At 70.3% G+C, this 55,043-nt stretch carries 63 protein-coding genes and 2 pseudogenes (1 of these 65 running past the window's edge); 53 read left to right on the plus strand and 12 right to left on the minus strand.

All coding sequences use genetic code 11. The annotated features are described in order from the left end of the window. From HHX41_RS27130 to truA, 39 genes and pseudogenes are all read left to right on the plus strand, one after another. Positions 1-1,275: pseudogene (locus HHX41_RS27130) on the plus strand (DNA-directed RNA polymerase subunit beta); the annotation flags it as partial. Between the two features lie 19 nt (positions 1,276-1,294). Continuing rightward, positions 1,295-5,170 carry a DNA-directed RNA polymerase subunit beta' gene (locus HHX41_RS27135; protein ID WP_169985147.1) on the plus strand — a complete coding sequence of 1,292 codons (3,876 nt, stop codon included), beginning with the start codon at positions 1,295-1,297 and terminating at the stop codon, positions 5,168-5,170. 573 nt (positions 5,171-5,743) lie between these two features. Then, positions 5,744-6,118 (plus strand): 30S ribosomal protein S12, encoded by a 375-nt coding sequence (gene rpsL / locus HHX41_RS27140; RefSeq protein WP_030508316.1) that lies wholly within the window; start codon positions 5,744-5,746, stop codon positions 6,116-6,118. A 1-nt stretch (position 6,119) separates the two neighbouring features. Next, the gene (rpsG, locus tag HHX41_RS27145) at positions 6,120-6,590 is read left to right on the plus strand and encodes a 30S ribosomal protein S7 (protein ID WP_142616379.1); all 471 of its coding nucleotides are present in this window, start codon (positions 6,120-6,122) and stop codon (positions 6,588-6,590) included. 84 nt (positions 6,591-6,674) lie between these two features. Then, positions 6,675-8,723: an elongation factor G gene (gene fusA / locus HHX41_RS27150; RefSeq protein ID WP_211592653.1), complete on the plus strand. Its 2,049-nt coding sequence runs from the start codon at positions 6,675-6,677 to the stop codon at positions 8,721-8,723. Between the two features lie 170 nt (positions 8,724-8,893). Next, a complete protein-coding gene (gene tuf, locus HHX41_RS27155) occupies positions 8,894-10,087 on the plus strand; it encodes an elongation factor Tu (RefSeq protein WP_169985150.1) in 1,194 nt (397 codons plus the stop codon). Between the two features lie 245 nt (positions 10,088-10,332). Beyond that, a complete protein-coding gene (gene rpsJ, locus HHX41_RS27160) occupies positions 10,333-10,641 on the plus strand; it encodes a 30S ribosomal protein S10 (protein WP_012887830.1) in 309 nt (102 codons plus the stop codon). 13 nt (positions 10,642-10,654) lie between these two features. Continuing rightward, a complete protein-coding gene (rplC, locus tag HHX41_RS27165; RefSeq protein ID WP_169985152.1) occupies positions 10,655-11,311 on the plus strand; it encodes a 50S ribosomal protein L3 in 657 nt (218 codons plus the stop codon). Further along, positions 11,308-11,958: a 50S ribosomal protein L4 gene (rplD, locus tag HHX41_RS27170; RefSeq protein WP_169985154.1), complete on the plus strand. Its 651-nt coding sequence runs from the start codon at positions 11,308-11,310 to the stop codon at positions 11,956-11,958. The genes rplC and rplD overlap by 4 nt, the downstream gene beginning before the upstream one ends. Then, positions 11,958-12,260, plus strand: a complete 303-nt coding sequence (rplW, locus tag HHX41_RS27175) for a 50S ribosomal protein L23 (protein ID WP_139573662.1) — start codon at positions 11,958-11,960, stop codon at positions 12,258-12,260. Before rplD ends, rplW begins: the two co-directional genes overlap by 1 nt. Before the next feature lie 130 nt (positions 12,261-12,390). Further along, on the plus strand, positions 12,391-13,227 hold the full coding sequence (gene rplB / locus HHX41_RS27180; RefSeq protein WP_182908264.1) for a 50S ribosomal protein L2: 837 nt from the start codon (positions 12,391-12,393) through the stop codon (positions 13,225-13,227). A gap of 11 nt (positions 13,228-13,238) precedes the next feature. After that, positions 13,239-13,517 (plus strand): 30S ribosomal protein S19, encoded by a 279-nt coding sequence (rpsS, locus tag HHX41_RS27185; RefSeq protein ID WP_055506384.1) that lies wholly within the window; start codon positions 13,239-13,241, stop codon positions 13,515-13,517. Between the two features lie 33 nt (positions 13,518-13,550). Beyond that, entirely contained in the window at positions 13,551-13,904 is a 354-nt protein-coding gene (gene rplV, locus HHX41_RS27190; protein WP_036328517.1) for a 50S ribosomal protein L22, read from the plus strand. Further along, positions 13,904-14,752, plus strand: a complete 849-nt coding sequence (gene rpsC / locus HHX41_RS27195; protein WP_169985158.1) for a 30S ribosomal protein S3 — start codon at positions 13,904-13,906, stop codon at positions 14,750-14,752. The genes rplV and rpsC overlap by 1 nt, the downstream gene beginning before the upstream one ends. Positions 14,753-14,754: 2 nt before the next feature. Beyond that, positions 14,755-15,174 carry a 50S ribosomal protein L16 gene (rplP, locus tag HHX41_RS27200; protein WP_030508327.1) on the plus strand — a complete coding sequence of 140 codons (420 nt, stop codon included), beginning with the start codon at positions 14,755-14,757 and terminating at the stop codon, positions 15,172-15,174. Further along, a complete protein-coding gene (gene rpmC, locus HHX41_RS27205) occupies positions 15,174-15,410 on the plus strand; it encodes a 50S ribosomal protein L29 (RefSeq protein ID WP_169985159.1) in 237 nt (78 codons plus the stop codon). Before rplP ends, rpmC begins: the two co-directional genes overlap by 1 nt. After that, positions 15,403-15,687: a 30S ribosomal protein S17 gene (gene rpsQ / locus HHX41_RS27210; protein ID WP_169985161.1), complete on the plus strand. Its 285-nt coding sequence runs from the start codon at positions 15,403-15,405 to the stop codon at positions 15,685-15,687. Before rpmC ends, rpsQ begins: the two co-directional genes overlap by 8 nt. Before the next feature lie 189 nt (positions 15,688-15,876). Continuing rightward, positions 15,877-16,245, plus strand: coding sequence for a 50S ribosomal protein L14 (rplN, locus tag HHX41_RS27215; protein WP_030508330.1), 369 nt, complete (start codon positions 15,877-15,879; stop codon positions 16,243-16,245). 8 nt (positions 16,246-16,253) lie between these two features. Then, on the plus strand, positions 16,254-16,553 hold the full coding sequence (gene rplX / locus HHX41_RS27220; RefSeq protein WP_249350538.1) for a 50S ribosomal protein L24: 300 nt from the start codon (positions 16,254-16,256) through the stop codon (positions 16,551-16,553). Beyond that, positions 16,553-17,122 carry a 50S ribosomal protein L5 gene (rplE, locus tag HHX41_RS27225; protein WP_169985165.1) on the plus strand — a complete coding sequence of 190 codons (570 nt, stop codon included), beginning with the start codon at positions 16,553-16,555 and terminating at the stop codon, positions 17,120-17,122. The genes rplX and rplE overlap by 1 nt, the downstream gene beginning before the upstream one ends. A gap of 2 nt (positions 17,123-17,124) precedes the next feature. Then, positions 17,125-17,310 carry a type Z 30S ribosomal protein S14 gene (locus tag HHX41_RS27230; protein WP_030451489.1) on the plus strand — a complete coding sequence of 62 codons (186 nt, stop codon included), beginning with the start codon at positions 17,125-17,127 and terminating at the stop codon, positions 17,308-17,310. A gap of 110 nt (positions 17,311-17,420) precedes the next feature. Continuing rightward, positions 17,421-17,819 (plus strand): 30S ribosomal protein S8, encoded by a 399-nt coding sequence (rpsH, locus tag HHX41_RS27235; protein WP_111699902.1) that lies wholly within the window; start codon positions 17,421-17,423, stop codon positions 17,817-17,819. An 18-nt stretch (positions 17,820-17,837) separates the two neighbouring features. Continuing rightward, entirely contained in the window at positions 17,838-18,380 is a 543-nt protein-coding gene (rplF, locus tag HHX41_RS27240; protein ID WP_169985166.1) for a 50S ribosomal protein L6, read from the plus strand. A 2-nt stretch (positions 18,381-18,382) separates the two neighbouring features. Then, positions 18,383-18,766: a 50S ribosomal protein L18 gene (rplR, locus tag HHX41_RS27245; RefSeq protein ID WP_169985168.1), complete on the plus strand. Its 384-nt coding sequence runs from the start codon at positions 18,383-18,385 to the stop codon at positions 18,764-18,766. Between the two features lie 64 nt (positions 18,767-18,830). After that, on the plus strand, positions 18,831-19,463 hold the full coding sequence (gene rpsE, locus HHX41_RS27250) for a 30S ribosomal protein S5 (protein WP_030508336.1): 633 nt from the start codon (positions 18,831-18,833) through the stop codon (positions 19,461-19,463). A 2-nt stretch (positions 19,464-19,465) separates the two neighbouring features. Further along, positions 19,466-19,648, plus strand: a complete 183-nt coding sequence (gene rpmD / locus HHX41_RS27255) for a 50S ribosomal protein L30 (RefSeq protein WP_169985170.1) — start codon at positions 19,466-19,468, stop codon at positions 19,646-19,648. A gap of 2 nt (positions 19,649-19,650) precedes the next feature. After that, positions 19,651-20,106 (plus strand): 50S ribosomal protein L15, encoded by a 456-nt coding sequence (gene rplO, locus HHX41_RS27260; protein WP_169985172.1) that lies wholly within the window; start codon positions 19,651-19,653, stop codon positions 20,104-20,106. A gap of 182 nt (positions 20,107-20,288) precedes the next feature. Then, a complete protein-coding gene (secY, locus tag HHX41_RS27265) occupies positions 20,289-21,596 on the plus strand; it encodes a preprotein translocase subunit SecY (protein WP_182908265.1) in 1,308 nt (435 codons plus the stop codon). Then, positions 21,596-22,249 (plus strand): adenylate kinase, encoded by a 654-nt coding sequence (locus HHX41_RS27270; RefSeq protein WP_169985176.1) that lies wholly within the window; start codon positions 21,596-21,598, stop codon positions 22,247-22,249. Before secY ends, HHX41_RS27270 begins: the two co-directional genes overlap by 1 nt. An 86-nt stretch (positions 22,250-22,335) precedes the next feature. Beyond that, positions 22,336-23,163 (plus strand): type I methionyl aminopeptidase, encoded by an 828-nt coding sequence (gene map / locus HHX41_RS27275; protein ID WP_169985178.1) that lies wholly within the window; start codon positions 22,336-22,338, stop codon positions 23,161-23,163. 69 nt (positions 23,164-23,232) lie between these two features. Continuing rightward, positions 23,233-23,685, plus strand: a complete 453-nt coding sequence (locus HHX41_RS27280) for a DUF1707 domain-containing protein (RefSeq protein WP_169985180.1) — start codon at positions 23,233-23,235, stop codon at positions 23,683-23,685. Positions 23,686-24,101: 416 nt separating this feature from the next. Then, the gene (infA, locus tag HHX41_RS27285) at positions 24,102-24,323 is read left to right on the plus strand and encodes a translation initiation factor IF-1 (protein ID WP_030508344.1); all 222 of its coding nucleotides are present in this window, start codon (positions 24,102-24,104) and stop codon (positions 24,321-24,323) included. Positions 24,324-24,369: 46 nt separating this feature from the next. Further along, a complete protein-coding gene (gene rpmJ, locus HHX41_RS27290; protein WP_003956441.1) occupies positions 24,370-24,483 on the plus strand; it encodes a 50S ribosomal protein L36 in 114 nt (37 codons plus the stop codon). Between the two features lie 224 nt (positions 24,484-24,707). Further along, positions 24,708-25,088: a 30S ribosomal protein S13 gene (gene rpsM, locus HHX41_RS27295; protein ID WP_169951815.1), complete on the plus strand. Its 381-nt coding sequence runs from the start codon at positions 24,708-24,710 to the stop codon at positions 25,086-25,088. A 34-nt stretch (positions 25,089-25,122) separates the two neighbouring features. Beyond that, a complete protein-coding gene (gene rpsK, locus HHX41_RS27300) occupies positions 25,123-25,527 on the plus strand; it encodes a 30S ribosomal protein S11 (RefSeq protein WP_020542285.1) in 405 nt (134 codons plus the stop codon). 21 nt (positions 25,528-25,548) lie between these two features. After that, the gene (gene rpsD / locus HHX41_RS27305) at positions 25,549-26,175 is read left to right on the plus strand and encodes a 30S ribosomal protein S4 (RefSeq protein ID WP_142563118.1); all 627 of its coding nucleotides are present in this window, start codon (positions 25,549-25,551) and stop codon (positions 26,173-26,175) included. A gap of 155 nt (positions 26,176-26,330) precedes the next feature. Then, complete coding sequence (locus HHX41_RS27310; RefSeq protein ID WP_030508347.1) at positions 26,331-27,347, plus strand: DNA-directed RNA polymerase subunit alpha; 1,017 nt, start codon at positions 26,331-26,333, stop codon at positions 27,345-27,347. Between the two features lie 147 nt (positions 27,348-27,494). Next, complete coding sequence (rplQ, locus tag HHX41_RS27315; protein ID WP_182908266.1) at positions 27,495-28,025, plus strand: 50S ribosomal protein L17; 531 nt, start codon at positions 27,495-27,497, stop codon at positions 28,023-28,025. Between the two features lie 94 nt (positions 28,026-28,119). Continuing rightward, the gene (gene truA, locus HHX41_RS27320) at positions 28,120-29,010 is read left to right on the plus strand and encodes a tRNA pseudouridine(38-40) synthase TruA (RefSeq protein WP_182908267.1); all 891 of its coding nucleotides are present in this window, start codon (positions 28,120-28,122) and stop codon (positions 29,008-29,010) included. 195 nt (positions 29,011-29,205) lie between these two features. Here the strand turns inward: truA and HHX41_RS27325 are convergent, their stop codons facing one another. The 3 genes from HHX41_RS27325 to HHX41_RS27335 all read right to left on the minus strand — a co-directional run bounded on the left by HHX41_RS27325 (position 29,206) and on the right by HHX41_RS27335 (position 34,926). Further along, entirely contained in the window at positions 29,206-32,871 is a 3,666-nt protein-coding gene (locus HHX41_RS27325; protein WP_182908268.1) for a hypothetical protein, read from the minus strand. Between the two features lie 106 nt (positions 32,872-32,977). Next, positions 32,978-34,159, minus strand: a complete 1,182-nt coding sequence (locus HHX41_RS27330) for a hypothetical protein (protein WP_182908269.1) — start codon at positions 34,157-34,159, stop codon at positions 32,978-32,980. 41 nt (positions 34,160-34,200) lie between these two features. Beyond that, on the minus strand, positions 34,201-34,926 hold the full coding sequence (locus tag HHX41_RS27335) for a CAP domain-containing protein (RefSeq protein ID WP_182908270.1): 726 nt from the start codon (positions 34,924-34,926) through the stop codon (positions 34,201-34,203). Between the two features lie 338 nt (positions 34,927-35,264). Between HHX41_RS27335 and rplM the strand changes: the two genes are divergently transcribed. From rplM to HHX41_RS27365, 6 genes are all read left to right on the plus strand, one after another. Continuing rightward, positions 35,265-35,708, plus strand: a complete 444-nt coding sequence (rplM, locus tag HHX41_RS27340; protein WP_030508353.1) for a 50S ribosomal protein L13 — start codon at positions 35,265-35,267, stop codon at positions 35,706-35,708. A 30-nt stretch (positions 35,709-35,738) separates the two neighbouring features. Then, on the plus strand, positions 35,739-36,260 hold the full coding sequence (gene rpsI, locus HHX41_RS27345; RefSeq protein ID WP_169985190.1) for a 30S ribosomal protein S9: 522 nt from the start codon (positions 35,739-35,741) through the stop codon (positions 36,258-36,260). Then, positions 36,260-37,645, plus strand: a complete 1,386-nt coding sequence (glmM, locus tag HHX41_RS27350) for a phosphoglucosamine mutase (protein WP_182908271.1) — start codon at positions 36,260-36,262, stop codon at positions 37,643-37,645. Before rpsI ends, glmM begins: the two co-directional genes overlap by 1 nt. A gap of 114 nt (positions 37,646-37,759) precedes the next feature. Beyond that, positions 37,760-40,558 (plus strand): LuxR family transcriptional regulator, encoded by a 2,799-nt coding sequence (locus HHX41_RS27355; protein ID WP_259401352.1) that lies wholly within the window; start codon positions 37,760-37,762, stop codon positions 40,556-40,558. 96 nt (positions 40,559-40,654) lie between these two features. Next, on the plus strand, positions 40,655-41,245 hold the full coding sequence (locus tag HHX41_RS27360; RefSeq protein WP_182908273.1) for a sugar O-acetyltransferase: 591 nt from the start codon (positions 40,655-40,657) through the stop codon (positions 41,243-41,245). 234 nt (positions 41,246-41,479) lie between these two features. Then, entirely contained in the window at positions 41,480-42,325 is an 846-nt protein-coding gene (locus tag HHX41_RS27365; protein ID WP_169985197.1) for an alpha/beta hydrolase, read from the plus strand. Between the two features lie 53 nt (positions 42,326-42,378). Here the strand turns inward: HHX41_RS27365 and HHX41_RS39840 are convergent, their stop codons facing one another. The 3 genes and pseudogenes from HHX41_RS39840 to HHX41_RS42395 form a co-directional block, all read right to left on the minus strand. Then, on the minus strand, positions 42,379-42,606 hold the full coding sequence (locus HHX41_RS39840; protein WP_220504466.1) for a helix-turn-helix domain-containing protein: 228 nt from the start codon (positions 42,604-42,606) through the stop codon (positions 42,379-42,381). Further along, the gene (locus tag HHX41_RS39845; protein ID WP_220504467.1) at positions 42,603-42,869 is read right to left on the minus strand and encodes an AraC family transcriptional regulator N-terminal domain-containing protein; all 267 of its coding nucleotides are present in this window, start codon (positions 42,867-42,869) and stop codon (positions 42,603-42,605) included. Before HHX41_RS39845 ends, HHX41_RS39840 begins: the two co-directional genes overlap by 4 nt. Positions 42,870-42,954: 85 nt before the next feature. Next, positions 42,955-43,101, minus strand: a pseudogene (locus HHX41_RS42395) (AraC family transcriptional regulator N-terminal domain-containing protein); the annotation flags it as partial. 2 nt (positions 43,102-43,103) lie between these two features. Between HHX41_RS42395 and HHX41_RS27375 the strand changes: the two are divergent. After that, positions 43,104-43,421, plus strand: coding sequence for a putative quinol monooxygenase (locus HHX41_RS27375; RefSeq protein WP_182908274.1), 318 nt, complete (start codon positions 43,104-43,106; stop codon positions 43,419-43,421). Between the two features lie 50 nt (positions 43,422-43,471). Next, positions 43,472-44,437: an alpha/beta hydrolase gene (locus HHX41_RS27380; RefSeq protein ID WP_182908275.1), complete on the plus strand. Its 966-nt coding sequence runs from the start codon at positions 43,472-43,474 to the stop codon at positions 44,435-44,437. On the opposite strand, the gene HHX41_RS27385 is transcribed toward HHX41_RS27380, so the two are convergent. From HHX41_RS27385 to coaA, 6 genes are all read right to left on the minus strand, one after another. Further along, positions 44,434-45,150 carry an ABC transporter permease gene (locus tag HHX41_RS27385; RefSeq protein WP_169985202.1) on the minus strand — a complete coding sequence of 239 codons (717 nt, stop codon included), beginning with the start codon at positions 45,148-45,150 and terminating at the stop codon, positions 44,434-44,436. The two genes, HHX41_RS27380 and HHX41_RS27385, sit on opposite strands and share 4 nt — an antisense overlap. Continuing rightward, on the minus strand, positions 45,147-46,100 hold the full coding sequence (locus tag HHX41_RS27390) for an ABC transporter ATP-binding protein (protein WP_310742199.1): 954 nt from the start codon (positions 46,098-46,100) through the stop codon (positions 45,147-45,149). The genes HHX41_RS27385 and HHX41_RS27390 overlap by 4 nt, the downstream gene beginning before the upstream one ends. Next, positions 46,097-46,963, minus strand: a complete 867-nt coding sequence (locus HHX41_RS27395; protein ID WP_169985203.1) for an ABC transporter permease — start codon at positions 46,961-46,963, stop codon at positions 46,097-46,099. The genes HHX41_RS27390 and HHX41_RS27395 overlap by 4 nt, the downstream gene beginning before the upstream one ends. Beyond that, the gene (locus tag HHX41_RS27400; protein WP_182908276.1) at positions 46,960-47,886 is read right to left on the minus strand and encodes an ABC transporter ATP-binding protein; all 927 of its coding nucleotides are present in this window, start codon (positions 47,884-47,886) and stop codon (positions 46,960-46,962) included. Before HHX41_RS27400 ends, HHX41_RS27395 begins: the two co-directional genes overlap by 4 nt. Before the next feature lie 76 nt (positions 47,887-47,962). Continuing rightward, positions 47,963-48,898 (minus strand): DUF389 domain-containing protein, encoded by a 936-nt coding sequence (locus HHX41_RS27405; protein WP_169985205.1) that lies wholly within the window; start codon positions 48,896-48,898, stop codon positions 47,963-47,965. A gap of 9 nt (positions 48,899-48,907) precedes the next feature. Beyond that, positions 48,908-49,849, minus strand: coding sequence for a type I pantothenate kinase (coaA, locus tag HHX41_RS27410; RefSeq protein ID WP_182908277.1), 942 nt, complete (start codon positions 49,847-49,849; stop codon positions 48,908-48,910). A gap of 105 nt (positions 49,850-49,954) precedes the next feature. On the opposite strand from coaA, the gene HHX41_RS27415 reads away from it, so the two are divergent. The 6 genes from HHX41_RS27415 to HHX41_RS27440 form a co-directional block, all read left to right on the plus strand. After that, positions 49,955-50,305, plus strand: coding sequence for a holo-ACP synthase (locus HHX41_RS27415; RefSeq protein ID WP_310742200.1), 351 nt, complete (start codon positions 49,955-49,957; stop codon positions 50,303-50,305). Positions 50,306-50,439: 134 nt separating this feature from the next. Continuing rightward, the gene (locus HHX41_RS27420; RefSeq protein ID WP_169985208.1) at positions 50,440-51,942 is read left to right on the plus strand and encodes an NAD(P)H-hydrate dehydratase; all 1,503 of its coding nucleotides are present in this window, start codon (positions 50,440-50,442) and stop codon (positions 51,940-51,942) included. A 54-nt stretch (positions 51,943-51,996) separates the two neighbouring features. Then, positions 51,997-53,142 carry an alanine racemase gene (alr, locus tag HHX41_RS27425; RefSeq protein WP_182908278.1) on the plus strand — a complete coding sequence of 382 codons (1,146 nt, stop codon included), beginning with the start codon at positions 51,997-51,999 and terminating at the stop codon, positions 53,140-53,142. Between the two features lie 24 nt (positions 53,143-53,166). Next, positions 53,167-54,219, plus strand: coding sequence for an alpha/beta fold hydrolase (locus tag HHX41_RS27430; RefSeq protein WP_182908279.1), 1,053 nt, complete (start codon positions 53,167-53,169; stop codon positions 54,217-54,219). Further along, the gene (tsaE, locus tag HHX41_RS27435) at positions 54,216-54,677 is read left to right on the plus strand and encodes a tRNA (adenosine(37)-N6)-threonylcarbamoyltransferase complex ATPase subunit type 1 TsaE (RefSeq protein ID WP_182908280.1); all 462 of its coding nucleotides are present in this window, start codon (positions 54,216-54,218) and stop codon (positions 54,675-54,677) included. The genes HHX41_RS27430 and tsaE overlap by 4 nt, the downstream gene beginning before the upstream one ends. 224 nt (positions 54,678-54,901) lie before the next feature. Then, positions 54,902-55,043: the 5' portion of a hypothetical protein gene (locus tag HHX41_RS27440; RefSeq protein WP_169985214.1), read on the plus strand. It continues 500 nt past the right edge of the window; only the first 142 of its 642 coding nucleotides appear in the window; the start codon lies at positions 54,902-54,904; its stop codon lies beyond the right edge, outside the window.

Genomic DNA, 55,043 nt, shown 5'->3' on the forward strand with positions numbered 1-55,043 from the left:
CACGAGGTCGACGCCCGCGACACCAAGCTGGGGCCCGAGGAGATCACCCGCGACATCCCCAACGCCTCCGAGGACGCGCTGGCCGATCTCGACGAGCGCGGCATCATCCGGATCGGCGCCGAGGTGGTGACCGGCGACATCCTGGTCGGGAAGGTCACGCCCAAGGGTGAGACGGAGCTGACGCCCGAGGAGCGGCTGCTGCGTGCGATCTTCGGGGAGAAGGCGCGTGAGGTGCGTGACACCTCGCTGAAGGTGCCGCACGGTGAGTCCGGCAAGGTCATCGGGGTGCGCGTGTTCAGCCGTGAGGAGGGCGACGAGCTTCCTCCGGGTGTCAACGAGCTGGTCCGGGTGTATGTGGCGCAGAAGCGCAAGATCACCGATGGGGACAAGCTCGCCGGCCGTCACGGCAACAAGGGCGTCATCTCCAAGATCCTCCCGGTGGAGGACATGCCGTTCCTCGAGGACGGCACCCCGGTCGACATCGTCCTGAACCCGCTGGGCGTCCCCGGGCGAATGAACGTCGGCCAGGTGCTGGAGACACACCTCGGCTGGATCGCCGCCCGCGGCTGGGACGTCTCCGGTATCGAGGAGGCCTGGGCCGAGCGCCTGCGCGAGAAGGACCTGGACAGGGTCGAGCCCTGGACCAAGGTCGCCACGCCGGTGTTCGACGGCGCCAACGAGGAGGAGATCGTCGGCCTGCTCGACAGCACTCTCGTCAACCGGGACGGCTCCCGGATGGTGGGGGAGAACGGCAAGGCGCGGCTGTTCGACGGCCGCTCCGGCGAGCCGTTCCCGCACCCGATCTCGGTCGGCTACATCTACATCCTGAAGCTGCTGCACCTGGTCGACGACAAGATCCACGCTCGCTCGACCGGTCCGTACTCGATGATCACCCAGCAGCCGCTGGGTGGTAAGGCGCAGTTCGGCGGCCAGCGCTTCGGCGAGATGGAGGTCTGGGCCCTGGAGGCCTACGGCGCGGCGTACGCGCTGCAGGAGCTGCTGACGATCAAGTCCGACGACGTGCTGGGCCGCGTGAAGGTCTACGAGGCCATCGTCAAGGGCGAGAACATCCCCGAGGCGGGCATTCCCGAGTCCTTCAAGGTCCTCATCAAGGAAATGCAGTCGCTCTGCCTGAACGTCGAGGTTCTCTCCAGCGACGGCATGTCGATCGAGATGAGGGATACCGACGAGGACGTCTTCCGCGCGGCGGAGGAGCTCGGCATCGACCTGTCCCGGCGCCCCCACGAGGGCGCGATGACCGTCGACGAGGTCTGATTCAAAAGGGGATTATCTAGTGCTCGACGTCAACTTCTTCGACGAGCTGCGCATCGGCCTCGCGACCGCCGACGACATCAGGCAGTGGTCGCACGGCGAGGTGAAGAAGCCGGAGACCATCAACTACCGGACCCTCAAGCCGGAAAAGGACGGGCTCTTCTGCGAGAAGATCTTCGGTCCGACCCGGGACTGGGAGTGCTACTGCGGCAAGTACAAGCGCGTCCGCTTCAAGGGCATCATCTGTGAGCGCTGTGGCGTCGAGGTCACGCGCGCCAAGGTGCGCCGCGAGCGGATGGGCCACATCGAGCTGGCCGCGCCGGTCACCCACATCTGGTACTTCAAGGGTGTCCCGTCGCGCCTCGGTTACCTGCTCGACCTCGCCCCGAAGGACCTGGAGAAGGTCATCTACTTCGCGGCGTACATGATCACGCATGTCGACTTCGAGATGCGTGACCGTGACCTGCCCTCGTTGGAGGCGAAGATCTCCGTCGAGCGGCAGCACATCGAGCAGCGCCGTGACGCCGACATCGAGGCCCGGCAGAAGAAGCTCGAGGCCGACCTGGCCGAGCTGGAGGCCGCCGGCGCCAAGGGCGACGCCCGCCGCAAGGTGCGCGAGGGCGCCGACCGTGAGATGCGCCAGCTCCGCGACCGGGCCCAGCGCGAGCTGGACCGGCTCGAGGAGGTCTGGAGCCGCTTCAAGAACCTCAAGGTCCAGGACCTGGAGGGCGACGAGCTGCTCTACCGCGAGATGCGCGACCGGTTCGGCCGCTACTTCCGCGGCGGCATGGGCGCCCAGGCCATCCAGGAGCGGCTGGCCAGCTTCGACCTGGAGGCCGAGGCGGAGAACCTGCGGGAGACCATCCGCAGCGGCAAGGGCCAGAAGAAGGCCCGCGCCCTCAAGCGGCTCAAGGTCGTCGCGGCGTTCCTCAACACCCGCAACTCGCCGAGCGGCATGGTCCTCGACTGCATCCCGGTGATCCCGCCGGACCTGCGGCCGATGGTCCAGCTCGACGGTGGCCGCTTCGCCACCTCGGACCTGAACGACCTGTACCGCCGGGTCATCAACCGGAACAACCGCCTCAAGCGTCTGCTCGACCTCGGCGCGCCCGAGATCATCGTGAACAACGAGAAGCGGATGCTCCAGGAGGCCGTCGACGCCCTGTTCGACAACGGCCGCCGCGGCCGCCCGGTCACGGGCCCCGGCAACCGTCCGCTGAAGTCCCTCAGCGACATGCTGAAGGGTAAGCAGGGTCGTTTCCGGCAGAACCTGCTCGGCAAGCGTGTCGACTACTCCGGCCGTTCGGTCATCGTCGTCGGCCCGCAGCTCAAGCTCCACCAGTGCGGCCTGCCCAAGCAGATGGCGCTGGAGCTGTTCAAGCCGTTCGTGATGAAGCGCCTGGTCGATCTCAACCACGCGCAGAACATCAAGTCCGCCAAGCGGATGGTCGAGCGGTCCAAGCCGGTCGTGTGGGACGTGCTCGAAGAGGTCATCACCGAGCACCCGGTGCTGCTCAACCGCGCGCCCACCCTGCACCGCCTGGGCATCCAGGCCTTCGAGCCGCAGCTGGTCGAGGGCAAGGCCATCCAGATCCACCCGCTCGTCTGCACCGCGTTCAACGCGGACTTCGACGGCGACCAGATGGCGGTTCACCTGCCGCTGTCGGCCGAGGCCCAGGCCGAGGCGCGGATCCTGATGCTGTCCACCAACAACATCCTCAAGCCGGCCGACGGCAAGCCGGTGACGATGCCCACCCAGGACATGGTCATCGGTCTGTACTGGCTGACCACCCAGAAGGAGGGTGGCCTGGGCGAGGGCCGGGTGTTCACCACGGTGTCGGAGGCCCTCATGGCCCACGACCGCCACGAGCTGGACATCCAGGCCAAGATCCAGGTCCGCCTCAAGGACGTCCCGCCGCCGCGCGGCTGGGAGGCCCCCGAGGGCTGGGAGACCGGCGACCCGATCCGGCTGGAGACCACGCTGGGCCGGTGCCTGTTCAACCAGACGCTGCCCGCCAACTACCCCTTCGTGAACTACCAGGTCGGCAAGAAGCAGCTCTCGGCGATCGTCAACGAGCTGGCCGAGCGGTACCCGAAGGTGGAGGTGGCCAACGCGCTCGACTCGCTGAAGGACGCCGGCTTCTACTGGGCGACCCGCGCCGGTGTCACGATCTCCATCGAGGACGTCGTGGCGCCGCCGAACAAGGCCGCCATCATGGAGTCGTACGAGAAGCGTGCCGACAAGGTCCAGCGGGAGTACGACCGCGGTCTGATCACCGACGAGGAGCGCCGTCAGGAGCTCATCGAAATCTGGACCCACGCGACGGCGGACGTCGAGACCGACATGGTCAACGCGTTCCCGGCGACCAACCCGGTCTGGATGATGGTCAACTCCGGCGCCCGCGGTAACCGTATGCAGGTGCGGCAGATCGCCGGCATCCGCGGCCTGGTGTCCAACACCAAGGGTGAGACGATCCCGCGGCCGATCAAGTCCTCGTTCCGCGAGGGCCTGTCGGTGCTGGAGTACTTCATCTCGACCCACGGCCAGCGGAAGGGTCTGGCGGACACCGCTCTGCGGACCGCCGACTCCGGTTACCTGACCCGTCGTCTGGTCGACGTCGCGCAGGACGTCATCGTGCGCGAGATCGACTGCGGCACCGACCGGGCCGTCCCGCTGCACGTCGGCGAGCGCGACCCGCAGGGCAACCTGGTCAAGGCCGAGAACGCCGAGAGCAACGTGCACGGCCGCATCCTGGCCGAGGACGTCGAGGTGGACGGCAAGCTCGTCGCGTCGGCGGGCGTCGACATCAACGACGACGTGGTCACGGCGCTGGTGAACGCCGGCATCGAGACCGTCAGGACCCGCAGCACGCTCGTCTGCGAGGCCAAGATCGGTGTCTGCGCGACCTGCTACGGCCGCTCCCTGGCCACCGGCAAGCTGGTGGACGTCGGCGAGGCCGTCGGCATCATCGCGGCCCAGTCGATCGGTGAGCCCGGCACCCAGCTGACCATGCGTACCTTCCACACCGGTGGTGTGGCGGGCGCCGACATCACCCACGGTCTGCCGCGTGTGCAGGAGCTGTTCGAGGCGCGCATCCCCAAGGGTGTCGCCCCGATCAGCGAGGTCGCCGGCCGCGTCCGGATCGACGAGACCGACAAGACCCGCAAGATCGTCATCACTCCGGACGACGGCTCCGAGGAGGTCGCCTACCCGGTGTCGATGCGGTCGCGGCTGCTGGTCTCTGAGGGGCAGCACGTGGACGTCGGCCAGCTTCTGGTCGCCGGTGCGCGCAACCCGAACGAGGTCCTGCGCATCCTCGGCCCGCGCGCCGTCCAGCTCCACCTGGTGGACGAGGTGCAGCAGGTCTACCGCTCGCAGGGTGTGTCGATCCACGACAAGCACATCGAGGTCATCGTCCGGCAGATGCTCAAGCGCGTGAACGTGCTGGAGTCCGGCGACACCGAGCTGCTGCCCGGCGAGCTGGTCGAGCGGCCGCGCTTCGAGGCGATCAACCGTCAGACCGTGGCGGAGGGCGGCCAGCCGGCCGCCGGCCGTCCGGTCCTGATGGGCATCACCAAGGCCTCGCTGGCCACCGAGTCGTGGCTGTCGGCGGCGTCCTTCCAGGAGACGACGCGAGTCCTCACCGACGCGGCGATCCACGCCAAGTCGGACTCGCTGCTCGGCCTCAAGGAGAACGTCATCATCGGTAAGCTCATCCCGGCCGGTACGGGCATGCCCCAGTACCGCAACATCCGGGTGGAGCCGACCGAGGAGGCCAAGGCCGCGATGTACACGGTCGGCGGCTACGACGGCTCGGCGGCGGACTACACCTTCGGCTCGGGCAGCGGCGAGGCCGTCCCGCTGGAGGAGTACGACTTCGGCCAGTACGGCCGTTGACATGTCGCCGCGGTGAGCGATCGCCGCGGCGGTGAACGCACGGAAGCGGCCCGGGGCATCTCGCCCCGGGCCGCTTCCCGTTGTCCACGCTCCGGGTGCGGGCGTGGTCTCCGGCGGCACGGGGGCGGGGACGGCGCCGAAAGTGTGAGAAGCCGCTCGTGGGAGCGGTATGATAGGGGGCCGAGTCCTTCGGCGGTCCGGCTCGGGCCGGCGGCGAAGCGGCACGTCAGGACAGCGGGGCGCGTCCCTCCGGGGCGTCCTCCTCTGTTTTGACGTGTTGTACGGGGGCGGGTAGGCTTTACCTTCGTGCCCGTCTGTGGGCTCGCATGCGTGCGCTCAAATGCCGCTTTCCGATGAGGAAAGCGTGTGGGGGGCGCCGCGTGACTCCTCCAGATCGACCGGGTCCGCCCGGGTGTGCTCTGACAAGAGCGCGACACGCCCGAGCGCGTGGGTCGAAGGGGATGGAAAACCAGCAGGTCATGACACCGGCAGTACCTGCAAGCCTGTGAGAGGCGGCATCGCCACCTCGATCGGGTCCTACGTATCACCGGCTAGGCACGAAACGGAGACGCGGTGCCCACCATTCAGCAGTTGGTCCGGAAGGGCCGGCAGGACAAGGTCAGCAAGACCAAGACTCCTGCCCTCAAGGGGAGCCCGCAGCGGCGCGGCGTTTGCACCCGCGTTTACACGACGACCCCCAAGAAGCCCAACTCGGCGCTGCGCAAGGTGGCCCGTGTTCGGCTCACCAACGGCATCGAGGTCACGGCTTACATCCCCGGGGTGGGCCACAACCTCCAGGAGCACTCGATGGTGCTCGTGCGTGGTGGTCGTGTGAAGGACCTGCCGGGTGTTCGCTACAAGATCATCCGTGGTTCGCTGGACACCCAGGCTGTCCGCAACCGCAAGCAGGCCCGCAGCCGCTACGGCGCGAAGAAGGAGAAGAGCTGACATGCCGCGCAAGGGTTCCCCTGGCCGCCGCCAGCTGGTCGCTGACCCGGTGCACAACTCGCCGCTGGTCACCGCGCTCATCAACAAGGTTCTCCTGGACGGCAAGCGCTCCCTCGCGCAGTCGATCGTCTACGGCGCCCTCGAGGGCTGCAGGGAGAAGACCGGCAACGACCCGGTCGTCACCCTCAAGCGCGCTCTCGACAACGTCCGCCCGACGCTCGAGGTGAAGAGCCGCCGTGTCGGTGGCGCCACCTACCAGGTGCCGGTCGAGGTCAAGGCCTCGCGCAGCACCACGCTGGCGCTGCGGTGGATCGTCCAGTACTCCCGGGCGCGCCGCGAGAAGACCATGACCGAGCGGCTCATGAACGAGCTGCTCGACGCGAGCAACGGCCTCGGCGCCAGCGTCAAGCGGCGCGAGGACACGCACAAGATGGCCGAGTCCAACAAGGCCTTCGCGCACTACCGCTGGTAGTGAGCACCGACGACGAGTTAAGGACGCGAAGAAGTGGCCACCACGACCGCTCTTGACCTGGCCAGGGTCCGCAACATCGGGATCATGGCCCACATCGACGCGGGCAAGACCACGACGACTGAGCGCATCCTGTTCTACACCGGCATCAACTACAAGCTGGGTGAGGTCCATGAGGGCGCTGCCACCATGGACTGGATGGAGCAGGAGCAGGAGCGCGGCATCACCATCACGTCTGCCGCCACCACCTGCAGCTGGCTTGATCACACGATCAACATCATCGACACGCCCGGACACGTGGACTTCACCATCGAGGTCGAGCGGTCGCTGCGTGTTCTCGACGGCGCGGTCGCGGTGTTCGATGGCGTCGCCGGCGTGGAGCCGCAGTCGGAGACGGTCTGGCGCCAGGCCGACCGGTACGGCGTGCCCCGCATCTGCTTCGTGAACAAGATGGACCGGGTCGGTGCGGAGTTCCACCGCTGCGTCGACATGATGATCAGCCGGCTGGGTTCCACCCCGGTGGTCATCCAGCTTCCCTGGGGCGTCGAGGCCGACTTCAAGGGCGTCATCGACCTGGTGAAGATGAAGGGCCTGCTCTGGAGCGCCGAGGCGGCCAAGGGCGAGATGTACGACACCGTCGACATCCCGGCCGACCACGCCGACGCGGCCCGCGAGTGGCGCGACAAGCTGGTCGAGACGGTGGCCGAGAACGACGACGAGCTCATGGAGCTCTTCCTGGAGGGTGTCGAGCCCACCGAGGAGCAGCTCGTCGCGGCCATCCGCCGGGCGACGGTCGCCGGCGCGATCAACCCGGTCCTGTGTGGCACCGCGTTCAAGAACAAGGGCGTGCAGCCCCTGCTCGACGCGATCGTCGCCTACCTCCCCGCCCCCACCGACATCCCGGCCTTCAAGGGCCACGCGGTGGGCAACGAGGAGGAGATCGTCGAGCGCCACGCGGACCCGAACGAGCCTTTCGCGGCGCTGGCGTTCAAGATCATGAGCGACCCGCACCTGGGCAAGCTCACCTACATCCGCGTCTACTCCGGAACGCTCGAGACCGGCACCACCGTGGTGAACTCGGTCAAGGGCAAGAAGGAGCGGATCGGCAAGATCTACCAGATGCACGCGAACAAGCGCGAGGAGCGCCCGTCCGCGACCGCTGGTCAGATCGTGGCCGTCATGGGCCTGAAGGACACCACCACCGGCGACACTCTGTCGGACCCGGTCAAGCAGGTCGTCCTCGAGTCGATGACGTTCCCCGCGCCGGTCATCAACGTCGCGATCGAGCCCAAGACCAAGGGCGACCAGGAGAAGCTGGGCACCGCGATCCAGCGGCTGGCCGAGGAGGACCCGTCCTTCCAGGTCCGCCGGGACGAGGAGACCGGCCAGACGGTCATCTGGGGTATGGGCGAGCTCCACCTGGAGATCCTCGTCGACCGGATGCGCCGCGAGTTCAAGGTCGAGGCGAACGTCGGCCGCCCGCAGGTCGCCTACCGCGAGACCATTCGCCGCAAGGTGGAGAAGGTCGAGTACACGCACAAGAAGCAGACCGGTGGTTCCGGCCAGTTCGCTCGCGTGATCATCAACCTGGAGCCGCTGGGCGAGGGCAACGACGGTTACGAGTTCGAGAACAAGGTCACCGGTGGCCGCATCCCGCGGGAGTACATCCCGTCCGTGGACGCGGGCGCGCAGGAGGCGGCCGAGTTCGGCGTGCTCGCCGGCTACCCGATGGTCGGCGTCAAGGTCACGCTGCAGGACGGTGCCTTCCACGAGGTCGACTCGTCGGAAATGGCCTTCAAGATCGCCGGCTCGATGGCCTTCAAGGAGGCCGCGCGCAAGGCGGACGCCGTACTCCTCGAGCCGATGATGGCCGTCGAGGTCACCACGCCCGAGGACTACATGGGAGACGTCATCGGCGACCTCAACGGTCGTCGCGGACAGATCCAGGCAATGGACGAACGGTCCGGCGCCCGTGTCATCAGGGCGCTCGTTCCGCTCTCCGAGATGTTCGGCTACGTGGGCGACCTGCGCAGCCGCACTCAGGGGCGGGCGAGCTACAGCATGCAGTTCGACTCCTACGCGGAGGTGCCCCCGGGCATCGCCAAGGAGATCGTCGCGAAGGCTCGGGGCGAATAGTTCCGCACCACTGTGGCGGGGCGCCGTAGAGATGGTCGCCCCGTAGCCATAGGGGCTCGGGACGAAAAAGTTCCGCTCGCTGTAAGGTGGGGCGCTCTCGGGCGCCCCGCCGTACAGAGCCTGAGGTAGAAGACGCAAGTCAAGTCAGAAATCTCTAAGGAGACAGACCAGTGGCCAAGGCCAAGTTCGAGCGGAACAAGCCGCACGTGAACATCGGCACCATTGGGCACATCGACCACGGCAAGACCACTCTGACCGCGGCGATCACCAAGGTGCTTCACGACCGTTTCCCGCAGCTCAACGAGGCGACCCCGTTCGACAAGATCGACAAGGCGCCCGAGGAGAAGGCTCGCGGAATCACCATCTCCATCGCGCACGTCGAGTACCAGACCGAGAAGCGCCACTACGCCCACGTGGACTGCCCCGGTCACGCCGACTACGTGAAGAACATGATCACCGGTGCCGCCCAGATGGACGGCGCGATCCTGGTGGTCGCGGCGACCGACGGTCCGATGCCGCAGACGAAGGAGCACGTCCTCCTGGCCCGCCAGGTCGGCGTCCCCTACATCGTCGTGGCCCTCAACAAGGCCGACATGGTCGACGACGAGGAGATCCTGGAGCTCGTCGAGCTCGAGGTCCGCGAGCTGCTGTCCGCCCAGGAGTTCCCGGGCGACGACCTGCCGGTCGTGCGCGTATCGGCGCTCAAGGCGCTCGAGGGCGACGAGAAGTGGGGCGACTCGATCATCGAGCTCATGAACGCCGTGGACGAGAACGTCCCCGAGCCCGTTCGTGACACCGACAAGCCCTTCCTCATGCCGATCGAGGACGTGTTCTCGATCACCGGTCGCGGCACCGTCGTCACCGGCCGTATCGAGCGCGGCATCGTCAAGGTCAACGAGACCGTCGACATCATCGGCATCAAGGAGAAGAGCACCACGACGACCGTCACCGGCGTCGAGATGTTCCGCAAGCTCCTTGACGAGGGCCAGGCCGGTGACAACGTCGGTCTGCTCCTGCGCGGTATCAAGCGCGAGGACGTCGAGCGCGGCCAGTGTGTCATCAAGCCGGGCACGACCACCCCGCACACCGAGTTCGAGGCGCAGGTCTACATCCTGTCCAAGGACGAGGGCGGCCGCCACACGCCGTTCTTCAACAACTACCGGCCGCAGTTCTACTTCCGTACGACTGACGTGACCGGTGTCGTGAACCTGCCGGAGGGCACCGAGATGGTCATGCCCGGTGACAACACCGAGATGACCGTCCAGCTCATCCAGCCGATCGCGATGGAGGAAGGCCTCAAGTTCGCGATCCGCGAGGGTGGCCGCACCGTCGGCGCCGGTCGCGTGACGAAGGTCATCAAGTAGCAGCACCGCTGGGCGGCGGTCGGGTCCACGAGGGCCTGACCGCCGCACCGCGCAGGGGCCGGAGACGACCCCCCACGAACGACGAGACCGTGATCTCGCAGTGCTTTCGGCCGCACTTCGACCGAAGCCACTGCCAGATCACGGAACACCGGACGGGATCCGGACGTCGGCCTCGTGGAAACAGACCTGCGGCAACAGGCCGCGCGAAGCTTTATAGGACGACAGCGAAGGACACCGAGGCCATTATGGCGGGACAGAAGATCCGCATCCGGCTTAAGGCGTATGACCACGAGGTCATCGACAGCTCGGCCAAGAAGATCGTCGAGACGGTGACGCGGACCGGCGCCAAGGTCGCTGGCCCGGTGCCGCTGCCGACCGAGAAGAACGTGTACTGCGTCATCCGGTCGCCGCACAAGTACAAGGACAGCCGCGAGCACTTCGAAATGCGTACGCACAAGCGGCTGATTGACATCATCGACCCGACGCCGAAGACGGTCGACTCGCTCATGCGTCTCGACCTTCCCGCCGGCGTGGACATCTCGATCAAGCTTTAAGGAACGCACTGACATGGCTAAGCAGATCAAGGGCGTCCTGGGCAAGAAGCTCGGCATGACCCAGGTCTTCGATGAGGCGAACCGGGTGATCCCGGTCACCGTCGTCGAGGCCGGTCCGTGCGTGGTGACCCGGGTCCGCACTCCGGAGAAGGACGGCTACTCCGCCGTCCAGCTCGGCTACGGGCAGATCGACCCGCGCAAGGTGAACAAGCCCCTGGGCGACTACCTGCGCAAGCACGACATCACCCCGCGCCGCTACTTCACCGAGGTACGCACCGACGACGCCTCCGAGTACACGGTCGGCCAGGAGCTTCTCGCCGACACCTTCGAGGCCGGCCAGTACGTCGACGTCACTGGCAAGAGCAAGGGCAAGGGCTTCGCCGGTGTCATGAAGCGCCACAACTTCCGTGGTCTGGGCGCTTCGCACGGTACCCAGCGCAAGCACCGCTCCCCGGGTTCCATCGGTGGCTGCGCCACCCCGGGCCGCGTCTTCAAGGGCCTGCGTATGGCCGGCCGGATGGGCAACGTCCGCACGACGGTCCAGAGCCTCAAGGTGCACGCCGTGGACGCCGAGAAGGGCCTCATCCTGATCAAGGGTGCGATCCCCGGCGCCAACGGCAGCCTGGTCCTCCTCCGCACCGCTGCCAAGAAGGGGGTTGCTGCGAAGTGACCACGACCATTGACGTCCTCGACGCCAGCGGCGCCAAGGCGGGGACCGTCGACCTCCCCGAGGAGGTCTTCGGCGCCAAGGTCAACGTCCCGCTGATCCACCAGGTGGTCGTCGCCCAGCTCGCCGCGCGTCGGCAGGGCACCCACGCCACCAAGACCCGCGGCAACGTCTCCGGCGGCGGCAAGAAGCCGTACCGGCAGAAGGGCACCGGCCGGGCGCGCCAGGGTTCGACCCGCGCTCCGCAGTTCGCCGGTGGTGGCGTCGTCCACGGCCCGCAGCCGCGCTCGTACGAGCAGCGGACGCCCAAGAAGATGAAGGCGGCGGCCCTCAAGGGCGCGCTGTCCGACCGCGCCGGCGGCGGCCGCGTCCACGTGGTGAGCAGCCTGGTCACGGGTGACACGCCCAAGACCAAGGCCGCCCTGGAGGCGCTGCGGAAGATCACGCAGGCCCGCAGCGTTCTCGTCGTGGTCGACGAGAACGACGAGGTCACCTGGCTCAGCCTGCGCAACGCGCCCGAGGTCCACCTGCTGGACGCGGGACAGCTGAACACCTACGACGTGCTGTGCCACGACGACCTGGTCTTCACCCGTGAGGCCTACGACCAGGTCGTGGCCCGGCTGGCGAACAGCGGGAAGGAAGAGGCCTGATGCAGAAGATCGCCGACCCGCGCGACATCATCCTCAAGCCGATCGTCTCCGAGAAGAGCTACGGCCTGATCGATGAGCACAACAAGTACACGTTCCTGGTGCGCAAGGGTGCCAACAAGACGCAGGTGAAGATCGCCGTCGAGCAGATCTTCGGTGTCAAGGTGACCGGCGTGAACACGATCAACCGCCAGGGCAAGCGCAAGCGGACCAAGCACGGCTACGGCCAGCGCCCGACCACGAAGCGCGCGATCGTGAGCCTGGCCGAGGGTGAGCGGATCGACATCTTCGGTCAGATCGGCTAGCACCTGCCGCAGCGGGGAGAGGGGCCCCTCGCCACCGTGCGAGGGACCGGCCCCGAGGAAGAAAGCACCGGGGGGACCGCCGTGAGGCGGACCCCGACCGGTACGAACCGACGAAGGATGAACGAAAAAGATGGGCATCCGTAAGTACAAGCCGACGACTCCGGGTCGGCGCGGCGCGAGCGTCTCGGACTTCGCCGAGATCACGCGCAGCACGCCGGAGAAGTCGCTGCTTGCCCCACTGCACAGCAAGGGCGGCCGTAACGTCCACGGCCGGGTGACCGCCCGGCACCAGGGAGGCGGGCACAAGCGCGCCTACCGGATCATCGACTTCCGCCGCCACGACAAGGACGGGATCCCGGCCAAGGTCGCGCACATCGAGTACGACCCGAACCGCACCTCCCGCATCGCGCTGCTGCACTACGCCGACGGCGAGAAGCGCTACATCCTCGCCCCGGCCGGCCTCAAGCAGGGGGACCGGGTCGAGAACGGCCCCGCGGCCGACATCAAGCCGGGCAACTGCCTGCCGCTGCGCAACATTCCGACCGGTACCTTCATCCACGCGGTGGAGCTTCGCCCCGGTGGCGGCGCCAAGCTCGGCCGCAGCGCCGGCGCGCAGATCCAGCTGCTCGCCAAGGAGGGCATGTACGCGACCCTGCGTATGCCGTCCGGAGAAATGCGCCAGGTCGACGTGCGCTGCCGGGCCTCGGTGGGCCAGGTGGGCAACGCCGAGCAGTCCAACATCAGCATCGGCAAGGCCGGCCGCAACCGCTGGAAGGGCAAGCGCCCCACGGTCCGCGGTGTCGCCATGAACCCGGTCGACCACCCGCACGGTGGTGGTGAGGGCAAGACCTCCGGTGGTCGCCACCCGGTGAACCCGAAGGGCAAGCCCGAGGGCCGCACGCGGCAGCCGAACAAGCCGAGCGACCGGCTGATCATCCGTCGTCGGAGCAAGAGGAAGAAGCGGTAGGAGCAGCCGATATGCCACGTAGTCTTAAGAAGGGTCCCTTCGTGGACGACCACCTGCAGAAGAAGGTGGACGCCCAGAACGAGAAGGGCACCAAGAACGTCATCAAGACGTGGTCGCGGCGCTCCATGATCGTGCCCGACATGATCGGCCACACGATCGCCGTGCACGACGGCCGCAAGCACGTTCCGGTGTTCGTCACCGATTCGATGATCGGTCACAAGCTCGGTGAGTTCGCCCCCACGCGGACGTTCCGCAGCCACGTCAAGGAAGACCGCCGCAGCCGGCGGTAAGCGCCTTCAAGCCAGCAGTTAGAGGAGAAAGCGATGGAAGCCAGGGCACAGGCGCGGTACGCGCGCCACACGCCCCGGAAGGCCCGCCGTGTGGTGGACCTCATTCGCGGGCTGCCCGCTTCGGAGGCGCAGGCCGTGCTGCAGTTCGCTCCCCAGTCGGCGAGCGAGACCGTCTACAAGGTGCTCTCGAGCGCGATCGCGAACGCTGAGCACAACTTCAAGCTCGACCGGGACACGCTCTTCGTGAGCCGGGCGTGGGTCGACGAGGGCCCGACGCTCAAGCGCTTCCGCCCGCGTGCCCAGGGTCGTGCCTATCGGATCAACAAGCGGACGAGCCACATCACCGTGATCGTGGAGTCCCGCGAGCCGAAGGGAAGGACCCGCTAGTGGGCCAGAAGGTTAACCCGCACGGGTTCCGCCTCGGCATCACGACCGACTTCAAGAGCCGGTGGTACGCCGACAAGCTGTACAAGTCGTACGTCGCCGAGGACGTGGCGATCCGTCGCATGCTGCAGAAGGGCATGGAGCGGGCCGGCATCTCCAAGGTCGAGATCGAGCGCACGACCGACCGCGTCCAGGTCGACATCCACACCGCCCGGCCGGGCATCGTCATCGGCCGTCGCGGCGCCGAGGCCGACCGCATCCGCGGCGACCTGGAGAAGCTGACCAAGAAGCAGGTCCAGCTGAACATCCTCGAGGTGAAGAACCCCGAGATCGACGCGCAGCTCGTCGCGCAGGGCGTGGCCGAGCAGCTGTCCAGCCGCGTCTCGTTCCGCCGTGCCATGCGTAAGGCCATGCAGTCCGCCATGAAGAGCGGGGCCAAGGGCATCCGTGTCCAGTGCTCCGGCCGTCTCGGCGGCGCCGAGATGTCGCGCTCGGAGTTCTACCGCGAGGGCCGCGTGCCCCTGCACACGCTCCGGGCCGACGTGGACTTCGGCTTCTACGAGGCCCGCACCACCTTCGGCCGCATCGGCGTGAAGGTGTGGATCTACAAGGGCGAGGCCCCGACCAGCCGCTCCGAGCGGGAGGCGGCCGCGGCCGGCGCCCGTGCGAGCCAGCGTCGTGAGCGTGACGACCGTCGCGGTGGTGCGGGCGAGCGTCCGCGTCGTGGCGGCGGCGACCGTCCCCGTCGTGGCGGGGCGGGTCGTCCCGACCGCGCCCCCAGGACCGAGGCGGCCGCGCAGGCCGCCCCCGAGACCGGCCCGGCGGAGCAGCCGGGTGCTGAAGGGAGCTGACCATGCTGATCCCGCGCAGGGTCAAGCACCGCAAGCAGCACCGGCCCGACCGCAGCGGCGCCGCCAAGGGCGGCACCCGGGTCGTCTTCGGCGAGTTCGGCATTCAGGCGCTTGAGCACTCCTACGTGACCAACCGCCAGATCGAGGCCGCACGTATCGCCATGACCCGGCACATCCGCCGTGGCGGCAAGGTGTGGATCAACATCTTCCCGGACCGCCCCCTGACGAAGAAGCCGGCCGAGACCCGCATGGGTTCCGGTAAGGGCTCTCCGGAGTGGTGGATTGCCAATGTCAAGCCCGGCCGTGTCATGTTCGAGCTGTCCGGTGTCGCCGAGCCCGTGGCCCGCGAGGCCATGCGGCGCGCGATGCACAAGCTCCCCATGAAGTGCCGTTTCGTCAAGCGTGAAGTGGGTGAGGCGTGATGGCTAAGGGTCTGACCGCCGCGGAGCTGCGAGTCGAGGACCAGGAGGTCCTGGTCCAGAAGCTGAAGGAAGCCAAGGAGGAGCTGTTCAACCTCCGCTTCCAGGCGGCGACCGGGCAGCTGGAGAGCCACGGGCGGCTGCGCGCCGTCCGCCACGAGATCGCCCGCATCTACACCGTGATGCGCGAGCGCGAGCTCGGAATCGTCACGGTCGAGAAGGAGCCGAGCGATGTCTGAAGCAACCGAGACCCCGACCACTGAGACGCGGAACTACCGCAAGACCCGTGAGGGCCTGGTCGTCAGCGACAAGATGGACAAGACCGTCGTCGTCGCCGTCGAGGACCGCGTCAAGCACCCGCTGTACGGCAAGGTCATCCGCCGTACGACGAAGTACAAGGCCCACGACGAGCAGAACTCCTGCGGCGTCGGCGACCGCGTCCTCCTGATGGAGACCCGGCCGCTGTCGGCCACCAAGCGGTGGCGAGTCGTCGAGATCCTCGAGAAGGCCAAGTAACCTCACTTAGACGCGCCTCGTGGGGGGTGGGAGACCGCCCCCCACGACGGTGTCCAAGGGGCGGGGCCGGCTGTCGGCCCCGTCCGCCAGCGGTGGCGGTCGTACGGCTGTCGCCGAGGGAAAAAGACCACATCAGTTCGGCCAGGCTCACCACCAGGGTGAGAACCGGCACGACACACAGGAGTAGACGTGATCCAGCAGGAGTCGCGGCTCAAGGTCGCCGACAACACGGGTGCGAAGGAAATCCTTTGCATCCGCGTGCTCGGTGGCTCGGGTCGGCGCTACGCGGGAATCGGCGACATCATCGTGGGCACGGTGAAGGACGCCATTCCCGGCGGAGGCGTTAAGAAAGGCGACGTTGTCAAGGCTGTCGTGGTGCGCACCGTGAAGGAGCGCCGCCGCCCCGACGGCTCCTACATCCGCTTCGACGAGAACGCCGCCGTCATCATCAAGGACAGCGGCGACCCCCGGGGCACCCGCATCTTCGGCCCGGTGGGCCGTGAACTGCGCGACAAGAAGTTCATGCGCATCATCTCGCTCGCGCCGGAGGTGCTGTGATGCCGAAGCTGCACGTGAAGAAGGGTGACCTCGTCCAGGTCATCGCGGGCAAGGACAAGGGCGCCAAGGGCCGGATCATCGCCGCCTACCCGCGCGATGAGCGCGTGGTGGTCGAGGGCGTCAACATGATCAAGAAGCACTCCAAGGTCACCAACCAGGGACCGCGCGGCGCCAAGGAAGGCGGCGTGCAGACCATGGAGGCTCCCATCCACGTGAGCAACGTCAAGAAGCTCAAGGATGACGAGAAGAAGCCCGAGAAGAAGGCCGCCGCGAAGGGCGACGCCGAGGCGACGGGTGAGGACAACTGATGACCGCGACCACTGAAGAGCGGACTCTTCCGCGCCTCAAGCAGCGCTACCGCGAGGAGATCATCGCGAAGCTGCGCGAGGAGTTCGGCATCGAGAACATCATGCAGGTGCCCACGATCACCAAGATCAAGGTGAACATGGGCGTCGGCGAGGCCGCCCGCGACTCGAAGCTCATCGAGGGCGCCGTGCGCGACCTCACCGCCATCACCGGCCAGAAGCCGGCCGTCGCCCGCGCCCGCAAGTCCATCGCGCAGTTCAAGCTGCGCGAGGGCATGCCGATCGGTGCGCACGTGACGCTGCGCGGCGACCGCATGTGGGAGTTCCTCGACCGTCTGCTGTCCCTGGCGCTGCCGCGTATCCGGGACTTCCGCGGCCTGTCGCCGAAGCAGTTCGACGGCAACGGCAACTACACCTTCGGCCTCACCGAGCAGGTCATGTTCCACGAGGTCGACCAGGACAAGGTCGACCGGCAGCGGGGCATGGACATCACGGTCGTGACCACCGCGAAGAACGACGAGCAGGGCCGGGCGCTGCTGAAGCTCCTCGGATTCCCCTTCAAGGAGGCCTGATCATGGCGAAGACGTCGCTGAAGGTCAAGGCAGCGCGCAAGCAGAAGTTCGAGGTCCGGGCGTACACTCGGTGTTCCCGCTGCGGCCGTCCCCGCGCTGTCTACCGCAAGTTCGGGCTGTGCCGCGTGTGCTTCCGCGAGATGGCGCACCGGGGCGAGCTGCCCGGCATCACCAAGTCGAGCTGGTAAGCCCTCGCGGGCCAGCCGTACAGAAGTCTTATCAACCGGGCGCTGACCACAGCGCCCACGACCGCACCGAAGGTCCCATCGGGAAACCGCGGTGAGGAAGGCCACCGGCCATGACGATGACCGACCCGATCGCAGACATGCTGACGCGTCTGCGGAACGCGAACTCGGCCTATCACGACACCGTGAGCATGCCTTACTCGAAGATCAAGGCACACATCGCGGAGATCCTCCAGCAGGAGGGCTACATCCAGGGCTGGAGCGTCGAGGACGCGAAGGTCGGCAAGAACCTCGTGATGGAGCTGAAGTTCGGCCCCACCCGCGAGCGCTCCATCGCCGGCCTGCGCCGGGTGTCGAAGCCCGGTCTGCGGGTCTACGCAAAGAAGGACAACCTGCCCCGCGTTCTGGGCGGCTTGGGCGTCGCGATCATCTCGACGTCCGGCGGTCTGATGACGGACCGGCAGGCGAGCAAGCGTGGAGTGGGCGGGGAAGTCCTCGCCTACGTCTGGTAACGAGGGGAGGAACTCAGCATGTCGCGAATCGGACGGCTGCCCATCCCCGTACCGGCGGGTGTCGACATCACGATCGACGGCCGGGCGGTCCAGGTCAAGGGGCCTAAGGGCACGCTCACTCACACGGTCGCCGAGCCCATCGAGGTCTCGCGTGGCGAGGACGGCAACATCGCCGTCACCCGCCCGAACGACGAGAACAAGGTTCGTGCGCTGCACGGCCTGTCGCGCACGCTCATCGCCAACATGGTGGCGGGTGTCACGCAGGGCTACACGAAGACGCTGGAGATCGTCGGCGTCGGTTACCGCGTCGCGGCCAAGGGCCCGACGCAGCTGGAGTTCTCGCTGGGCTTCAGCCACCCGGTGATCATCGACGCGCCTGAGGGCGTCTCCTTCCGTGTCGAGAAGCCGACCCTGTTCCACGTGGACGGCATCGACAAGCAGAAGGTCGGCGAGGTCGCCGCGAACATCAGGAAGCTGCGCAAGCCGGACCCGTACAAGGGCAAGGGTGTGCGCTACCAGGGCGAGGTTATCCGCCGCAAGGTCGGAAAGGCTGGTAAGTAGGCATGGCTGGAAAGGCTGCGTACGGCAAGCACACGGCCGCCCGCACGGTCTCCCGGGCCCGCCGGCACAACCGCGTCCGCAAGAACGTGTTCGGCACGACCGAGCGTCCGCGTCTGGTCGTCAACCGGTCCACGCGTCACCTGTTCGTGCAGATCGTCGACGACACCCAGGGCCACACGCTGGTGAGCGCCTCCACCATGGACGCCTCCCTGCGCGGCGCCGAGGGTGACAAGACCGAGAAGGCGAAGAAGGTCGGCGAGCTTCTCGCTCAGCGGGCCAAGACCGCCGGGATCACCGCTGTCGTGTTCGACCGCGGTGGCAACCGCTACGCGGGGCGGATCGCCGCTCTCGCGGACAGCGCCCGTGAAGGCGGGCTGGAGTTCTGATGGCTCCGGTCCGAGGGTCGCGCCTCATGACCCGTCCCAAGAGCAACGAGAAGAGGAACCACTGATGGCTGCAGCTCCGCGTCGCGGTGCCGGCGGCGGTGGCGAGCGGCGTGACCGTCGTGATGACCGCCGCGGTGGCGCCGCAGACAAGGGCGTCTCGTACATCGAGCGCGTCGTAAAGATCAACCGAGTGGCCAAGGTCGTCCAGGGCGGCCGGCGCTTCAGCTTCACCGCGCTGGTCATCGTCGGCGACGGCAACGGCCTCGTCGGGGTCGGCTACGGCAAGGCCAAGGAGGTGCCCGCGGCGATCGCCAAGGGCGTCGAGGAGGCCAAGAAGCACTTCTTCAAGGTCCCGCGCATCCAGGGCACCATCCCGCACCCGGTGCAGGGCGAGGACGCCGCCGGCGTCGTCCTCCTGCGTCCGGCCTCGCCCGGTACGGGCGTCATCGCGGGCGGCCCGGTTCGCGCGGTCCTGGAGTGCGCCGGGATCCACGACGTGCTGTCCAAGTCGCTCGGCTCGGACAACCCGATCAACATCGTGCACGCCACCGTGGCGGCTCTCAAGGGCCTCAGCAGGCCCGAGGAGATCGCGGCCCGTCGTGGCCTGCCGATCGAGGACGTCGCTCCCAAGGCCATGCTGAAGGCTCGCGCCGAGGGTCTGGCCGAGGCCGCGGCTGCCGCGAAGGCGGTGAGCTAGCGATGGCTCGCCTGAAGATCACCCAGACCCGGTCCAAGATCGGCGGCCAGCAGAACCAGCGTGACTCGCTGCGTTCGCTGGGCCTGAAGCGAATCGGCGACGTGGTCGTCAAGGAGGACCGTCCCGAGATCCGGGGCATGGTCGCCAAGGTGTCGCACCTCGTCGTTGTTGAGGAGGTCGACTAGTCATGACCGAGAACGCTCCGCTCAAGATCCACGACCTCCGTCCGGCCCCCGGCTCCAACAAGGCCAAGACCCGCAAGGGCCGTGGCGAGGGCTCCAAGGGCAAGACGGCCGGCCGTGGCACCAAGGGCACCCGGGCCCGTACGGCAGTGATGCCGGGCTTCGAGGGTGGCCAGGTCCCGCTCCAGCGGCGGCTGCCGAAGCTGAAGGGCTTCTCCAACGCCCTGTTCAAGACGACCTACCAGGTCGTCAACCTGGACAGGCTCGGGGAGCTGTTCCCCCAGGGCGGCGACGTCACGCTCGACGACCTGGTGGCCAAGGGTGCGGTCCGCAAGAACCAGCCCGTGAAGGTGCTGGGCACCGGTGACATCTCCGTGGCGGTGAACGTGCAGGCGCACGCCTTCTCCGCCAGCGCGAAGGAGAAGATCGCCGCTGCCGGTGGCTCGGTTTCCGAGCTGTAGGCATGACGCTCCACGAGGCGCGGAGGTTCGTTATGAGCCTCCGCGCCCGTAGTGCGTTAGAGTTCGCCTGGCACGAGGCTCTGGCCCGTGTCTGACCAAGCACTCTGGCAGAAAGACATGTCGATGGACGCCTTGCGGGCCATCGCCGACCGTAACCGCGTCACTGGCGCGCAGGAGGGACCGTGCTGACCGCGATAACCCGGGCGTTCCGGACGCCGGACCTGCGCAAGAAGCTGCTCTTCACATTGGGCATCATCGTGCTGTTCCGGCTTGGCTCGGTGCTTCCCACTCCGGGCGTCAACGCCCAGAACGTGGCCCTGTGTCTAGAGCAGGCCCAGGCGGGAGACGCCGGCAACATCTACGGGATGGTGCAGCTCTTCAGCGGCGGCGCCCTGTTGAAACTTTCAGTGTTCGCGCTCGGCATCATGCCGTACATCACCGCGAGCATCATCCTGCAGCTGCTGACGGTGGTGATCCCCCGGCTGGAGGCCCTCAAGAAGGAGGGCCAGTCGGGAACGGCGAAGATCACGCAGTACACACGTTATCTGACCATCGGGCTTTCGGTGCTCCAGTCGACGGCCTTCGTCGCGCTGGCCCGCAGCGGGCAGCTCTTCCCCAGCTGTAACGAGCAGGTCCTGCTGAGCCAGGAGGTCTTCCCGCTCGTGACCATGGTCATCACGATGACCGCCGGTACGGCTGTCATCATGTGGCTGGGCGAGCTCGTCACCGACCGCGGCGTCGGCAACGGCATGTCGATCCTGATCTTCACTCAGGTCATCGCGGTGTTCCCGTCCGAGCTGGTGAACATCTACCGGCTCAGCCCCTTCAAGTTCGTCATCGTGATGATCGTCGGTGTCGTGATGATCGGCGTCGTCGTCTTCATCGAGCAGGCGCAGCGCCGCATCCCGGTGCAGTACGCAAAGCGGATGGTCGGCCGGCGGATGTACGGCGGCACCTCGACCTACATCCCGCTCAAGGTGAACCAGGCCGGCATCATCCCGGTCATCTTCGCCTCGTCGCTGCTGTACCTGCCGCAGCTTATGGTGACGCTGTTCGGCAACAGTCAGAACCCCAACGTCGTTGTCGACTGGCTTGCCCAGTACCTGGTCAGGGGCGACCATCCGGTCTACATGGCCACGTTCTTCCTGATGATCGTCTTCTTCACCTACTTCTACGTGTCCATCACTTTCAACCCCGCTGAAGTGGCTGACAACATGAAGAAGTACGGTGGGTTCATCCCGGGCATCCGCCCGGGCCGGCCGACCGCTGAGTACCTGAGCTACGTGCTCAACAGGCTCACGGCCGCAGGTGCTCCGTATCTGGGTGTGATCTCGCTCATCCCGATCATCGCACTGGGGGTGGCCGGGGCGAGCCAGAACTTCCCGTTCGGAGGGACCAGCATTCTGATCATGGTTGGTGTTGGTCTGGACACGGTCAAGCAGATCGAGAGCCAGCTTCAGCAGCGCAACTACGAGGGCTTCCTGAGATAGTGCGCGTCGTCCTGGTTGGGCCCCCCGGAGCGGGTAAGGGGACGCAGGCCCAGTTCATCGCATCGCACCTGTCGATCCCGAAAATCTCGACAGGCGACATCTTCCGTGCCAACGTCTCCGGCGGCACGGAGCTCGGCAAACTTGCCAAGGAGTACATGGACCGCGGTGACCTCGTCCCCGACGAGGTGACCGTGGCCATGGTCCGCGACCGGTTGTCGGAGGACGACGCGCAGGAGGGCTTCCTCCTGGACGGCTTTCCCCGCAACGTGCCCCAGGCCGAGGTCCTCAAGAAGATGCTGGCCGAGTTCGGCACGGCGCTCGACGTGGTCCTCAACCTGGTCGTCGAGGACGACGAGGTCGTACGCCGCCTGGCAGGGCGCCGTACGTGCCGTTCCTGCGGCAAGGTGTGGCATGTGCTGTTCGACCCGCCCGCGGTGGAGGGTGTCTGCGACGCCTGCGGCGGGGAGCTCTTCCAGCGGGACGACGACCGCGAGGAGACCATCAGGCGGCGCCTGGAGGTCTACCAGGAGCAGACGTCGCCGCTCATCTCGTTCTACGCCGACGAGGGCATCCTGCAGGGGGTCGACGCGACCGGGCCGGTCGAGGAGATCACCCAGCGGGCGATGTCGGCGCTGCGACGGTTCGCCGACTGAACCATTACCGCGGCCGGGAACGCCACTCCACTCCATGGGGTGGCGTTCAGGCTTATATGGGACAATTTCGAGAGGGGGTGTATTGCGTGTTCAAGAAGAACCGGCACGGAATCCAGATCAAGAGCGCGGAGCAACTGGAGAAGATGCGCGCGGCCGGCCTGGTCGTCGGCCGGACGCTGGAGTTGCTCCGGACGTCGGTCCGGCCCGGGATGACGCCGCTCGACCTCGACGCCATCGCCGAGGAGGCGATCCGGAGCGAGGGCGCGATCCCGTCGTTCAAGGGTTACCAGGGCTTCCCCGCCACGATCTGCGCTTCCGTGAACGACGAGGTCGTCCACGGCATCCCCACCGACCGCCGCGCGCTGCGCGAGGGCGACATCATCTCCATCGACTGCGGCGCGATCCTCGACGGGTGGCACGGAGACTCGGCGATCACCGTCGGGATCGGGGAGGTGGACCCCAAGCTGACCGAGCTCATGCGGGTGACCGAGGAGGCCATGTGGCGGGGCATCGCCGCCCTGCGGGCCGGCGGGCACCTGAGCGACATCGGCCACCAGATCGAGCAGTACGTGCGGTCTCAGGGCCGCTACGGCATCCCCCAGGAGTACGGCGGGCACGGCATCGGCACCGAGATGCACATGGACCCCTGGGTGGCCAACCACGGCCGTCCGGGGCGCGGCCCCCGCTTCGAGGTGGGCATGTGTTTCGCGATCGAGCCGATGGTGAACCTCGGCACCGACCGGACCAAGGTGCTGGCCGACGACTGGACGGTCGTCACCCTCGACGGCCGCGCGTCCGCCCACTTCGAGCACAGCGTCGCGGTGACGGAGAACGGCCCGCTGGTCCTCACCGCGCTCGACGGAGGCGCCTCCCGCTTCTCCGGTGCCGGGGCCGAGGCGGGGGAGACCGCCTGACGGCTCCGCCCGTCCTGGCGGCGCCTGCACCATAATGGTCATATCGCTCGAACAGCCGGGGAGATGGTGATGGCTGCAGCGCCGGAGATGCGGGCCTCGGACGGCGACCGGGACCGGGTCGCCGCGGCGCTGCGCGAGCACGTGGCCGAAGGCAGGCTCACCCTCGACGAGTTCAACGAGCGGCTGGAGCAGGTCTACCAGAGCCGTACGTACGGGGAACTGGCCACGCTCACCTCCGACCTGCCCGGCATCGACCTGAACCGCCTGCCGGCCGCCGTCGAGCCCGCGCGGGGGTCCCGGCCGGCCCGGCGTGACGCAAAGGCGCGGGCCGGTCTGCGGGCCGCCTGGTCCGCCTGGGCCGGAGCCAGCGGCGTGAACTGGATGATCTGGCTCATCGTCGGCCTGTCCTCCGGCCACTTCGTCTATCCGTGGCCGCTCTGGGTGATGGGCCCCTGGGGCGTCATCCTCCTCGTCAGCACGATCGCCGGCACGGCCGGGCAGTCCCGGGGACGCGACACCTGAGCGTTCTTTACCGGAGGGCCGCCGTCGCGGCAGCCGCGGGCGGGTAGATGTCCGGTGTCGCGACGTACGGCACCACTCGGGCCGTGCCCCCGCGGTGATCAGGCCGCACCCGCCCCGTCCCGGCATTTCGGCGGTGCCGGGCGGGCGGGTGTGGTGGTTCCCCCTCCTCCACGCGATCCGTCGGCGTGGGATTGGCCGTCGGCCTCCGCCGGGGGTACCCTGTGATCTGGTTGTGTCGGGACCCCTGCCGTCGTTTCGCAATTCGGCCCGGGTTGTCGTACACTCCTTTGTCGGTTCACTATGACCTTTGCGCCTAGGCGGCCTTGGCTGGTCGCCGCTCTCTGTAAGCGCCCGAAGGTCGCGGCTGCTTAGTGTTCCGAAGCCTCTGACGATCCGATCTGTGAAACGCGAGGGCCATGGCCAAGAAAGACGGCGCCATCGAGATTGAGGGCACTGTTATTGAGTCGCTCCCGAACGCAATGTTCCGGGTGCAGCTCGACAACGGTCACAAGGTCCTGGCCCACATCAGCGGGCGGATGCGAATGCACTACATCAGGATCCTGCCCGATGACCGGGTGGTCGTGGAGCTGAGCCCCTACGACCTGAGCCGCGGACGGATCGTCTACCGGTACAAGTAGCCCGCCCCGCCAGCGGGACGGGCCGTATGCGGAACGAATAAGGACTATGAAGGTCAAGCCGAGCGTCAAGAAGATCTGCGACAAGTGCAAGGTGATTCGCCGACACGGTCGCGTCATGGTGATCTGCGACAACCTGCGCCACAAGCAGCGCCAGGGCTGAGCCCAGCTCTCAGTACGTCGCCACCAGGCCCCTGCTGAGTCCGTCCATGTGACGGGCTCCACCCGCGTGAGGGCCGGAACAACGAAGTCGCGTCACACACCCGCGCAGGCGGCGCAAGCCGTACCACGTGGGAGACCCCCGGTCGGAGGCCGGGGCCCTCGCCCGGGCATGGGAGGGGAAGTGTGGCGCAAGACCTCCGCCACACTGAAGGAGAATGCCCGACCATGGCCCGCCTGGTTGGCGTCGACCTCCCCCGCGACAAGCGGCTGGAGATCGCTCTCACCTACGTTTTCGGAATCGGCCGCACCCGCGCCAAGGAGATCCTTGACGCGACCGGCATCAGCCCCGATCTGCGCGTCCACCAGCTCACGGACGCCGAACTCGTCCCGATGCGTGACTTCATCGAGGCGAACTACAAGATCGAGGGCGACCTTCGCCGCGAGATTCAGGCCGATATCCGCCGCAAGATCGAGATCGGCTGCTACCAGGGCATCCGGCACCGCAAGGGGCTGCCTGTCCACGGTCAGCGGACGCAGACGAACGCGCGCACCCGCAAGGGGAAGAAGAAGACCGTGGCCGGCAAGAAGAAGCCGGGCAAGAAGTAGTCCTTAGCAGCCACTGCCAGGAGATAGCGCTTAAATGCCGCCGAAGAGCCGCCAGGGCGCACCGAAGAAGGTGCGCCGCAAGGAAAAGAAGAACGTCGCTCACGGGCACGCCCACATCAAGAGCACGTTCAACAACACCATCGTTTCGATCACCGACCCGAACGGGAACGTGATCTCCTGGGCCAGCGCCGGCCACGTCGGGTTCAAGGGCTCCCGCAAGTCCACCCCGTTCGCCGCCCAGATGGCTGCGGAGAACGCCGCCCGCCGCGCCATGGAGCACGGCATGCGCAAGGTCGACGTCTTCGTCAAGGGCCCCGGCTCCGGCCGTGAGACCGCGATCCGTTCGCTGCAGGCGACCGGGCTCGAGGTCGGGTCCATCCAGGACGTGACCCCGGTTCCGCACAACGGCTGCCGTCCGCCCAAGCGCCGGCGCGTCTGAGCCTCAGGAGAGTAGAGAGAAATGGCTCGTTACACGGGTCCGGACTGCAAGCTCTGCCGCCGTGAGAAGACCAAGCTCTTCCTCAAGGGCAAGAAGTGCGAGTCCGCCAAGTGCCCCATCGAGATCCGCCCGTACCCGCCGGGTGAGCACGGCCGCGGCCGTCCGAAGGAGTCGGAGTACCAGCTCCAGCTCCGTGAGAAGCAGAAGACCCGCCGCATCTACGGCGTCCTCGAGAAGCAGTTCCACAACTACTACGAGGAAGCCAACCGCAAGGCCGGCAAGACGGGTGAGAACCTCCTCCAGATCCTGGAGAGCCGTCTCGACAACGTGGTCTACCGCGCCGGCTTCGCCGAGTCGCGTGACGCGGCCCGCCAGCAGGTGCGCCACGGCCACTTCCTCGTGAACGGCAAGAAGGTCGACATCCCGTCGTACCGCGTCCGCGAGCACGACATCATCGAGGTCCGCGAGAAGTCGCGCAACCTGCTTCCGTACGAGGTGGCCCGCGCGACCGCCGGCGACAAGACCGTCCCGGCCTGGCTGGGCGTCTCCGCCGAGAACATGCGCATCCTCGTGCACCAGCTCCCGGTCCGCCAGCAGATCGACACGCTGGTCCAGGAGCAGCTGATCGTCGAGCTCTACTCCAAGTAGTAGGGCCCCGGCATTTAATGACGCCGTACGGCCGGTACACTCCCGGCCGTACGGCATCATGGTTGTAGGCGAGCGACGTCAAATAGCGGGCGTCGCCGTAACCCAGGGACCCCTCGTCCACGGTGGCGGGGCCGTCCCGGATCCAGGAGATCCAGATGCTCATCGCACAGCGCCCGAGCCTCCAGGAGGAGTCGCTCGAGGAGCACCGGTCCAGGTTCATCATCGAGCCGCTCGAGCCGGGCTTCGGCTACACCATCGGCAACTCGCTGCGGCGCACGCTGCTGTCCTCCATCCCGGGGGCGGCGGTCACCAGCATCCGCATCGAGGGCGTGCTCCACGAGTTCTCGACCGTGCCCGGGGTCAAGGAAGACGTCACCGACATCATCCTGAACCTCAAGTCGCTGGTCGTCTCCTCCGAGCACGACGAGCCCGTGGTCATGTACCTGCGCAAGCAGGGCCCCGGTGAGGTCACCGCCGCCGACATCGCGCCTCCGGCCGGTGTCGAGGTGCACAATCCCGACCTGCACATCGCCACGCTGAACGGCAAGGCGAAGCTGGAGATGGAGCTGACCGTCGAGCGCGGCCGCGGCTACGTCTCCGCCGCGCAGAACAAGCAGCCGGGTCAGGAGATCGGCCGGATTCCGATCGACTCGATCTACTCTCCGGTGCTCAAGGTCACCTACAAGGTCGAGGCCACCCGTGTCGAGCAGCGCACGGACTTCGACCGCCTCATCCTCGACGTCGAGACCAAGCCGTCCATGAAGCCCCGCGACGCGGTGGCCTCGGCCGGCAAGACCCTGGTCGAGCTGTTCGGCCTGGCCCGCGAGCTCAACGTGGAGGCCGAGGGCATCGACATCGGCCCGTCGCCGACGGACGCGGCTCTCGCGGCCGACCTGGCGCTGCCGATCGAGGAGCTCAACCTCACCGTCCGTTCGTACAACTGCCTCAAGCGCGAGGGCATCCACACCGTGGGTGAGCTCGTCGCCCGCAGCGAGCAGGACCTGCTGGACATCCGCAACTTCGGCGCCAAGTCGATCGAAGAGGTCAAGCAGAAGCTGCACGAGATGGGCCTGGCTCTCAAGGACTCCCCGCCCGGGTTCGACCCCTCCGCCGTCGCCGGCGGCGGGTACGACGACGAGGACGGCGGGTTCATCGAGACCGAGCAGTACTGATCGCCCGTTCTTCGCGCGACGCACCACCGTCTCGTGCCGCCCTCCGGGGCGGCATGAGGCGGCGATGACAAGTCACGACCGGTACGCCGGTCGGCCCGACCCCGGTACCTGACACGGCCGGAGCGGGTTATCCATGAGGAGCATGAAATGCCCAAGCCCACCAAGGGCGCCCGTCTCGGCGGCAGCCCGTCCCACGAGCGGCTGATCCTGGCGAACCTCGCCACGGCGCTGTTCCAGAACGGCCGGATCACCACCACCGAGGCCAAGGCCCGGCGACTCCGTCCGCTCGCGGAGAAGCTGATCACCAAGGCGAAGAAGGGCGACATCCACAACCGTCGCCAGGTGCTGACCGTCGTCCGCGACAAGGGCGTCGTCCACCACCTCTTCACCGAGATCGCCCCGACGTACGCCGAGCGTCCCGGTGGCTACACCCGGATCACCAAGCTCGGCCCGCGTAAGGGCGACGCTGCCCCCATGGCGGTCATCGAGCTGGTGACCGAGCAGCTGAACCCGGTCAGGGTCTCCCGCACGGCTCCGGCCGCGCCCGCCGCCGAGGCCGCTCCGGCCCCCGCGGAGGTCGAGGAGACGCCGGCGGCGCAGGACGAGGCCGCCGAGAGCACCACCGCCGAGGCCTCCGAGGCCGCCCCGGCGGAGGGCGACAAGAAGGACGAGGCCTGATCCCAGGCTCCGTGAGCGGGCTCAGCTTCCCTTCGGGGGACGCTGGGCCCGCTCTTCGTTTGTGCACCGTACGAGGCACCGTACGAGGGATGTCGTGAGGCGAGAACTGCGGCTGAGGCTGAACCTGGGCTACGACGGGACGGACTTCTCGGGCTGGGCGCGCCAGCCCGGGCGGCGGACCGTGCAGGGGGAGATCGAGGACGCGCTCGGCCGGGTCCTGCGCCTGGACGCCCCGCCGCCGCTCACGGTCGCGGGCCGCACCGACGCCGGCGTCCACGCGAGGGGACAGGTGGCGCACGCCGACGTTCCGCTCGCCGCGCTGGCCGCCGCCGTCTCCGGGCGCGCCCCCGTCCCGGCGGAGCCGGAGGAGGCGTGGGAGGAGCGCGGCGCTGAGTGGCTCGCTGCGCTGACGAGGCGGCTGGCCGGCGTGCTGCCCCCCGACGTGCGGGTGCACGCCGTCAGCGTGGCCCCAGAGGGCTTCGACGCCCGGTTCTCCGCGCTGTCGAGGCGGTACGGCTACCGGGTCGCCGACGCCCCCGGCGGGGTCGACCCGCTGCGACGGCGCGAGGTGCTGTGGTACGCCCGGCCGCTGGACGTGGACCTGCTGAACGCCGCCGCCGCCCGGCTGCTGGGCGAGCACGACTTCGCCGCCTTCTGCCGCAGGCGCGAGGGCGCGACCACGATCCGCGAGTTGCAGCGGCTCGACTGGGTCAGGGGCGAGGACGGAATCCTCCTCGCGACGGTGGTCGCCGACGCGTTCTGCCACTCGATGGTCCGGGCGCTGGTCGGGTCGCTGCTGACCGTCGGGGAGGGCAGGCGGCCGGTCGAGTGGCCGGTCGAGGTGCTGGCGAGAGCCGTACGGGATTCGGGCGTGCACGTCGCGCCCGCGCACGGTCTCACGCTGGAGGAGGTGCGCTACCCCGGGCCGGAGGAACTGGCGCGGCGGGCCGCCGCCACCCGCCGGGTGCGCACGCTGAGCCGCTGACCGTCGGCCGAGGGATCGGCGGGGTGGCCCCGCGGCATTCACCCCACAGCGCGCCGTGCCAAGGGCCGCTGCGCTATGTGCGCCCTTGGGGTCCCGAGCGCCGTATCCGTGCGCTGAGCCGCCGACGCCGCGCCGCGCGACGACACCGCGCCGCGGCGGGCGCGCGGCCTCCCGCCGGGGCCGCGCGCCGGATCGTCAGCGGCTCGCGCGCTTTTCGATCACCTTCGCCGTGTTGTCGCGGAAGGCGCCGCTGACCGGCCCGAGGTTCGCGTCGTCCGTCTGCGGCGTGTGCCCGTCCGCGTAGGTGGCGTAGCTGAACACGATGTAGCGTCCCCACACCATGCCCGCGGCGTAGCCGCCGGAGATCGACACCTTGTCCGCGCCGCTCTTCTTGTCGCCGTCGAGGCCGCGGAACCACACGTTCGTACCGAGATTCTTCGTCTGGTCCACGGCGAGGGCCTCGGTCTTGCCGGGGAGCACGGCGATGCCCGTGGTCACGGCGTACTGGCGTTTGCCGTCGACGTACGTCGCCCTGAGCACCCTGCGGCACTGCTGCTCGGTGAGGGCCTGCGCGAACGCGCCCGCCGCCGCCTTGCCGCAGTCGTCGGTCACGTCGACCTTGACCCGGCGGTACGTCCGCCCGGCCAGCGTCACCTTCTCGTCCGGGAACGCCTCTTCCGGTTTGAGGGTCTTGGGGTCGGTCTGCTCCGAGTCGAGGATCGCGGAGGCGACCGTGGAACTCGGCTGCGGCTCGTCGGAGGGGGGCGCGGTGGTGGCCGCCGGTGTGCGGGCGGCCTGGCCGCCGCCCGGTTCGCCGGAGTAGGCGAAGTAGGCGGCGGTGCCGATCGCCCCCACGACGACCGCCGCTCCGGCGGCCATCAGGATCCGCTTGGCCTTCCCGCCGGACGGGGAAGTGCCGGTGGGCCCCAGCGTCGCCGGGAGGTTGCCCTGGGGGGACAGGCCGCCGGGGGCGGACGGATCCGGCCCGAATCCGGGCGGAGGCGCCGGCTTGCCCGCCTTGGCGGGCGTCACCGGCGTGAACGCGAACGGGGTCTCGTCGGTCGGCTGCGAGGGCGAACCGGTCGTGGGAGAGGTTGTCGCCATCTGTCCTGAATTGGGGGTAGGGGAGTCCGCCCCGTTGGCGCCGTCGCTCGCGGACGGGCCCGTGGGCGGCGTGTCGGATGACGCCGCGCCCGGGGGCGCGGCGAATGGCGGGACATCCGCGAAGGACGCCTCGGACGGTGCCTGGGACGCCGTGTCGGCCGGCGTCTCGTCCTGTGTCCCCAGTGGTGTCCCGGACGGTGCGCTGTCCTGCGCCTGACTCGGGGCGCTCGGTGTGTGCGGGGGCGGCGGCGGGAGCAGCGGCTGTGTCGTCCTGTCGGGGGACGCGGGCTGCGGCTCGCCGTGCGCGGTGCTCGGCTCGGGGTACGCGGGATGGCGGTCCGGCTCGTGTGGTGCGCCGGGCGCGTGGAACCCCTCGGCCGGCGTCACCGCATGGGTGATCTCGGCCCCGAATCCCGCAGGCGGTCCCGCAGGGCCCGGCGGGGGAGGATACGGCCCCGGCGCGCCCGGTGGCGGGACGCTCATTCCGGGCACGTCTCGCGGCGAATCGCCAGGTCCGGGCGCGTCCGTCCCCGTGGGCCCCTCGGACGCCCACTCCGTGGGAGCGGCGAGCGGCTCCCCACCCGGCCGCGCGTACGGGTTGGGGTCGGCCCCGGCTTCGGGGTGCCGGGTGGAGACGTCCGCGCTCGCGCCACCCGGGAGCGGCTGCCCGGCGGACTCGCCGGTCCCGCCGGTTCCCCCGCCGGTAGGCGTACCGGCGTGATGCGGGGCGTCGGCGGGCGCGCTGGGGTGTCCGGGTGCGCTGGGGTGTCCGGGTGCGTCGCCCGGCGTTCCGCCGGACGGGGCCGCGGACGCCTGCGCGGTGCCGTGCTCGTTCTGGTAGGTGTCCACCGGAGGCCAGGAGGTGCCCGCGGGCAGCTCTCCCTGGGGATACGGCTCGCCCGGCAGCCGTGGCGGCCACACGGGGACGTCGCCGGGCTCCCCGGGACGGATCTGGTCCGGGGACGCGGCCCCCTGCGCGTGCGCCTGCGTGCCGGGGGGCTGCGGACCGGGCGGGAGCGGCGCCTGCGACGGGTCCGCCGCCGGATATCCCTGGTGGGGCGCCTGCGCCTGGGACCACGCCTCCCCTGCGGGCGGCTGCCCCGCGGCGGGGGCGGGCCCCCATTCGGGGAACGACGGCACGCCGGGCGCCGTCTCAGCGGGCGGGGCGGACTGTGGGGCCCCCGCGTTCTGCTGATCAGGGCCGTAGGGCGCCGGTGCCGTGGGGGTGCCGCCGTGGTGCGGCCAGGCGGACCCGGCGGGGTCCTGCCACGGCTGCCCGGGGGATCCGCCGTACGGCGTTTCCGCGCCGGTCTGTCCCTGGGGGCCGGTGTCGTACGGCGAGGGGGACCCGCCGAAGGCACCGGGAGCGGCCGGTCCGCCGGACGGCGGAGCCGGCCACGTGGTGGGGCCGGTGTCACCCGTCGCGGCCGGTGCGGGGCCCTGTTGCCACTGCGACTCGTCGCCCGAGTGGGGCCAGGAGCTCACGCCGGGCTGTGCGCCGTACTGCGGACCGGGCTGTGCACCGGGCTGTGCACCGGGCTGTGCACCGGGTTGTGCGCCGTACTGCGCACCGTATTGTGCGCCGGGCTCGCCGCCCGGGGCGGGCCACATGTGCGGGGCGCCGGGCGGGGGTGGCTCCTGCTGCCAGGGCTGGGGGGCCGCGCCCACGGGCGGTTCCCAGGCAGGCCCCGCGGGGCCGGGCGGCTGCCATGCCTGTGGGTTCGCGCCGGGTGACGGCTGCCAGGCCGGGTTGGCTCCGTCCGCCGGAGGCTGCCAGGCGTGCGGCCCGGAGCCGTACGCGGACTGCTGCGGGGGCGGAGGCGGGGGCGGGGGAGTCTGCGGGTACGCGGGGCCGCCCGCGCTCTGGCCTGGCTGCCAGGACGGCGGCCCGGGCTGCCAGGAGGGGGCGCCGGGACCCGGTGCGCCCTCCCAGCGTGGGGCGTTCGGATCCGCCGGCGGATGTCCGTAGGGGGCGGTGGGGCCGGCCCCACCGCCAGGGCCCTCCTGCGCCCGGCCCACGGCCTCCGGAGCGGCCGGCGGCTGCCAGGACACCACTCCTTGGCCTTCGGGCTGCCAGGAGGGCGCTCCGGGACCCGGCGCCTGCTCCCATCGGAGGGCGTTCGGATCGGCCGGGGGCTGCCAGGGGGGTCCGGCCGGAGCGGGCGGCTGCCACGCGGGCGGGCCGTACCCCGGCTGCCGCTGGTCGCTCTGGCCGGGCTGTGGCTGGTCGCCCTGGCCGGGCTGCGGCTGCCACGTGTGGACACCCTGGCCCTCCGGCGGCTGCCAGGCGTGCGGTCCGGAGCCGTACGCGGGCTGTGGCGGCACGGCGCCGGGATGCGGCTCGCCGGGCGCGGGCGAGCCGAGGCCCTCGTCGCCGGGCGGGCGCGGCGCGGGAAGGGGCCTGGCCTCCCCCGGCACACCGGAGGAGGGCGGCGGGGGACCGTACGCGGGAACGGCCCGGAATCTGTTGGTGCTCTCCGGGTCGTCGGCGGCCGGTTCCGGCGCCCTGAGACCGCCGGGGAGGCCATACCTGGTCGGGTAGGGAACGGCGGGCGGCGCGGGCCGGTCCGCCGCGCCGGCGGCGTCCTGGGCCCAAGCCGTGCCGTCGTCCGCGGGGGGCTGCCCGGACCCGGGCGCCGGGGTCTGCCCGAAGCTCGGGGGTGGCGTCGGAGGTGTCGCCGAGCCCTCGGCGTCCGCCTCACGGTGGGCCCACGCCGTTTCGTGTTCGTGCTCGGAGCCGGAATCCTTGCCACGCATAGCCGGAAGCGTAACGGCGCGGGCGCGATCGGCGTGCCCCTATGGGCGTTTCGGTCCGTGCCGCCCCAGCTCGCCCACCGGCTCCCACCTCAGCGAACGCCTGGCCTCAGCTGGGGCCACCGGTCAGCGAGCGGGTGTCGAGGGCAGGGAAAACAGTCGCGTCGGTGACGTCCACCGCGGCCTGGTAGAGCCGCTTCTGCTCGGTCTTGGTCGGTTTGTGGCCGTCCTTGAACTGGAACCAGAGCAGCACCGCGTAGTGGCCGTGGGTCCAGCCGCCCGCGTACGCCTCGCCCGTGCCGAGGTGCTTGCTGGCCTCGTCCTTGCCCGGCAGCGGCTTGAGGTAGTCCTTGCGCTCGCCGCCGCCTCCGGCGGAGGCGACCTTCTTCGCCGCGGCGGAGGTCCGCAGGTTGGCGACGCCCACGGTGCCGATGATCGTGCCCTTGGCGTCCGCGAAGCTCGCCCGCAGAAGCTGCGTGCATCCGCCCGCTTTGAGCGCCTTTGTGATTTTGTCGCCGGTGACGCCGTCCGCGCATTTCTTCTCCCTGCGCGCGACCGTGCGGACGTACGACCGCTTGTCCTTGAGGAATTTGCGCTTGGGGAACAACTCGCCGAGTGACAGCGGGCTTTTGTCGGTCGCCCGGGAGCCCGTGTAGCCGTACTTGCCGGAAGGGCCCTCGGAGACGAGCGGGGTGGACCGCTTGGTGGGCGCCGGAGCGGCCGCCGGCGGCTTCTCGTTGCTCGCGGCGTACCACAGGCCGGTGAACAGCGCCCCGATCAGGGCCAGCAGGCCGAGGCCGAGGGCCCAGGGGCGTCGCCACCAGGGGCCCTTCACGTCGGGATCCCACACGGGCTCCGGCGGCGCGGGCACCCGCGGCGCCGTGGGCTGCCGCCGCGCGTCCCAGCCGTCACCCGGCTGACCGGGCGGGGGCGGGTAGGGGCCTGGGCCCGACGCGAGCTCCTCCACGCGGTGCGGGCCCTCCTGCTCATACGGCCCGCGTCCGGCGTACGGCGGCTGCTCGGGCCGATAGGGCTGGTAGGGGGCCTGCTCGCGTTCGTACGGCGACTGCTCGCGTTCATACGGCGATTGCTCGCGGGCGTACGGCGACGGCTCACGCTGGTAGGACGGCTGCTCGCGCTGGTAGGGCGGCTGGCCCCCGCCGTACGGGGGCGCGTCGCGACGGCCGGCGAGGGGCGAGTCGTCCCCGCCGGAGTACGGAGGCAGGTCCCGCCTGCGGGGGTCCGGAGGCTGGTGCGGCGGAGGTGGTTGCTGGTCGCCGGGATAACCCATGGCGCTGAGATTAGTCGGCGTTTCGGACAGACGACGAAGGGTCAGGAATACCCGAAGTCCTCGGTCCACCACGGGCCGCCGTCCCCCGTGCTCACGCCGACCCCGGTCGCGACCAGGCGGCAGTCGAGCAGCGTGGCGCGGTCGCTCCGCCCGGCCATCCAGCCGCGTACGACCGCCGCGGCGGTCTGGTAGCCCCTCGCGATCGTTTCGGCTCCGCCCTGGGAGTAGCCCGCCGCGCCCATGCGGTCCCATGGCGTTGCGCCGCCGGGCGAGCTGTGCCGGAACAGGCCGCTCGACGCCATCTCCGCCGAGTGCGCGCGGGCGGACTCCACGAGGCGGGGGTCCACACGCAGGGGACGGCAGCCGTGCTTGCGGCGCTCGGCGTTGACCAGGCGCACGACCTCGGCCTCCATCGAGGCGGCCCGCATCGCGTCGGCGTCGTACGCGCCGCCGCCTCCGTCCGCCCCGGGGGTGAGGACGCTGTACGGCGAGCCGCCGCCGGAGCCGTCGATCACCGTGGAGGGCGGCTGTTCCTTGCGGGGCCTTTGCTGCGGCACCTCCCGGGGGGTGACCGGAGCCACGGTGCGCAGGACGTGGTCGAGGGTGGGCCGGTCGCGCGGCACCGCGCCCGGCGCGCTCGCGCGGGGCGACAGGGACGGCTCCGACTTACGGAGATAAACCTCGTCGACCTCGCCCGACCCGGCGCTCATCCGGCCGATTACGACGCCGGTGAGCAGAATGGCCACGGCGCACGCCAGCAGACCCATCTGAGTCCCCCGCAGGGGGCCACGGAAGGTGTGATTTTTGTGAGGGGTCTGCCACATACCGCAGTCAAATATAGGGATCCTCGCCATGGGGATGAAGGGGCGTTTGGGTATGGATTTGATGAACGTTCAAATGTGTCGTTCCAATCAGGCCCCCCTCTCGCTGTTTTGACCGGACGGCATCGGGTCGGTAGTCTGCTAGTTCGTTGTGTGTGGATCGGTCTGTCCGCAGACCGGTGCACGGCGCGTCCGGCGCCTTCTCCCGTACATGTGGAGACGGAGGTTGTCGCCGTGCCTGCGCAACCTACCGAGAGTTCACATTTCCGACAGAAGGCACTGCCGTGCGCACGTTCTCACCGAAGCCCAACGACGTCGAACGTCAGTGGTACGTCATCGACGCGACCGACGTCGTGCTCGGCCGGCTGGCCAGCCAGGTGGCGACCCTGCTCCGCGGGAAGCACAAGCCGATCTTCGCCCCGCATGTCGACACGGGTGACTTCGTCATCGTCATCAACGCCGACAAGATCGCCCTGAGCGGCAACAAGCTCGAGCAGAAGAAGGCGTACCGCCACTCGGGTTACCCCGGCGGTCTGCGCGCCGTCTCCTACGGCGAGCTCATGGAGAAGCGTCCGGACCGGGCCGTGGAGAAGGCCGTCCGGGGCATGCTTCCCAAGAACGCTCTCGGCCGGAAGATGGCCAAGAAGCTCAAGGTGTACGCCGGTGGCGAGCACCCGCACCAGGCCCAGCAGCCGGTGCCCTTCCAGATCACCCAGATCGCCCAGTAATCGCGAGCCAGGAAAGTTAAGAGGAGAACCGTGGCCGAGCCCACCGGTATCGAGACGCTCGTCGAGGGCGAGCCGGAAGACTACACCGCGGAGGAGTTCCCCTCCGAGTACACCACCGAGTCGGCCCCCGCCGGCGACGGCGCCGTCCGCAAGCCCGTCACCACGGGCAACTCGTACGGCACCGGCCGCCGCAAGGAGGCCATCGCCCGGGTCCGCATCGTGCCGGGCACCGGCAAGTGGACGATCAACGGCCGCTCGCTGGACAGCTACTTCCCGAACAAGGTCCACCAGCAGCTGATCAACGAGCCGTTCGTCGTGCTCGGTGCCGAGGACGCGTTCGACGTCATCGCCCGCATCGACGGCGGCGGCGTGACCGGCCAGGCCGGCGCGCTGCGCATGGGCCTGTCCCGCGCGCTCGCCGCGCTGGACGCCGAGGTCAACCGCCCGCCGCTGAAGAAGGCCGGCTTCCTCACCCGTGACGCCCGCGCCACGGAGCGGAAGAAGTACGGCCTCAAGAAGGCCCGCAAGGCTCCTCAGTACAGCAAGCGTTAATGTCGGGGGAGCCCGTAGGCGCCTCCTCACGGGGGCGCCTCTTCGGCACCGACGGGGTACGTGGGGTCGCCGGGCGCGACCTCACCGCGGAGCTGGCCATGGACCTGTCCGTGGCCGCCGCGCACGTGCTCGGCGATGCCGGGGCGTTCCACGCCAGCGTCGGGCGGCGCGGCCGCCCGATCGCCGTCGTAGGCCGGGACCCGCGGGCTTCAGGTGAATTCCTGGAGGCCGCCGTGGTCGCCGGCCTCGCGTCGTCAGGCGTGGACGTCCTGCGGCTCGGCGTGCTGCCCACCCCGGCGGTCGCGTACCTGACCAACGCGCTGGGCGCCGACCTCGGCGTCATGCTCTCCGCGTCGCACAACCCCGCGCCGGACAACGGCATCAAGTTCTTCACCCGCGGCGGCTACAAGCTGCCCGACGCGGTGGAGAACGAGATCGAGCAACGGCTCGGGGAGAAGTGGGACCGCCCGGTGGGCGCGTCCGTCGGCCGGGTCCGGGAGGCGTACGGCGAGGCCGACCGGTACGTCGCACACCTGCTGACCACCCTGCCCCACGGCCTCGACGGGTTGCGCGTCGTCATCGACTGCGCGCACGGTGCCGCGCACATGGTCGCCCCGGAGGCGCTGCTGCGCGCCGGCGCGACCGTGGAGACCATCGGCGCCGCCCCGGACGGGTTGAACATCAACGACGGGGTGGGCTCGACCCACCTGACGCCCCTGCGGGAGGCCGTCGTCGCGCGCGGCGCCGACCTGGGCATCGCCTACGACGGCGACGCCGACCGCTGCCTCGCGGTCACGGGTACGGGCGAGGAGGTCGACGGCGACCAGATCATGGCGATCCTGGCCCTGTCGATGCAGGCCGACGGACGCCTCGCCAAGGACACGGTCGTGGCGACGGTCATGTCCAACCTGGGGTTCAAGATCGCCATGCGGGAGGCCGGCCTGTCCGTGGTGGAGACCGCGGTCGGCGACCGGTACGTCCTGGAGGCGATGCAGGACGGCGGCTACAACCTGGGCGGCGAGCAGTCCGGTCACGTGATCATGCTGGATCACGCCACGACCGGGGACGGCCTGCTCACCTCGCTGCACCTGATGGCCGAGGTGGCCCGGCAGGGCCGCTCCCTCGCCGACCTCGCCTCGGTGATGACGAAGCTGCCGCAGGTGCTCGTCAACGTCCGGGACGTGGCGAAGTCGAAGGCGTCCGCGCCCGCACTGCGGGCGGCGGTGGCCGAGGCCGAGGCGGAGCTCGGGGAGACCGGCCGCGTGCTGATCCGGCCGAGCGGAACCGAGCCCATGATCCGGGTCATGGTCGAGGCCGAGTCGCACGACCAGGCCAGGGCCGTGGCGGACCGCCTCGCGGAGGTCGTCCGCACGGTCTGCGTCTGACGCCGCACGCGTCACGACTCCTGAGGACCCCGCCGGGCGCGTGCCCGGCGGGGTTCCTTATTGGAAGCCCTTCTCAATTGCGCAATGTGGGCGTAACACTGGTGCATGTCTTGTTTGACCGGTGTTCGGTCGGATGCGTTAAGAGGCCGTGAAAGGGAATCGGACGCGCTGCGGGCACTGACGGACCGGGCCCGAACCGGTGCGGGCGGATGCCTGCTCCTCCTCGGCGGACCGGGTGCGGGAAAGACCGCGCTGCTCGACCTCGCCGCGGCGCACGCGGCCACCGGCACCCCCGGCGAGCCGGGGTTCCTCGTGCTCCGCACCCAGGGCGTCGCAGGTGAGACCCACCTGCCGTACGCCGGGCTGCACGCGCTGCTCCGGCCGATCGCCGGCCGGCTGGACACGCCGGCGGCCGATACGCGGGTGCTCGCCGAGGCGCTGCGGACCGGCGCGGCCGCGGGCGGCCTGGCGCTGCCGGCCGCGCTGCTGCGGCTCCTGCAGGCCGCCGGGCGCCCGGTGCTGGTGTGCGCCGACGACCTCCAGTGGCTCGACGCCCCAAGCCGGGAGGCGATCTGCTTCGTGGCCCGCCGGGTGGGGACGATCCCCGTCGCCGTGCTGCTGTCCTCCGCGCAGCCCGGCGCCGCCCCCGGTGACCTGCCGCCGCTGCCGCTCGCCCCGCTCGACGAGAGGGCGTCGCGGCAGGTGCTCGACGATCTCGTCCCCGAAGGCCTGCCGGGAGACCTGCGTACGGCACTGGTCCGGGCGGCCCGGGGCAACCCGCTCGCGCTGGTGGAACTCGCCGGCGCGCTGACCGACGCGCACCGCAAGGGCGCGGCGCCGCCGCCCGAGACGCCGCCGCGCGGCGGCCGCCTGTGGCGGGCGTACGCCGACCGGCTCCGCGGCCTGCCCGCCGACACCGTCGACCTCGTCCTGCTGATCGCGGCCGATCCCGGCATCGACGCGGTCACGTTGACGCGGGCGGCGGACGCGCGGTCCGGGCTGGCGGCCCTGGAGGCGGCGGAGGCCGCGGGCGTCGTGGTCGAATGGCCGGACGGCGGCTTCGACCTCGCCGACCCGCTCCTGCGCCACGTGGCCTACGCCGAGGCGTCCCTCGCCCGGCGGCGGGCCGCCCACCGCCTGCTCGCGGGCCTTCTCGACGATGCTTCCGGCGATGTTTCCGGCGGTGCCATCGGTGGGGAGCGCCGGCGGCTGCGGCGGGCGTGGCACCGCGCCGCCGCCCTCGACGGTTCCGCGCGGGAGCTTGCCGAGGAGCTCGTACGGGCACTGGCGGAGGCGCCGAAGGCGACGTCGGCGGCCTTCCCGGAACCGTTCCGCGTCCTCGAACGGGCGGCCGAGCTCACCGGGCACGGCGAGGCCAAGGCCGCACGGCTGGCGGCCGCCGCCCAGCACGCCTGGCAGGCGGGTCAGCCGCAGCGGGCGAGGTCGCTGCTGTCCAGGATCGACACGCTCGCGGCCGGCGCCGACGTGCACGGCCGGGCCGAGCTGCTCAGGGGCAGCCTGGAGCTGCGGGCGGGCAAGACCGACAGCGCCTGCGACACGCTGCTCGCCGCCGCGGAGCGGCTGCTGCGCACGGACCGCGAGCAGGCCGTACGCGCGCTGGTCCGGGCGGGTGAGGCGAGTTACCTGGCGGGGGACAACCGGCGGTTCCTGACGATCGCCCGGCGGGCCGAGACGCTGCGGCGGCCCGACGACGACCACGTCACGCGCATGGCGCTGGAGTATCTCGGGGGCATGGCCGCGACGTTCCGCGGCAGGCATCGGGAGGCGACCGCCTTCCTGCGCCGCGTCGCCACCGGGGTGATGGCGCCGCCCTCGGCCGGCAGTCCCTCGGCGCTCGTGTGGGGCGGCGTGGCGAACCTCCTGCTCGGCAACGGCGCCGCCGCGCTCACCCTGACCTCCCGGGCGGTCGAGCTCGCGCGTGCCCACGGCGCGGTCGCCCGCATGCCGCAGATGCTGGAGATCCTCATCCAGGCCCAGCAGTGGATGGGCCGTTACGACGCGGTGGCGGCCAACGCCATGGACGGCCTGCGCCTGGCGCAGGAGACGGGCCGTGCCGTCAGCGGCGCGCAGCACCTGGCCTGGCTCGCCTTCACCGCCGCCGTCGAGGGCGACGAGGAGACGTGCGCCCTGCGGGCGGCGCGCGCCGTCGAACTGGCCGCCGCCCACGGCGTCAGCGTGGCCGAGGCGCTCGGCACGCTCGCGCTGGCCCATCTGGACGTCGCGGCCAACCGCCACGCCGACGCCGTGAACCGCCTGCGCGCGGTGGCCCGCACGGGAGACCCCCTCGTCGTACGGGTGATGGCGACGCCGTTGCTCGTCGAGAGCGCCGTGCGGACGGGGGACGTCGCGCAGGCGCGGGACGCGCTGGTCGTGCTGGAACGCTGGGTGGACAGCACCCGCGACCCCGACCGGCTGGCGCTGGCGGCCCGATGCCACGCGCTGCTGGCGCCCCCGGACGAGGCCGGGGAGCGTTTCGCCCAGGCGCTGGAACTGCACCGGCAGGGGTCGTGCGCGTTCGAGACCGCGCGCACGAGGCTGTTGTACGGCGGCATGCTCCGGCGGTCGCGCCGCCCGGGCGCCGCCCGTGAACACCTGCACGGCGCGCTGGAGACGTTCGAACGGTACGGCGCCCGCCTGTGGAGCGCGCACGCCCGTGCGGAGCTGCGGGCGGCGGGGGAGTCGGTGCGGCCCACGGGATCTCGTTCGGAGGCCGGCCGGCTGCTCACGGCTCAGCAGTTCCAGATCGCCACCCTGGTGGCGGAGGGCGCGACGAACCGGGAGGTGGCGGCCCGGCTGTTCATCAGCCCGCGCACGGTGGAGCACCACCTGAGGAACATCTTCGCCAGGCTCGGCGTGCGCTCCCGGGTCGAACTGGCCCGCCTGCTGTCGTGAACCGGCCGTTGGAACCCGTGATATCCAGTTCTTCCCAACGCCCGCCCCCGGGACCGGGTGTCCCAGGGCCTACCGACGATGAGCAAGGATCACGCAGTGACGCTTGACGCCCAGCGCGCGCATATTCTCTCGGGCCGGATGTACAACGACCTCACCGACGAACTCATCGAGGCACGCCGGCGCGCCGTGCTGCTGACCACCGAATACAACAACAGTTTCGGGCAGCCGCAGCACGACCGTGAGGCGATCCTGCGCCGCCTGCTGCGCCAGGTCGGACAGGACTGCCACTTCGAGCCGACATTCCGCTGCGAGTTCGGTTTCAACATCAGCATCGGTGACCACTTCTACGCCAACTTCGACTGCGTCATGCTCGACGGCGGGGGCATCACCATCGGCCACCACGTGCTCTTCGGTCCCCGCGTCGGCATCTACACCAGCAACCACGCCATCGACGCCGCGGAACGCGCGGCCGGCGCCTGCTACGCCAAGCCGGTGACGATCGGAGATCACGTCTGGATCGGCGGCGACGTCACCATCAACCAGGGCGTGACGATCGGCGACAACTCGATCATCGGTTCCGGCAGCGTGGTCACCCGCCCGATCCCCTCCGGCGTCATCGCCGTCGGCTCCCCCGCCCGGGTGCTGCGCACGATCACCGAGGCGGACAAGAGCGGCTACCGGCCCTGACCTCCAGAACCGGCTTCTGGTGAGCGCCTTCTGGACCAGTGGTGCGTCGGGGCCCGTGGTCGGCGGGGACCGGTGATTTCACCGATGCGCGCACGGGCCTGACGGCGCGACAGTGACGGCAGGTCAGACCGTTCGCGGGAACCGGCCCGCGTGCCGTTCCCACTCCTACCCCCCAAGGAGTGCACCCACGTGCCGACACACCCCCCAACCCCATTCCCGCACCGGACGTCCTCCATGGTCACGACGCTGGCGCTCGTCGTGCTGCTCGCGCTGGCCGGCGGTCTGCTCACCGCTCCCGCCGCCCACGCCGCCGTACACGGCCCGGACCCGACGGACGCGCTCCTCGAGGCGTCGCGCGGGCCGTACGCGACCGCGCAGACCGACGTGTCGTCGTTGTCCGTGAGCGGCTTCGGCGGCGGAACCATCTACTACCCGACCACCACGTCCGAGGGGACGTTCGGCGGCGTGGCCATCGCCCCCGGCTACACGGCCGACAAGTCCAGCCTCGCCTGGCTGGCCGCCCGGCTCGCCTCGCACGGCTTCGTGGTGTTCAACATCGACACGCTGACGCGGCTCGACCAGCCCGACAGCCGCGGCCGGCAACTGCTGGCCGCGCTCGACTACCTGACCCAGCGCAGCTCGGTCCGCGGCCGGGTGGACGCGACCAGGCTCGGCGTCATGGGCCACTCGATGGGCGGCGGCGGCACGCTAGAGGCCGTCGACGACCGGCCGTCCCTGCGGGCCGCGGTCCCGCTGACCCCGTGGAACCTCGACAAGACCTGGTCGGACGTCCGGACGCCCACGCTGATCATCGGCGCCGAGGCCGACACCGTCGCGCCGGTCGCCTCGCACTCCGTGCCCTTCTACACCAGCCTGCCCTCGTCGCTCGACAAGGCGTACCTGGAGCTGAACGGCGCCACCCACTTCGCGCCGAACACGACCAACACCACCATCGGCAAGTACGCCGTGGCCTGGATGAAGCGGTTCGTCGACGACGACATCCGCTACGACCGCTTCCTGTGCCCCGGCCCCGGCAGGAGCCTGGCCGTCGAGGAGTACCGCAGCACCTGCCCCTTCTGACACACCTCATGACGGCGGCCGCCCCCCGGCGGCCGCCGTGTTCCGCTCCAGGCTCAGGGAAGGACGTCTGCGGGGTCGCGGACGCTCCGGCGCAGGCGCGCGGCGTCCTGGCTTGGAGGTGCGCCGAACTGGCGGCGGTACTCCCGGCTGAACTGTGACGGGTTGTCATAGCCGACGCGGTGGCCGACTCCGGTGACGTCGCCCGGGTGGGTGGCGAGCAGCAGCCGGGCCTCCTGCAGCCGGATCTGCTTCTGGAACCGGATGGGGCTCGTCGCGGTCACCGCGTGGAAGTTGCGGTAGAAGGCGGACAGCTCATGCCGGACAGCCGCGCCAGGTCCTCGACCCGGAAGGGCTGCGCGTAGTGCTCGCGGATCCAGCGCACGGCCCGGGAGACATGGCTGAGGCCGCTGTCGGCGAGGCCGAGCTGGCGAACCGTCGCACCCTGCTCGCCGGTGATCAGGCGCCACAGGATCTCGCGCTTGACCAGCGGGGCCAGCACGGCCCGGTCGCGGGGCTCGTCGAGCAGGCGCAGTAGCCGGACCACCGCGTCGAGCAGAGCAACCGGAGCGTCGCTGACGACGATCCCCGGCGCCGCGCCTCCACCGGTGGGGGGAGTGTCTCCCGGGTGCGGCCCGCAGCAGCAACTCGGCGACGGCGGGCGGTTCCAGGACGAGACCGAAGCCCAGCGCCGGCCGCTCGGGATCCGCCTGGGTGAACTGCCCGGTGACCGGCAGGCCGACCGAGGCGACCAGGTACTGCCCGGCGCCGTTGGGAATCCATGACCGTCAACTACGGATTCGCCGCCACCCTGACCGCCAGGCCCGGAATGGGCGACCGGCTGGTCGACGTGCTGCTGACCGGCCTGGACGAGGGGAGCCCCGGTGCGAGCGAGCACTGCGTCGTCTACCTGGTCTCGCGTTCCGCGTCCGATCCCGACGTCGTCCATGTCATCGAGGGCTGGACCAGCGAGGAGGACCACCACCGGATCTTCGCCGGCGAGGCCGCCCAGGACATCGTGGCGCGGATCGGCGGACTGCTGGCCAAGGAGTCCGAGTACGCCGACCACGTCCCGGTGCGCGGCAAGGCCGCGTTCTGACCCCGCCGATCGCTCAGCGACCCTCCCTCCCTCTACGAAAGGCAGTGACCATGACCCCGGCACGCCCCGGCCTGGACCCCGGACTGCGTGAGCTGCTGGCCGGCATGCCTCTCATGTCCCAGCTCGACCAGGAAGTGCTCGCGCAACTGCGCCGGCTCCCGTCGACACCAGTCGAGCCCCTCCTCGCACACCGGCAGGTCGACCGGCACGAGGTCATCGTGCCCGCCGCGGACGGCACCCCCATCCCCATGTCGATCTTCAAGCCCGCGGACGCCGTCGCCGCGCCCTGCGTCTACTGGATGCACAGGGGCGGAATGGTCATGGGCGACCGCTTCTCGCAGATCGACATCCCGCTTGAGTGGCTCGACCGGTTCGGCGCGGTCGTGGTCTCCGTGGAGTATCGGCTCGCACCGGAGGCCACCGGGACCGCCCTGGTCGACGACTGCTACCAGGGCCTGCTCTGGATCGCCGAGCACTGCGCCGAACTGGGCATCGATCCCGCCAGGATCGTCGTCGCGGGCGCCAGTGCGGGCGGCGGCCTCGCCGCCGGCGTCACGTTGCTGGCCCGAGACCGCGGCGCCCCGCCGATCGCCGCGCAGATGCTGATCTGCCCGATGCTCGACCACCGCAACACCAGCACGTCGAGCCGCCAGTTCTCGGGCGGCCCCGGCGTCTGGACCCGCGAGATGAACGGGTTCGGATGGCGCTGCGTCCTCGGCGACCTCACCGGCGACGAGGTGCCCCCGTACGTCTCGCCCGCGCTGGCGGACGACCTGTCGGGCCTGCCGGCCACCTACATCGACACCGGCTCCGCCGAGGTCTTCCGCGACGAGGACGCCGACTGCGCCACCCGCATCTGGGCGGCCGGCGGCCAGGCGGAGCTGCACGTCTGGGCGGGCGGCTGCCACGGATTCGACGCCCTGTATCCGCAGGCGCGGATCTCGGCCACGGCTCGCCGGACGCGCACCGACTGGCTCGCCCGAGTGCTGCGCCCGGATTTCACGAACGGGAGCTAGTCGTCGCCGGTGAGGGACAGGGAGCGCAGGCGCTGGCCGGTCCAGACGACGGCGCCGACCGTGACGAGGACCACCGCCGGTACGGCGAAGCCGAGTGTGACCTCGCTGGAGAAGAACGGCGAGGAGGAGATCTGGTCGGCGAGCGACTGGGCCCACTGCTGGATGGAGAACTTCCGCGCGCCGGGCACGTAGCCGCCGACCACGCCCTCCCACAGGAGGGCGTAGATGACGCCGACCGCGACCGCGTGGCGGGTGAGCACACCCAGCAGCAGGAACACCGCGGCGTACGCGATGCCGCCGAACAGCGCCCCGAGGGTGAAGCCGGTCGCGACGCCCGACTCCGAGCCGGTCAGGAGATAGGCGGCGGCGAAGGTCGAGACGGCCGCGAACACCGCGACGAGGGAGGCGGCGACCACGAACTTCGTCACCGCGATCACCGGCCGGGAGATCGGCTTGGACAGCAGGTGGATGATCGTGCCGTCCTCGATCTCCGGGGCGATCACGCCCGTCCCGGCGATCAGCCCGAGGAGCGGCAGCATCGTGCCGATCGCGAAGCTCTTCATCAGGGTCACGGCGGTCTGCTCGTCGTGGCCATTGATCAGTCTCAGCAGCGCGGCGAGCGCGACCAGCGCGACCGGCAGCAGGATCAGCAGCCAGATCCGCTTGCGTCCGAGCATGGCCCGGTAGGTGATGTCCGCCACCACCGTGTTCATCGCGCGCCTCCGGAGATCAGATAGGAGAAGACGCTTTCCAGGTCCTCGTCGGTGGGGGAGACCTGCCACAGACGCACGCCGAGGTCGCGCGCGATCCGGGGCAGGAGCGCGGTGAAGCGCGCATGGTCGGTCACCTGCACCTCGACGCCCTGCTCGGCCAGGGTGACCGCACTGGAGGCGGGGTCGGAGATGAGGGCGGCGGCCAGGCGCCGGTCGTCGCTCGACCTGACCCGGAACAGGTGCGGCCGGTCGGCCATGCGCCGCCGGATCTCGCGGTAGTCCCCGGACGCCGCGTGCCGCCCGGCGACCAGGACCTCGATGTGGTGGGCCACCCGCTCGACCTCTTCGAGGATGTGCGAGCTGAACAGGATGGTCCGGCCGTCCTCGCCCATGCGGCGGACGAGGTCCATGAGGTGGAGCCGCTGCCGGGGGTCCATGCCGTTGAACGGCTCGTCCAGGAGCAGCACCTGGGGGTCGTGGACGAGGGCGGCGGCGACCTTCACACGCTGCCGCATGCCCTTCGAGTACGTCTCGATGCGACGGCCGGAGGCGTCCGTCATCTCCACCAGGTCGAGGGCCCTGCGGGCCGCGTCGGCGGGCGAGGGCAGACCGTGCAGCCGGGCGGACGAGAGCACGAACTGCCATCCGGTGAGGAAGCCGTACACGGCCTCCTTCTCGGGGACCAGGCCGATCTGCCGGTAGATCTCGTGGTTGTGCCAGATCTGCCGGCCGTCGAGGGTCGCCGTGCCGCTGGACGGCGCGAGGAACCCGGCCATCATGTGCAGCAACGTCGACTTACCCGCGCCGTTCGGCCCGAGCAGGCCGGTGACGCCGGGCCCGATCGTCATCGTGACGTCGTTGACCGCGACGACGTTGCCGTACCAGCGGGACACCTGGGCGAGTTCGAGTACGCCCTGCCGGGTGGCCACGGGAGAGCTTGTGGTGGTCACGACGCCGCCTTCCGGTAACGGAGGAGTACGCCCGTCACGGCCAGGGCGATCACGGCCAGCAGGATCGCGCACGACGCGATGCCCGACGGATAGCCCTCGCCGGTGGCCGGTGCGGTGCCGAACAGCGCCGACTGGACGCTGTCGACGAGGAAGAACGGGTTGAGGAGCAGCGCCCACGGCGCGACGGAGTCGCGGCCGGACACCGACAGCACGGCGAAGAAGGTGGTGGAGACGGCTGCGGTGAACATGAAGAACGCGATCACCACCGCGACGCCGAGCCCGCGGCGCGGGGTGAACGACGCCAGGGCGATGCTCACGGTGGACAGCAGCAGCGCGAAGAGCACGGCGCCGCCCAGCGCGCCCAGGTAGTCGCCGGTGTGCGGCGGTCCGGGCAGGTCCACCAGCAGTTCGCCGACGAACTGGATGGTGAGCGGCACGGCCAGCAGGCCGAACAGCGCGATCGCCAGCGCGGTCAGCTTCGCCAGGACGTAGTCGGTGACGGTCAGCGGGCGGGACAGGTACAGCGGCAGCACGCGGAAGCGCAGATCCGGCGCGACCAGGTACGGCGACTGCGCGGCGAGGAAGACCGCGATCACCGCCTGCATGAAGATCGCGTATCCCGGATAGGGCATGACGTACTGCTTGGCGAGCGCCATCACGCCGATCGACACGACCGTCGGCATCAGCATGATCGCGACCAGCAGCAGCGGCATGATCTTGGCGCGGGTCGTGCGGCCGAGCCCGAACACGCCGCGCAGGCTCTGCACGCCGAGGGCGAGCGTCGCCCGGCCGCGCCCCAGCCGTACGCCGTCGTAGTGGCGGTATCCGATGTCGTGGATGACCGCGGTCGGCTCTGTCGTCATGCCACCGGCTCCTTGAAGACGTCCTCGATGCGGCCCCGGCGCTGTTCCAGCCGCAGGAGGCTGAGGCCGAGGTCGCAGACGGCGTCGCGTACGGCGTCGTAGGTGCGGCCGGGGTCGTCCGCGGCCACCTGGACCGTCAGCAGCCTGCCCTGCGCCGCGACCGTCTCGCCGCCGGCGGTGAGGCGTTCGGCCAGCCGCTGCTGCCCCTCCTCGACCTCCACCGCGATGGTCTGCTCGGCCCGGGTGAACTCCCGGATCGCCGACGAGCGCAGCAGCCGCCCGCCGTCGATGACGATGACGTGGTCGCACACCCGCTCCAGCTCGCCGAGAAGGTGGGAGGTGACCAGCACGTTGATGCCGAACTCGGTGCCGATGCGCCGGATCAGCGCGAGCATCTCGTCGCGGCCCTGCGGATCGAGCCCGTTGGTGGGTTCGTCCAGGAAGACCAGCTTCGGGTCGTGGACGAGGGCTTGGGCGAGTTTGACCCGCTGCCGCATGCCCGTGGAGTAGCTGCCCATCGGGCGGTAGCGCTCCTCGTCCAGCCCGACGTGGCGCAGGGTGTCGGCGGCACGCTCACGGGCGGCCGTGCGCGGCAGCCCGGACATCTGGGCCATGTGCACCACGAACTCGGTGGCGGACATGTCCGGGGGCAGGCAGTCGTGTTCGGGCATGTAGCCGACGGCCCGCCGGATCTCGAAGCCCTGCGTGGCCGTGTCGAGGCCGAGCACCGAGGCACTCCCCGAGTTCGGGGAGAGCAGGCCGAGCAGAATCTTGATCAGCGTCGACTTGCCCGCGCCGTTGGCGCCCACCAGGCCGGTCACGCCGGTGCCGCCCGCGACCGTGAGGTCGTCGAGCGCCGTGACGCGGGGGAAGCGCTTGGTCAGCCCCTCGGTCGCGAAGCATGGGGTCGCGCTCGCAGTCATGATCCGACCCTACTGGGCAGGCGAGCGCCGGACCTCCGCCTGATGGAGGAACCCGTCTACGTCTCAGGTATGCCTGTCACGTCCGTCCCCCACCTCCGGCGTACCGGTTCCACAGGGAGCGCTGGAGGAACAGCGTCAGCGCGCCGGCGACGACCATGCCCGTGATGTTGACGAGGAGCTGCAGCGCCGAGCCGCCGACCTCGTCCCAGCGTGAGAGCGCCAGGGCAACGGCCATGTAGCCGGCCGCCGGGACGGTCGTGACGGAGATGAAGACGCCCACCAGCGCGGAGGACTTGCCCGCCGTGATCGACAGCACGCCCGCGGCGCCGGCGAGCAGCGCCACGATGAACGACCACCGGTCGGGCGTCACGATGAAGCGCACCTCGTCGTGGTGCCGCAGGGTGTCGGGGGAGATCCAGCCGAGGCCGCGCGCGACGAGGGCGCAGGCCAGGGTGACGGCGACCGCGGACGCGAAGCCGGTCGCGAGCGCGCGGGAGGCCGTCCCGACGAGTCGCCACCGGCGGCGCAGCAGGCCGAAGGAGACGGCGGCCACCGCGCCGAACTCCGGCCCGAGGACCATCGCGCCGACGATCAGGATCTGCGACGGGATCAGCACGCCGATCGCGGCGATCTGCGTGGCGATGACGAGGAACGCCAGGAACGCCCAGGTGATGCGGCTGTCGAGGGCCACCCGCTGCTCGAATTGGTCCCACACCACGGCGTCGTCGCCCTCTCCGGGGGCCTGCTCCTCCGCCTCGGCGGCGCCTCGGGAGATGGACAGCTCGATGTCCTCGGCCGTGATCGAGCCGTCCCGTTCCAGGCCGAGCGCCTTGAGCTCGTCGATGACCGCGTCGGCGGCCTCCCTGGCGACGTCGGCGAGCACGACGTCGCCCTCCGGCCGCCTCGCCGCCCCGCGGAGGAGCACGACGTTGGTGACGCCCGGCGTGCGGTCGAAGACCTCGACGACCTGGCCGGTCCGCTGGAACGGGGCGATGACCCGCAGATGCAGCACGGCTGCATCCTAGGTTCGGCGCAGCCGTACCCCCCGGACGGAGTGGCCGGAGCCCTTGTGGAGGATCAGGCCGGCCCGGTGGCGGGTGGGGGCGATGTTCTCCACCAGGTTGCGCTCGTTGACGTCCCGCCAGACGTCCTCGGCGAACGCGGTCGCCTCCTCGTGCGACAGCTCCGCGATGTGCCGGAAGTAGGACTTCGGGTCGGAGAAGGCCGTACGGCGCAGCTTGTGGAAGCGCTCCACGTACCAGGTGCGGATGTCCTCCATGCGCGCGTCCACGTAGATGGAGAAGTCGAAGTAGTCGTAGACCGCCAGGGCGTCCGGCGGCGCGGGCTGCAGGACGTTGAGCCCCTCGACGATGAGGATGTCCGGCCGGTCCACCGTCTGCGCCGCGCCCGGCACGATGTCGTACTCCAGATGGCTGTAGACCGGCGCCTCCACCGAGGGGCGGCCCGCCTTCACGTCGGCCACGAAGCTCACCAGCGCCCGCCGGTCGTAGCTCTCCGGGAAGCCCTTGCGGTGCATGATCCCGCGCTCTTCGAGGACCTTGTTGGGATACAGGAAGCTGTCGGTGGTGATCAGATCGACCCGTGGGTGCTCAGGCCAGCGGGCGAGCAGCGTGTGCAGCAGCCGCGCCGTGGTCGACTTGCCGACCGCGACGCTGCCCGCGATGCCCAGCACGTACGGCGGGGGCGCGTCCTGCTCGCCGAGGAACGCGCCGACGGCCGCGCCGCGCTGCCGCGAACCCGTGAAGTGCAGGTTCAGCAGCCGGGTGAGCGGCAGATAGATGTCGGTCACCTCGGACAGGTCGATCGGGTCATGGACGCCGCGAAGCTCCACCAACTCCGCCTCGGTGAGCGTGAGCGGTGTGTTCTTGCGCAGGTCAGCCCACTGCTCGCGGCTCAGCTCGACGTACGCGTCCCCATCTGCCACGACGGCAAGCGTAGCCATGGCTTCCCGGCGGCCCCACGCGGGGTGTGCACAGGCTGTGGACAAAAATCGATGGATTACTTCGGCGCGCGACGGGGAAGGGTTAAAGGCCCGTACGCTGGCGGTGTGATCGTGGGCATCGGGGTGGACGTGGTCGAGGTGGCGCGCCTGGGCGCGGCGCTGGAGCGCACCCCCGGCCTGCGGCGCCGCCTGTTCACCGAGGCCGAGGCCGCGCTGGCGCTGGAGTCGCTGGCCGCACGCTTCGCCGCCAAGGAAGCCGTGGCCAAGGCCCTCGGGGTCCCGCCGGGGCTGCGGCACCTCGACGCGGAGGTCGTGCTCGGCGGGCGCGGCCGTCCCGAGCTGAGGATCACGGGCCGGGCGGCCGAGGTGGCCCGCGACCTCGGCGTACGCAGGTGGCACGTCTCCCTGTCCCACGACGGCGGGGTGGCGGTCGCCTACGTCGTCGCCGAGTCCTGAGCAGGGTCCTGAGCCGAGTCCCGAGCCGATCCCGAGCGGCACGGCCCGATCCCGTGGAAACGGCGCCGTTCGTGCCCGCCGCCGTGGGCGTGCGGTGATCGCCTTCGCCGTCGCGGCAGGCTACCGTCGGACCCATGCGGACCGCCTACACCTCCGAACAGATCCGCGCCGCCGAGCACGCGCTCATGGCGAGGCTCCCCGAGGGGACGCTGATGGACAGGGCCGCCGCCGGACTCGCCGCGGTCTGCGCGCACCTGCTCGCCGGCTCCCGCGGCCGGGTGTACGGCTCCCGCGTGGCGCTGCTCGTCGGCGGCGGCGACAACGGCGGGGACGCCCTGTACGCCGGCGCCCGGCTGGCGCGCAGGGGAGCGCGGGTGGAGGCCGTCCTCGCCGGTTCGCGCGCCCATCAGGGCGGTCTGGCCGCGCTGCGGGAGGCGGGCGGCCGGGCGCACCCGTACGACACCGCGCGGGCGCGCGAGCTGCTCGCCGGCGCCGACCTCGTGATGGACGGCCTCGTCGGCATCGGGGGCGGCGGGGCGCTGCGGGAGCCGTACGGGACGCTCGCGGAGCTGACCGCCGGGGCCGCCGGCCTGGTCGTCGCGGTCGACGTGCCCAGCGGGGTGGACGCGAGCAGCGGACGGGTCGACGGAGCGGCCGTCCGCGCGCACATGACGGTGACGTTCGGCGCGTACAAGGCCGGTCTGCTCGTCGACCCGGGAGCCGCGCACGCGGGCGCGGTCGAGCTGGTGGACATCGGCCTCGGGCCCTTCCTGCCGGATCCCGAGGTGGCCGCGCTGACCGGCGACGACGTGGCCGACATGCTGCCCCGCCCCGGCGCGGAGAGCGACAAGTACCGGCGGGGCGTGGTGGGGATCGCCGCGGGCAGCGACAGGTACACCGGGGCCGCCGTGCTCTCGGTCGGCGGCGCGGTGCGCGCCGGCGCGGGGTTGGTGCGCTTCGCGAGTTCGGCGGAGCCGGTTCGGCTGGTCAGGGCCCGGTGGCCGGAGGCCGTCACGACCGTGCTCGACCCGTCGCTGGTGCTGAAGAGCTCGCTGGACGAGGTCGGGCGCGTGCAGGCGTGGGTGCTCGGCCCCGGCCTCGGGACCGGCCCGGAGGCGCACGCGGTGGCCCGAGCCGTGCTGTCCACCGGCGTGCCGGTGCTGGTGGACGCCGACGGGCTGACGCTCCTCGCCAAGGACCGCACGCTGCTGCGCCGGGCCGCCCCCACCGTGCTCACGCCGCACGCGGGGGAGCTGTCGCGGCTGCTCGGCGTGCCGCGCGAGCGCGTCGAGGCCGGGCGGCTCGAACACGTACGGCGGGCCGCCGCGGAACTGGGCGCGACGGTGCTGCTCAAGGGCTCGACCACGCTCGTCGCCGAGGAACACCGGCCGGTGCGGGTCAACACGACGGGGACGCCCTGGCTGGCCACGGGCGGCACCGGCGACGTCCTGTCGGGCATCGCCGGCGCCCTGCTCGCCGCCGGGATGACGGGCTACGACGCGGCCTCGTGCGCGGCGTACGTCCACGGGCTGGCGGCGCGGATCGCCGCCGGGGGCGGCGCCACGGGAGGCGGGCAGGCGCCGATCGCCGCCCTCGACGTCGCCCAGACGCTCCCCGAGGCCCTTCGTATGCTCTGACGTGCGGCGTCAGGATGGGCGCATCCACCCGGGTCCACCTGACACACTGGGAAAATGAGCTTCTCGACGGTGCACTCCGCCACCCCGGCCGAGGCACGCGTGGACCTGTCCGCCATCCGGCACAACGTCCGGCTGCTCGCCGAGCAGGCCTCCGGCGCCGATCTCATGGCGGTCGTCAAGGCCGACGCGTACGGTCACGGCGCGCTGCCCGTGGCGCAGGCATGCCTGGAGGCGGGCGCGACCCGTCTCGGCACGGCCTTCGTCCGCGAGGCGCTTGCGCTGCGCGAGGCGGGTGTCACCGCGCCGATCCTGTCGTGGCTCATCACGCCGGGAGAGCCGCTGGACGCCGCGTTGCTCGCGGACGTCGAACTGTCCGCCGGCGCGACGTGGGTCGTCGACGACATCGTCGCGGCCGCCCGGCGCACCGGTCGTACGGCCCGGGTGCACCTGAAGGCCGACACCGGCAACTCCCGGGGCGGCGCCACCGTCGCCGACTGGCCGTCGCTGGTCGAGCACGCGCTCGCCGCGCGGGCGACCGGGGCGATCGAGATCGCCGGCCTGTGGTCGCACCTCGCGTGCGCCGACATCCCGGGCCATCCGTCCATCGCGCGCCAGCTCGCGACGTTCGAGGAGGCGGTCGCCGTCGCCGGCAAGGCCGGTGTGCCGGACGACGCGGCCCGCCACATCGCCAACTCCGCCGCCGCCCTCACGCTGCCGCAGGCGAGGTACGACATGGTGCGCCCGGGCATCGCGGTCTACGGTTTGAGCCCGGTCCCCGAGCTCGGCGACTTCGGGCTGCGCCCCGCCATGACGCTGACGGCCCGGCTCGCGCACGTCAAGCGGGTCCCCCCCGGCTCCGGTGTGTCGTACGGGCACCTGTACGTCACCGAGCGGGAGACCACGCTTGGCCTCGTCCCTCTCGGGTATGCGGACGGCATCGCGCGAAACGCGACCAACCAGGCTGAGGTGCTGGCGGCGGGGAGCCGGCGGCGGATCGCCGGCCGGGTGTGCATGGACCAGTTCGTCATCGACCTCGGTGACGATCCGGCGGAATCGGGGGACGAGGTGATCCTTTTCGGACCCGGGGACCACGGTGAGCCGACCTGTCAGGATTGGGCGGATTCCCTGGGCACGATTAACTATGAGATCGTGACGAGGATCGGATCCCGCGTGCCTCGCGTCCACCTGGACGAACGCTGAGCCGCGGCTGCGAGGAGGGCAGGCATGGGCACACGTCGCAAGGTCGGGATCGCCGGAGCGGTCTTCGGCGCGGCGTCGGCGGGGGTGGCCGCGGCCACGCTCGCCAAGAGGTACGCCGTCGGCCGCATCCGCCTGCGGCCGGACCTGGAGGCGAGTGAGCCCTTCGGCGAGCTACGTGGCCGCCCGGTGACGCTCACGACCTCGGACGGCGTGGAAATCCATGCCGAGATCGACGGTGTGGAGGACGCGCCGCTGACGGTCGTGCTGTGCCACGGCTACTGCCTCTCCTCGGACTCCTGGCACTACCAGCGGCGCGACCTGCGCGACTCCTATCGGCTGGTGCTGTGGGACCAGCGCTGCCACGGCCTGTCGGCCCGCGCCCCGGCGAGCGACTGCACCATCGAGCGCCTCGGCGAGGACCTCGCGCTCGTCCTCGACAAGCTCGTCCCCGGGCCGTGCGTGGTCGTGGGCCACTCCATGGGCGGCATGACGATCATGGCGCTGGCGGAGCGGCGGCCCGAGCTGTTCGGGGACAAGATCCGCGGCGTGTCGCTGATCGCGACCTCGGCGGGCAAGCTCGCCGAGCTCACCCTGGGCCTGCCCGCCCTGGTCTCCAAGCTCGTCAACCTCGCGGTGCCGCCCGCCGTGTCGGTCATGCGCAGGAGCGGCGCGCTGGTCGACCGGGGCCGGCAGGCCGGCACCGACCTGTCGTTCCTGGCGCTGCGCCACCTCGGGTTCGGCGATTCCAAGAACGTCAGCCCGACCGTCGTGGACTTCGTCGAGTCGATGATCAGGGCCACCCCCTCCGAGGTGATCGCCGACTTCTATCCGGCGCTGATGTCGCACGACAAGCTCACCGCGCTCGACGTGCTCAACAAGGTGCCCACCGCGATAATCGTCGGGGAGCGCGACTGGCTGACGCCGATTGACCACAGCAGGGCGATGGCGGCGGCCGCGCCGACCGCGCAGCTCACCACCGTGCCGGAGACGTCGCATCTCGTGCAGCTCGAACGGCCCGACGCGGTGAACGAGGCGCTGCGCGAGCTGCTGAAGAGAGCCGAGAGGGGAAACACGTGACCACGGCTGAGTTCCGGGCCGCGACCGCCGAGGAGACGCGGGCACTGGGCGCGCGGCTGGCCGCGCTGCTCGGTCCCGGGGATCTGGTCGTGCTGAGCGGGCCGCTGGGCGCGGGGAAGACGACGCTGGTGCAGGGCGTCGCGGAGGGTCTGAAGGTGCGCGGGCCGATCACGTCCCCGACGTTCGTGATCGCCCGGGTCCACCCGTCCCTGTCCGGCGGGCCCGCGCTCGTGCACGCCGACGCCTACCGTCTGGGTGGCACGCTCGAGGTGGACGACCTCGACCTCGACGCCTCGCTGGCGGAGTCGGTCACCGTGGTCGAGTGGGGCGAGGGCCTGGTCGAGGGCCTGTCGGAGGATCGCCTGGAGATCCACGTCGAGCGGGGCGCCGAGGGCGAGGAGCGCCGCGTACGGGTGACGGGCGTGGGCTCGCGCTGGTCCGAGCTCTCCCTCGCCTGAAACGCCCTCCGCGAGCACGCATAAAGGCCGCAATCTGGGCTCTGACGTGCGGATGAGGACCTGTGGGGACAAGTCGGGCGTCGCCCGTGCACGATCCAGACCGGTCCGCCGCACATCCTTGACGCCTGTCCGCACACCTGTGGATCATCGGACGAAGGAAGATCCTCGGCCATGAGTCGGCAAGGATTTTCTGGGTAAGGGACCCGCGTGGAAGAGGTGTGCCGTTGAGCAGGATCACGCAGGTCGCCGTCGCGGGAGCCTTACTGTTCGGCGCGCTGGGCTGCACGGCGTCGGCCGAGACGGTTTCCGCCGACCCGACGATGACGCTGACCCCGGCCCTGCCGTCGCCGATCGTCTCGGTCAAGC

The sequence above is a fragment of the Microbispora sp. H13382 genome (genome assembly GCF_014161445.1).
In the GTDB taxonomy this organism is placed as follows: Bacteria; Actinomycetota; Actinomycetes; order Streptosporangiales; family Streptosporangiaceae; genus Microbispora.

What these genes read in the sequence shown, in the direction of transcription:
- rpsH (WP_111699902.1), top strand. Translation starts at nt 17,421, where the DNA reads ATGACGATGACCGACCCGATCGCAGACATGCTGACGCGTCTGCGGAAC.
- HHX41_RS27280 (WP_169985180.1), top strand. Translation starts at nt 23,233, where the DNA reads ATGGCTGCAGCGCCGGAGATGCGGGCCTCGGACGGCGACCGGGACCGG.
- HHX41_RS27380 (WP_182908275.1), top strand. Translation starts at nt 43,472, where the DNA reads ATGACCCCGGCACGCCCCGGCCTGGACCCCGGACTGCGTGAGCTGCTG.
- rpmC (WP_169985159.1), top strand. Translation starts at nt 15,174, where the DNA reads ATGGCTAAGGGTCTGACCGCCGCGGAGCTGCGAGTCGAGGACCAGGAG.
- rpsG (WP_142616379.1), top strand. Translation starts at nt 6,120, where the DNA reads ATGCCGCGCAAGGGTTCCCCTGGCCGCCGCCAGCTGGTCGCTGACCCG.
- rpsM (WP_169951815.1), top strand. Translation starts at nt 24,708, where the DNA reads ATGGCCCGCCTGGTTGGCGTCGACCTCCCCCGCGACAAGCGGCTGGAG.
- HHX41_RS27420 (WP_169985208.1), top strand. Translation starts at nt 50,440, where the DNA reads ATGCGGACCGCCTACACCTCCGAACAGATCCGCGCCGCCGAGCACGCG.
- glmM (WP_182908271.1), top strand. Translation starts at nt 36,260, where the DNA reads ATGTCGGGGGAGCCCGTAGGCGCCTCCTCACGGGGGCGCCTCTTCGGC.
- rplF (WP_169985166.1), top strand. Translation starts at nt 17,838, where the DNA reads ATGTCGCGAATCGGACGGCTGCCCATCCCCGTACCGGCGGGTGTCGAC.
- rplW (WP_139573662.1), top strand. Translation starts at nt 11,958, where the DNA reads ATGCAGAAGATCGCCGACCCGCGCGACATCATCCTCAAGCCGATCGTC.
- HHX41_RS27330 (WP_182908269.1), bottom strand. Translation starts at nt 34,159, where the DNA reads ATGGGTTATCCCGGCGACCAGCAACCACCTCCGCCGCACCAGCCTCCG.
- rpmJ (WP_003956441.1), top strand. Translation starts at nt 24,370, where the DNA reads ATGAAGGTCAAGCCGAGCGTCAAGAAGATCTGCGACAAGTGCAAGGTG.
- rplR (WP_169985168.1), top strand. Translation starts at nt 18,383, where the DNA reads ATGGCTGGAAAGGCTGCGTACGGCAAGCACACGGCCGCCCGCACGGTC.
- rpsQ (WP_169985161.1), top strand. Translation starts at nt 15,403, where the DNA reads ATGTCTGAAGCAACCGAGACCCCGACCACTGAGACGCGGAACTACCGC.
- rplO (WP_169985172.1), top strand. Translation starts at nt 19,651, where the DNA reads ATGACCGAGAACGCTCCGCTCAAGATCCACGACCTCCGTCCGGCCCCC.
- rpsD (WP_142563118.1), top strand. Translation starts at nt 25,549, where the DNA reads ATGGCTCGTTACACGGGTCCGGACTGCAAGCTCTGCCGCCGTGAGAAG.
- rpsK (WP_020542285.1), top strand. Translation starts at nt 25,123, where the DNA reads ATGCCGCCGAAGAGCCGCCAGGGCGCACCGAAGAAGGTGCGCCGCAAG.
- HHX41_RS27385 (WP_169985202.1), bottom strand. Translation starts at nt 45,150, where the DNA reads ATGAACACGGTGGTGGCGGACATCACCTACCGGGCCATGCTCGGACGC.
- HHX41_RS27375 (WP_182908274.1), top strand. Translation starts at nt 43,104, where the DNA reads ATGACCGTCAACTACGGATTCGCCGCCACCCTGACCGCCAGGCCCGGA.
- HHX41_RS27395 (WP_169985203.1), bottom strand. Translation starts at nt 46,963, where the DNA reads ATGACGACAGAGCCGACCGCGGTCATCCACGACATCGGATACCGCCAC.
- HHX41_RS27400 (WP_182908276.1), bottom strand. Translation starts at nt 47,886, where the DNA reads ATGACTGCGAGCGCGACCCCATGCTTCGCGACCGAGGGGCTGACCAAG.
- HHX41_RS27365 (WP_169985197.1), top strand. Translation starts at nt 41,480, where the DNA reads ATGGTCACGACGCTGGCGCTCGTCGTGCTGCTCGCGCTGGCCGGCGGT.
- HHX41_RS27230 (WP_030451489.1), top strand. Translation starts at nt 17,125, where the DNA reads ATGGCGAAGACGTCGCTGAAGGTCAAGGCAGCGCGCAAGCAGAAGTTC.
- alr (WP_182908278.1), top strand. Translation starts at nt 51,997, where the DNA reads ATGAGCTTCTCGACGGTGCACTCCGCCACCCCGGCCGAGGCACGCGTG.
- HHX41_RS27430 (WP_182908279.1), top strand. Translation starts at nt 53,167, where the DNA reads ATGGGCACACGTCGCAAGGTCGGGATCGCCGGAGCGGTCTTCGGCGCG.
- fusA (WP_211592653.1), top strand. Translation starts at nt 6,675, where the DNA reads ATGGCCCACATCGACGCGGGCAAGACCACGACGACTGAGCGCATCCTG.
- rplC (WP_169985152.1), top strand. Translation starts at nt 10,655, where the DNA reads ATGGCTAAGCAGATCAAGGGCGTCCTGGGCAAGAAGCTCGGCATGACC.
- rpsS (WP_055506384.1), top strand. Translation starts at nt 13,239, where the DNA reads ATGCCACGTAGTCTTAAGAAGGGTCCCTTCGTGGACGACCACCTGCAG.
- rplP (WP_030508327.1), top strand. Translation starts at nt 14,755, where the DNA reads ATGCTGATCCCGCGCAGGGTCAAGCACCGCAAGCAGCACCGGCCCGAC.
- HHX41_RS27335 (WP_182908270.1), bottom strand. Translation starts at nt 34,926, where the DNA reads ATGGGTCTGCTGGCGTGCGCCGTGGCCATTCTGCTCACCGGCGTCGTA.
- coaA (WP_182908277.1), bottom strand. Translation starts at nt 49,849, where the DNA reads ATGGCTACGCTTGCCGTCGTGGCAGATGGGGACGCGTACGTCGAGCTG.
- HHX41_RS27325 (WP_182908268.1), bottom strand. Translation starts at nt 32,871, where the DNA reads ATGCGTGGCAAGGATTCCGGCTCCGAGCACGAACACGAAACGGCGTGG.
- rplE (WP_169985165.1), top strand. Translation starts at nt 16,553, where the DNA reads ATGACCGCGACCACTGAAGAGCGGACTCTTCCGCGCCTCAAGCAGCGC.
- rpsJ (WP_012887830.1), top strand. Translation starts at nt 10,333, where the DNA reads ATGGCGGGACAGAAGATCCGCATCCGGCTTAAGGCGTATGACCACGAG.
- rplQ (WP_182908266.1), top strand. Translation starts at nt 27,495, where the DNA reads ATGCCCAAGCCCACCAAGGGCGCCCGTCTCGGCGGCAGCCCGTCCCAC.
- rplB (WP_182908264.1), top strand. Translation starts at nt 12,391, where the DNA reads ATGGGCATCCGTAAGTACAAGCCGACGACTCCGGGTCGGCGCGGCGCG.
- rpmD (WP_169985170.1), top strand. Translation starts at nt 19,466, where the DNA reads ATGGCTCGCCTGAAGATCACCCAGACCCGGTCCAAGATCGGCGGCCAG.
- HHX41_RS27310 (WP_030508347.1), top strand. Translation starts at nt 26,331, where the DNA reads ATGCTCATCGCACAGCGCCCGAGCCTCCAGGAGGAGTCGCTCGAGGAG.
- rpsE (WP_030508336.1), top strand. Translation starts at nt 18,831, where the DNA reads ATGGCTGCAGCTCCGCGTCGCGGTGCCGGCGGCGGTGGCGAGCGGCGT.
- infA (WP_030508344.1), top strand. Translation starts at nt 24,102, where the DNA reads ATGGCCAAGAAAGACGGCGCCATCGAGATTGAGGGCACTGTTATTGAG.
- rplV (WP_036328517.1), top strand. Translation starts at nt 13,551, where the DNA reads ATGGAAGCCAGGGCACAGGCGCGGTACGCGCGCCACACGCCCCGGAAG.